Below are 57671 nucleotides of genomic sequence, written 5' to 3'. Positions count from 1 at the left end.
GCTGCGCATGGCCGAAGCCATCAGCCACCGCGATTTTACCCATCGCGCGCAAATCAGCGGTCGCAACGAAATGGCCACCCTTGGCATGTCACTGAATAATATGTCCGCTGAGCTGGCGGAAAGCTACGCCTCGCTGGAGCGTCGCGTGCAGGAGAAAACCGCCGGGCTGGAGCAGAAAAATGCCATTCTCTCCTTCCTGTGGCAGGCTAACCGCCGCCTGCATTCCAACGCGCCGCTGTGCGAACGCATCTCTCCGGTGCTGAACGGCCTTCAGGAACTGACCCCGCTGCGGGAAATTGAAGTCCGGGTTTACGATACCGAAGATGAAGATAACCATCAGGAATTTAGCTGCCACTCCGGCTGGGAGTGCGACGACCGAGGCTGTTACCTCTGCCCACGTGACGTCGATACCGCAGCCCACGACGGCATCACGCTGAAATGGCGGCTGACCGACCCACGCAACCAGTACGGCATCCTGCTGGCAACCCTGCCGCACGGCCGTGAGCTAAGCCACGATCAGCAGCAATTGGTTGATACCCTACTCGAGCAAATCACCTCGACGCTGGCGCTGGACAAACAGCTGGAGCGCCAGCAGCAGCTAATTGTAATGGAAGAACGTTCAACGATTGCCCGCGAGCTTCACGACTCCATCGCCCAGTCGCTCTCCTGTATGAAGATGCAGGTCAGCTGTCTGCAGATGATGCAAAAAGAGCAGTCGTCCCCTGAAAGCCGCGAGCTGTTGAGCCAGGTGCGTAATGAACTCAACACCTCATGGGCGCAGCTGCGCGAACTGCTGACCACCTTCCGCCTGAAGCTGACCGAGTCCGGCCTGCGCCCGGCGCTGGAGGACAGCTGCCAGGAGTACAGCAGCCATTTCGGCTTCCCGGTGCAGCTCGACTACCAACTGCCGCCGCGCTACGTGCCGTCGCATCAAGCGATTCACCTGCTACAGATTGCCCGCGAGGCCTTAAGCAACGCGCTTAAGCACTCGCAGGCGACAGAAGTGAAAGTCAGCGTTACCCAACAAAACAACCAGGTCAAACTGGTGGTGGCTGATAACGGCTGTGGCGTTCCGCTACATGCTGAACGCAGCAACCATTATGGCCTTATTATTATGCGTGACCGCGCACAAAGCCTGCGTGGCGATTGCCAGGTTCGTCGTCGTGAAAGCGGCGGCACCGAAGTCGTGGTTACGTTTGTCCCCGAACAATCGCTTTCTACTCCCCAAGGAGATACCCATGAGTAATCAGGAACGGGCTACTATCCTGTTAATTGACGATCATCCTATGCTGCGTACCGGCGTCAAACAGCTGGTCAGTATGGCATCAGATATTCAGGTCGTAGGCGAGGCCAGCAACGGTGAACAAGGTATTGAACTGGCAGAAACGCTCGATCCCGATCTGATCCTGCTCGATCTCAATATGCCCGGCATGAACGGTCTGGAAACCCTCGACAAGCTGCGTGAGAAATCTCTCTCTGGCCGTGTGGTGGTATTCAGCGTGTCCAACCACGAAGAAGACGTGGTCACCGCACTCAAACGCGGTGCCGACGGCTATCTGCTGAAAGATATGGAGCCGGAAGATCTGCTGAAAGCCCTGCAACAGGCTGCCGCCGGTGAGATGGTGTTAAGTGAAGCGTTAACGCCGGTGCTGGCCGCCAGCCTGCGCGCCAACCGCGCCACCTCTGACCGCGACATCAACCAGTTAACCCCGCGCGAGCGCGATATTCTCAAGCTGATTGCTCAGGGCCTGCCAAACAAGATGATTGCCCGCCGTCTGGATATTACGGAAAGCACCGTGAAGGTTCACGTGAAGCACATGCTGAAGAAAATGAAGCTGAAATCCCGCGTCGAAGCCGCCGTATGGGTGCACCAGGAACGTATTTTCTGAGAATCGCCGTTACGGCGCCATGTCCAACCAGCTATTGCCCTGCGGGGCAAAGCTGACGACAGGCTCGGTCAACGCCAGCGTTATCTCATTCGAGGTGACGCGCTGCCCCTTACCATCTTCCACCACCACCGACAGATGCCAGATATTGCTGGCCCCCTCCGTCGGATCCCAGGCCGGCATGATAATGCTCCAGCCATCGGTGCTATTGCCCGCGGCTGGCGGCGTCAGGCTTAAGGCTTCGGTATCGCCCTGCCAGCTGATGGATTTGATCCCATACTCGTCGTGCACCTGAATTTTCAGCGCCACCGTCTCGTAGCCCGTGAGATCCCACGGCGGGGTGGCGAGATAGACGCTCAGACTTTTGCGCTGACGAAACTCCATCACCGGCTGGTTGTTACGCTCCGGTGCATCGTAGCGGCTGCCGCGTAGCGTTCGGGTCTGCGCCACCTCATCGGCGGCAAGCTGCTTCTTCAGCGGCACGCCAAAGCGGTAGTTGACCTTCATGCCGAGGTTGTTCTGATTCACCCCGCTCTCCCCCTGCTTGTGCTGGGCACTGAAGGTGAATAACGGCACCGGGGTGTAGTTCAGGCCCAGTGAGACCGCGACCGGGTTACGGTAGCCCGTGCCGCTACGAAACAGATCGACGCTGTCGCCGAAATACTGCTCGACGCTGAGGCTGGTATTGATGTGATTGTAGGCCGGGATCCATGCCTGCGCGGTCAGGTCATAACCGCGCGCCATGCGTTGTTGTAGCGTGGTGCCGCTGTTTTGCCAGCCGTGCAGCGGATAGTAGTAGTTCGCCGAAAAACGCAGGTTCTCGCCCCATGCTTCCGCGCCAAGCCCGCCGCGATTGAGATGGGCATCGAGCAGGCTGTCATAAAAAGTGTTGTAGCCAAGCAGCCACTGCCCGGCGACCCAGCGCTGCCCCAGCCCCAGATTACCCACCAGCCCTTCGTCATGCTGCGTCAGGCCAAGCTGGCTCCAGGTGAGATACTGCATGTTGTCCTGTAGTGGAACAAACCAGCTTCCGTGGCTGCCGGTCATTTTGCCTTGTTCATCCACCAGCAGCTGAATATTGGTATTGCCCCAGGGAGATAGCCAGCTTTCGAGCTGCTGGTTCATCTGGCCGTTAACCTTGTCCTGTAGCTGCGTCATGGCAAATAGCCGCGCCTGCTCGCCGGTATCCAACCCGTTGTCAGTCATGCTGGCTTCGCCGAAGGCCTTCACCATCTCGGCAAAGTGTTTCTCCGCATCATGATTTTCCGGGGCGATACTCAGATCCGGCAGGCTATCGGCCTGATTATCGAAGGGATGTTCCGCCTCTTCGACAAACGACGTCAGCGCACGCGCGCTCCCGCCGGTCAACGCCAGCAACACGAAAAATGACGAGTAAAAACGCAAAGACAAAACCGCAACCCCATAGCCAGCTTCAATGCAGGCTGAAAAATTCAGCCCCAAAGTCATTAGTCTAGCGCCTTTGCGGGCAGGGTTCAGCCTTCGTAGCCGCTTATAAGAATTGCCTGAAGGTCATAAAATCGTCACCTTCATTGCCGTGCTGGCGAGCAGTGCCTTTAACTCCGGTATGCAGGATCCGCAGTTGGTGCCGCATTTCAACCGTTCGCCCAACTCGCCCGCCGTGCGGCAGCCCTGTTTTTCAATCGCTTCGAGGATGGTTTTTTCGCCAACGCTGAAACAGCTGCAAACAATTTTCCCCACCGCTGGGCGCGCCAGATCCTGGCCACTCAGCAGCGCATGACGCGCCGCCAGCGTCTGCGGCGCCTCATTAAACGCCCGGCACACTAATGCATCGTCCACTTCCGGTAGCGCATCACCGCTCCAGAAGCCGAGCATCAAACGTCCGTCCAGCCATGCCAGTAGATGCCAGATCTCACCAGCATTGGCGAGTTGCACCTGCCAGCCCTGCTGCTGACACCAAGCCAGCATCTCGTGTTGCACCAGACGATCGCCGCAGAGGGTGACATGGTGCAGTCCCGGTGCGGCTTTACGCCACCAGTGCAGATGCCCCGGCAGCGGCACTTCGCTGCGGGAGTAGAGTTCCCCCTGCCATAACGGCTGCCACGGCGCGATGCGCACGGCGGTCTGCTTACTTTCCGGCTGCCCGGAGTGCGGGTCGACCACCGAGGCCACCAGCCCGTTCACCTTCCCCTGACGGGCAAAGCAGTCATTCCAGTGCATTGGCGTAAACAGCGAGCCACGGCGCTGATTCTCCGTCACCACCACCTTCGCCACCATCACGCCATGCGGCGAACTGATGCGCGCTAAACTGCCGGGCAACAACACAAAGTGCGCGGCATCCTGCGGCGAAACTTCCACTATCGGCTGCGCGATATGCTGCATCAGGCGCGGCACGCTACCGGTGCGAGTCATAGTGTGCCACTGGTCGCGGATCCTCCCGCTGTTGAGGATCAGCGGATAGAGCGGCTGCGTCTGCGCCTGCATACCACGCGGCGTGACCGGCACCATCCGCAGCCGCCCGTCGCTATGCCAGCCACGATGCAGATCCAACGTGACGTTGCGACGGCTGACTGGCCAGCGCACCGGCGCAAGTTCATCCCACGCCTCACGGCTTAATTCGGCAAGCCCGCTGATATCAAACGCCCGCTGGCCGTTATTTTCAAAGCCGGAGAGCGCGGCGTGTTCACTAAAAACCTCATGCGGGTGCTGCCAGGCAAACGCCGCGCCGAAGCCCAGACGCTCGGCGACACGAGCGATGATCCACCAGTCGGCCCGCGCCTCACCGGGGGCGGGCAGAAACGCCCGCTGGCGCGAAATACGCCGCTCAGAGTTGGTCACGGTACCGTTTTTTTCCCCCCAGCCCAGCGCCGGGAAGCGAATATGCGCGTACTGCGAGGTTTCCGTCTGTGCAGCAATTTCAGAGACAATCACCAGCGGGCAGCGCTTCAGCGCCTGGCTTACCGCGTGGCTGTCCGGCAGTGACACCGCCGGATTGGTGCCCATGATCCACACCGCTTTCACCTCACCGCGCCCGATAGCCGCGAAGAGATCCACCGCCATCAGCCCCGGCGTTTGCGCCAGCCGCTCGGTGCCCCAGAAACGCGCCACCCTCGCGACGTCGGCGGGTTCGAAGTTCATATGCGCCGCCAGCATCGTTGCCAGCCCGCCCACTTCACGCCCACCCATCGCATTCGGCTGCCCGGTCAGCGAAAAGGGGCCGCAGCCTTCACGGCCAAATTTGCCGCTGGCAAGGTGAACGTTAATGATGGCGTTGCATTTGTCGCTGCCGCTGGAGGATTGGTTAATGCCCATGGTGTAGAGCGTGATGGCCTTCGGGGCGGCAATAAAGTCCTGATAAAACGCAGCGACCTCCGCGGGCGGCAGCCCGCAAAATGCCGCCACACGTTCGACGCCCCAGGATTGCGCCGCCTCCCGCGCGGCGGGCGCATCGGCAAAATCATCCACGCCTCCGCCGCGTTTGACGATGGCGTTCAGCAGCCCAACAAATAGCCCGGCATCCGTGCCGGGGGCAATCGCCAGATGGCGGTCGGCAATATCGCAGGTGGCAGTACGACGCGGGTCGATGACCACCACCTTCATCTGCGGGTTTTGCTGCTTCGCCTGCACCAGTCGCTGATAGAGCACCGGGTGCGCCCAGGCCGCGTTAGAACCGACCAACACCACCAGGTCGCTGCGCTCTACGTCCTCATAGCTGCACGGCACCACATCGGCGCCCCACGCGCGTTTATAGCCGGTGACCGCTGACGACATACACAGCCGCGAGTTGGTATCAATATTCGCCGCACCGATAAAGCCTTTCATCAGTTTATTGGCAGCGTAATAGTCCTCGGTCAGCAGTTGCCCGGAGGCATAAAACGCCACCGCCTGCGGGCCGTGCTCGGCGATAATCGCCTGTAGACGTTCACCGGCAGCATCCAGCGCCTGCTCCCAACTGACATCATGGCCGTCCACCGACGGTTGCAACAAACGCCCCTCCAGACCGGTGGTTTCGCCGAGCGCAGAGCCCTTCACGCACAGGCGACCAAAGTTTGCCGGGTGGGCGTCATCGCCCCGCACGCTGACCGCGCCGTCAATCACCGTGGCCAGCACCCCACAGCCAACGCCGCAGTAAGGACATGTTGTTCGGGTTTCAGTCATGAAGCCTCCGCGCGCATCACCAGTTCCTGGCTACTGACCCACACTTTGCCGTCTTCAACCTTAACCGGCCAGGCGCGCACCACCGGCTCGCCGCTGTCAGGATGGCGGCCATCGCGCAGACGAATACGCTGTTTGTAAAGCGGCGAAATGACGATAGGTTCGCCGCTGGCGTCACCCAACAAGCCGCGCGACAGGACGTTAGCCTGGCTGCCGGGCTCCTGATTATCCAGCGCATAGACGTGGCCGTTGAGGCGGAATAGTGCAATCTGCATCTCGCCTAACCGCGCGCCAATCCCGGCCTGCGCGGGGATCTCTTCCAGCGTACAGACCGCCTGCCACGGACGACGGCTACCCGCCAGCACCGGCGTCACGGTAACCGGCGCCAACTGCGGCTGCCCACGCACGGTTTCACGCTGCACCGCTTCGTCCGGCATATCGCTGTTAACAAACGAGCGGAACAGCGTCAGCCGCTGCGGATCGTTCAGGGTGGTCTGCCATTCGCACTGGTAGCTGTCGATAACGCGCGCCATCTCCTGCTCCAGCTCCTCGCCAATACCCAGCGAATCGTCGAGGATCACGCTGCGCAGATATTCCAGCCCGCCTTCCAGATTATCCATCCAGGTGCTGGTGCGCTGCAGACGGTCGGCGGTACGGATATAGAACATCAAAAAACGGTCGATGGTGCGCAGCAGCGTCGCGTCGTCGAGGTCGCTGGCGAACAGATCCGCATGACGCGGCTTCATCCCGCCGTTACCGCACAGATAGAGGTTCCAGCCCTTGTCGGTAGCAATCACCCCCACGTCTTTGCCCTGCGCTTCCGCGCACTCGCGGGTACAGCCGGAGACCGCCATTTTAATTTTATGCGGCGCACGCAACCCTTTGTAGCGATGCTCCAGGGTTACCGCCAGCCCGGTGGAATCCTGCACCCCGTAACGGCACCAGGTTGACCCCACGCAGGACTTCACCGTACGCAGTGACTTGCCGTAGGCATGTCCGGTCTCAAAACCGGCCTCCACCAGCGCTTGCCAGATAGCCGGAAGCTGCTCCAGCCGCGCGCCAAACAGGTCAATACGCTGGCCGCCGGTAATCTTGCTGTAAAGTGCATAGCGTTTGGCTATCTGCCCGATGGCAATCAACCCGTCCGGCGTGACTTCACCGGCCGGCATGCGTGGCACCACGGAATAGGTGCCGTCTTTCTGGATGTTGGCAAAGTAGCGGTCGTTGGTGTCCTGCAGGGGCAAATGCGCGGGCTTCAGCAGGTATTCATTCCAGCAAGAGGCCAGCACTGACCCCACCAGCGGCTTGCAGATTTCGCAGCCGTCGCCGTGGCCGTAGCGGGCAATCAGCTGTTCAAAGGTGTGAATGCGGTTCACGCGTACCAGGTGATAGATCTCCTGGCGCGAATACGGGAAGTGTTCGCAGATGTCTTTTTTCACCTCCACGCCCTGCTGCGCCAGCTGATACTCCATCACCTGTTTGACCAGCGCGCTACAACCGCCGCAGCCGGTAGCCGCTTTGGTGCAGCTTTTTATTGCCCCCATCTCGGTAGCGCCGTTGCTCACCGCATGGCAGATATCGCCTTTGCTGACGTTGTGGCAGGAGCAGATTTGCGCGCTGTCCGGCAGCGCCGCCACGCCAAGCGCTTTCGGCGCACTGCCTTCCAGCGCGGGCAGGATCAGCGATTCCGGGTGCGGCGGCAGCGCGATATCGTTGAGCATCATTTGCAGCAGCGTGGCGTAGTCGCTGGCATCCCCCACCAGCACGCCGCCGAGCAGCGTTTTGCCGTCGGCGCTGACCACAATCTTCTTATAGATTTGCTCCGGGCCGTGAACCCATTGATAGCTCTGACTTCCGGCGGTGCGCCCGTGCGCGTCGCCAAATGAAGCCACATCGACGCCGAGCAGCTTGAGCTTGGTGCTCATATCCGCCCCGGTAAACTCGCTCGTTTCACCCGCCAGCGCTCCGGCGGCCACCCGCGCCATCTGATAGCCTGGGGCCACCAGACCATAGATTTTGTTATCCCACAGCGCGCATTCACCAATGGCAAAGATATCGCTATCGGAAGTGCGGCACTGGTTATCAATGGCGATACCGCCGCGCTCACCCAGGCGGATGCCGCTGCTCCGCGCCAGTGCGTCCTGCGGGCGAATACCCGCCGAGAACACCACCATATCCGTAGTCAGACATTCACCGTCGGCAAACTGCAGCGTGAGTCCTTCTTCCGTCTGGCGAATTTCCGTAGTGGCTTTACTGGTGTGTACGCTTACGCCAAGCGCAGTAATTTTCTCCCGCAGCATGGCGGCACCGCCGTTATCCAGCTGCACTGCCATCAGATTCGGCGCGAACTCCACCACGTGGGTTTCCAGCCCCAGCTGACGCAGCGCGTTTGCCGCCTCTAGTCCCAGCAGGCCGCCGCCGATCACCACGCCTCGGCTCGCGGTTTTGGCACAGGCGGCAATCGCATCAAGATCGTCCAGCGTACGGTAGACAAAGCAGCCAGGCAGCGTGTTGCCGGGGATGGGCGGCACGAACGGGTATGAGCCAGTGGCGAGCACCAGCTTATCCCAGTGCAGTTCATGTCCCTCAGCGTCGCGAATAATCCTGGCTTCGCGGTCAATTTCCGCTACCGGCTGCGACAAGCGCAGCTCAATGCCGTTATCAGCAAAGAAATCACCCGCCACCATTGAGAGCGACTGCGCGCTGCGGCCGGCAAAATATTCCGACAGATGCACCCGGTCGTAGGCGGCATAGCGCTCTTCGCCCAGTACCACAATCTGATACTGTTCGTGCAACTGGTGGCTGACACACTGCTCAAGAAAATGGTGGCCGACCATCCCGTGCCCGACGACCGCTAATGTTGGTTTTGTCATGGTTTGCGTTCCTGCAGCCGACGGCTGCGTGGTAAAGGGGTCGAAAATCCAGCTCGCCTGCGCGGGCTGGACGGTATGCAATAAATCGGTAAAGACGGCAGCGCTGGTGCAGTCGCCAAGCAGCAGCACGCCGGCCAACTGGCCGTTAGCCACCAGCAGTCGCCGATAGTGCCCAGTCTGCGGGTCATAGGAGGACCACTGGCTATCCCCGTCGATGGGCTGAACCCGCCCGGCGCTGAACAGGTCGATGCCGGTCACCTTCAGGCGGGTGCCGCGATCCTGCCAGTGGAAATCGGCCCGCGGGTTACCGCAAAGCCTTGCTGCCAGCACGTCCGCCTGTTGCATGCAGGGCGCGACGAGGCCGAAGGTTTGTCCATCAATCTCGCAGCATTCCCCAATAGCGCTGACGCCGGGGATGCCCGTTTCCAGTTGGCGGTTAACCACAATGCCGCGCTGGCAGGGAATACCTGCCCGCTGCGCCAGCGCGATATTGGGACGTACGCCGGTTGCCATCACCACACGGGTTGCCGGAATGGCACGCCCGGTGTTTAACACCACCGCGTTCGGCGTAATCTCCGTGATACCGGCGCTCAGTTCGCAGTCGATGCCACGTTCGGTTAATCGCTGGGTCAATAGCTCGCCCGCCATCTCGTCTAACTGCTGCTCCATCAATCGTCCACTGCGATGAACTAAAGTGACATTGTCACCTCTTAAACGCAGCGCGGCGGCGGCTTCTACCCCCAGCACCCCGCCGCCAATCACCACCGCATCGCCCGGCGTCGCGAGAATGGCTTCCACGTCTGCCAGGGTGCGAAAGGCAAAAACGTGCGGCAGGTCGATGCCCGGCAGCGGCGGCAGGAAGGCCTGTGAACCGCAGGTGAACACTAATTCATCCCACTCCAGTTCACGCTGGGTGGTGGTCGCCCGGCGTGCCTGCACGTCAACTGCCTGCACCGTTTCACCGAGGCACAGCGTGATGTGATGGTCGCGGTACCACTGCGCCGGCTGCAGCAGCGTCTGGCTAAAATCCTTTTCCCCACCCAGCACCGGAGAGAGCTGAATGCGGCTGTAGGCCGGATGCGGCTCGTCGCCAATAAGGGTTATCGCAAACGCTCCCGGCGCGTTCGTCACCAGCATTTCCGCTAGCCGGGTCGCCGCCATCCCGTTGCCGATCATCACCAGTCGCCGCATAGGAGCCCCTTACGCCGCTTTCGGCTGTTTTTCGTAAAGGAAGTGGAGGATCTGCTGACGCAGGTGGTGATAGCGACTGTCATCCGCCAACTGCACACGGTTACGCGGGCGCGGCAGATTCACCTCCAGTACTTCGCCCACCGTGGCCGCGGGGCCGTTGGTCATCATCATCACTCGGTCAGAGAGCAGTACCGCTTCATCAACGTCGTGGGTAATCAGCACGATGGTGGTGTTCAGCGACTGTTGAATTTGCATGACCGAATCCTGCAGATGAGCGCGGGTGAGCGCATCCAGTGCGCCAAACGGTTCGTCCATTAGCAGCACCTTTGGTTTCATTGCCAGCGCTCGCGCGATGCCCACGCGCTGCTTCATACCGCCGGAGATTTCACCCGGACGCTTATGCATGGCGTGGCCCATCTGGACGCGGTCGAGGTTGTGCGCAATCCACTCCCGACGCTCCGCTTTGTTCATGGTCTGGCGAAACACCTGGTCGACCGCCAGCGCCACGTTGTCAAAGCAGGTCAGCCACGGCAACAGCGAGTGGTTCTGGAACACCACCGCCCGTTCCGGCCCCGGACCGGCAATTTCACGGTTATCACACAGCAGCCCGCCTTCGGTCGGCAGCGTAATGCCGGCAATCAGGTTAAGCAGCGTCGATTTGCCGCAGCCCGAGTGCCCAATCAGACTGACGGTCTCCCCTTCGTGAATATCAAAAGAGACGTTCTGCAAGGCCAGAAATTCGCCGCTGGCGGTATGAAAACGCTGGCTCACGGCCTGGACCTGAATTAATGGTTTCATGATGTGCTCCTATTTCTCTTGCCAGCTAAAACGACGCGCAATCAGCATCAGCCCCTGCTCCAGCAGCAGCCCCACCACGCCGATAATGACGATGGCGATAAGGATGTTTTCGACGTTGAGGTTGTTCCACTCGTTCCAGATCCAAAAACCTATGCCCAGCCCGCCGGTCAGCATCTCTGCGGCGACAATCACCAGCCAGGCGATACCAATCGACAACCGCACCCCGGTGAGCACCGACGGCAGCACCGCCGGGAAGAGGATTTTGCGCATCACCGTCCATTCCGAGAGGTTCAGCACCCGCGCCACGTTGAGATAGTCCTGCGGTATGCGGCGCACCCCTTCAGCGGTGTTAATCACCATCGGCCAGATCGAGCAGATGAAAATTGTCCAGCTGGAAGCGGGTTCCGCTTTCTGAAACAACAGCAGACCAATTGGCAGCCAGGCCAGCGGGCTGACCGGACGCAGCAGCGCAATCAGCGGGGTGAACATGCGCGAAGCAAAGGTAAAGCGGCCAATCAGGAATCCGAGCGGAATGCCCACCAGCGCCGCGAGGCCGAAGCCCACCGCCACACGTTGTAAAGAGGCCAGCACGTTCCAGCCCACGCCGACATCGTTAGGGCCGTTGTTGTAGAACGGGTCAGAAAAGAGGGTTATCGCCGAGTCCAGGGTGCTGAGCGGCGTTGGAAAGCCTTTGCTGTTGACGGCGGCCAGCTGCCAGACCAGCACCAGCAGACCCAACCCCAGCACCGCGGGAATCGTGCGCTCTGCGAGTTCACGAAGATGGCGGCGCAGCGCAGGCGGTCTACGGCGAACCTGCACCGGCGGCATAGCGATCACTTCGCCAGCAGGTGCTGGCGCGTCGATAGGTTTGGTTTTGGTATTCATCTCATGCCCCTATACGTTGAATGGCGAAACTGCGGGCGTATCCAGCCGGGTCAGCCCCGGTCCAGACGGAGCCGTCGATTAATTTACTGCTGCGCAGGGTTTGCGTGGGGACGGCAATACCACCAACCGCCTGCGCCGCCTCTTTCCAGACATCAATACGGTTAATGCGCTGGGCGACGGCCAGGTAATCCGGGTCACTTTTCAGCAGGCCCCAGCGGCGGAACTGGGTTAAGAACCACATGCCGTCCGAGAGCCACGGGTAGCTCACCTCGCCCTGTTCGAAGAAGCGCATCGGGTGCGCATCCTGCCAGCGGCGGCCGATACCGTTGTCGTACTCCCCCAGCATTCGCCCGGTGAGGTATTGTTCTTTGGTGTTGAGCCAGCCGCGATGAGAGAGGATTTGCGCGGTTTCGCGTTTGTTATCGTCAGAGGCGTCAATCCAGCGGGCAGCCTCCATCAGTGCGGCCACCAGCGCCCGTGCGGTATTTGGGTGTTGCTCCACCCAGTCACGACGTGCGCCAAGCACTTTTTCCGGATGCTCCGGCCAGATGTCCTGGCTGGTCGCGGCGGTAAAACCGATGCGATCGTTAATGGCGCGGGCGTTCCACGGCTCGCCGACGCAGAAGCCCACCATGTTGCCGATGCGCATGTTCATCACCATCTGCGGTGGCGGCACGACCACCGTGCGCACATCGTCAAATGGGTTGATCCCACCGCTCGCCAGCCAGTAATAGAGCCACATAGCATGGGTGCCGGTCGGGAAGGTGTGGGCGAAGGTATAGGTGCCCGGCGCGCTTTGCCCGACCAGGGTTTTCAGCGTGCTCAGGTTGGTGACGCCCTTTTCCTGCAGATCGCTCGACAGCGTGATCCCCTGACCGTTGCGGTTGAGGGTCATCAGGTTCGCCATCGGCTGCGGTTTCGCCGCCACGCCCAGTTCCAGCCCGTACAACAGGCCGTAAAGCACATGCGCCGCGTCCAGTTCGCCGTTGACCAGCTTATCGCGCACCGCCGCCCAGCTGGCTTCTTTGCTCGGTACCAGCGTAATACCGTACTTTTTGTCGAAGCCTTTCAGTGAGGCAATCGCCAGTGGCGCACAGTCGGTCAGCGGAATAAAGCCCACCTTCACCGTTTGCAGTTCCGGCTTATCGGAACCTGCCGCCCACACCGCCTGACTCATGCCGGGCAGCAGCATTGCGCCGCCCAGTGCTGCGCCCGCCTGCAACAGACGTCGCCGTGATAGTGAAACCGTCTCGCCCATACTCGCTCCCGAATGCAAAAAAAAAGCGCCCGGCAATGCTTACGCATTGCAGGACGCCTTTATCCTCGTGGTGTGCAGGCCGCCATTGGCCCACCACCGACTATTTACTTTCTGACTACTCTAATGCAATTCAGATGCCAGCTTTTACAGCGCGAAACCCGGGGAAAATGTGCGCTCGATCGCTGTTTTTGCACCGGCGAAAGGCATTCATGCCCGTTCATTGTGCAACGGCGATGCCGGTTCGTTCTGCCACAGCGCCTTCACCGCCAGCAGCGCGCGGGCAATTTCCACCATGCGCTGGTTCTTATCCATCGCCATTTTGCGTAGGCAGTGCCAGGCCTGTTCCTCGTTCATCTGTCGATGGGTCATCAGCACGCTTTTGGCTTTATCAATCAACCGACGCTCCTCCAGCGTATCCTTGAGCGAGGCTAACTGGCTGGAGAGCTGCTCCAGCTCCCGCGCCTGCTGGCGCACCAGTGGTAAAAGCTGACGGTCGAGATGCAGCATCAGGTTATCGCTGGCCGGATCGTCACCCGCCGGATCCAGCGCCTGCCGCTCTTCATCATCGAGCAGCAGGTCATCCACCGCCGCCATCAGTTCACCAATCAGCGCCTCTTCCAGACCGCGCATCTGTTCCAGACGCTGGGTTTGCAGCTGGAACCAACGCAGCGCGCTGGCGCCGTCGTCCGCCGGGGGCTGGCGAGTACAGGCAATACGCCGCAATTGTTCAATGGCGATACTCGCCTGACATTCGGTATAAAACAGCATCTTGAGCGGGCTGGTCGCCAGTGATAAAAAGCTGTCAAAACAGGGCTGCTGACCGTCGATACGATCCACCAGGCGTTGGCGCAGTTCGCTGCTAAAGCAGCCCAGGGCAAAACCCTGCGCCCCCAGCGCGCGCTCCTGGCCCACCAGCTCTTTGCCCTGCATAAAGCTGTACAGCGCCACCAGCCGCCCGGCGAGCGTCGGGTCATCAATACTATCGTTGAGTTGCGGGATGATATTCAGCAGATGGCGGATAGTGCGGTTGAACTGGCTGGTTGCCGTCTCCGCCGAGACCTGCAGACCGGCAACGCTTTCTCTCAGCGACGGTAGCTGTTCCAGCGACCAGACGGCGCGGGCAATGCGCTGGCATAACCCGCTGGCAGAAGGTAAGTATTGCGGCTGGAGATGGGCCAGCAGTTGGCGAATCTGTTCATCTACCAGCGCAGCGCTGGCGCGACGTTCGGCGGCGTATAATCGCCCCTGCGAACATAACCAGATGTTGGATGCCCCGCGTTCACACTGTAACATGTGCACCACGTGGCTTAGCTGGCTGACCAGTTGCCCTTGCTGCGCCAGCTGCCGGAGCTGTGCTTTCTGCACCTGACGCGCGTAACGAAACCACTCGATAGCGCCGGGTGTATCATCTTCACGGTTTATCATGCGCTCTCCCGTTAGAGGATTTTCTTACCATCCTAACGTCTAGCAATAACCGTGCCTTAAAGGAGTTCTGATGCAACGTATCGTCATTATCGCCAACGGTGCTGCCTACGGCAGCGAATCCCTGTTCAATAGCCTGCGTTTAGCCATCGCCCTGCGCGAGCAGCAGGACGATCTGCAACTGCAGCTTTTTCTGATGTCTGATGCCGTGACGGCGGGCCTGCGCGGGCAGAAACCGGCCGAGGGCTACAACATTCAGCAGATGCTGGAAATTCTGACCGCGCAGGGCGTGCCGGTGAAACTGTGTAAGACCTGCACCGACGGGCGCGGCATCACTAGCCTGCCGCTGATTGACGGCGTCGAGATTGGCACGCTGGTCGAATTGGCCCAGTGGACGCTGGCGGCCGACAAAGTGCTGACCTTCTGATTGGGCATCGCCAACGCCCCCATCAGCGTAGCCCGCTAAAACCATGACCATTTAAAGGATATTATTTCACCTCTGCGACATTCCTCACCTCTTTGTCACGATAGCTGAATGGATTCAGGGATATTGTCATTTTTGTTGAAGTGTTACGGCATTTTTTGATCAAAATCAGCATCGGTGAGGTCAGGGTTTGGTGTTATGCGATGAGTGATTTGTGAACAACATCACAGGCAGGATTAACGCGTAGGGAGTGCGTAGACTCATTTGCAGCGGGGTATTTTGGCGATGGTAAAAGCAAGTTTGACGTTATTTGGCGGGGATACGGTGGTGGTGCGTTGTTCAGAACGTTGCCATATTCATTTAATGAGCACGCAGAAAAGCACCAGCAGCAGCGGTTCCGATATTTTAAGCGTGCAGAACGAAGAGAAAGCGTATCTGACCGTGCCTTACAGTGGGACCTGGAACGTGCTGATCGACAGCCACAGCCAGTCTCTTGAACACTCCATCAGCTACGTTGCCGCCTGATGATTCACCCCGGAAGCACGCACTTCCGGGGTTTTTATTGACTTACTTCCCGCCCACCAGATGCCGCACGTTGCTAATCAGCTCGTTCAGGCCATCGTCCGGCATTCCCAGCTTCTGTAACTCCTGCTCCAGTGAGAAGAGATACTGCGCATTGGTTCCCAATGGCCCACTGGCACGGGCAATCAGCGGTGCAATCAACTGCACGCTGGTATCAGACTCATACAGCGGATGGCGCGGGTCCATAATAAACACCAGTGCGTTGACCGTCCGACCATCATCGAGCGCCAGCTTGCACCAGGTTGGCAGGTAGCAGCCGGTGATCATCTCGCGCTTCCACAGCAGCGACAGCTCGTTTTCAATTTCATCATCCGGCAGACGGTATGCCACACCCGTGGTGCGCCCGCCCTCTTTCAGCGCCAGCATACGCCCTGGCTGACAGGCGCTGCCGCGTCCCGCCGTCAGGCGCAAACAGAAAGCACGATGCCAGCCCACCAGCGTACCGGTTACCGACTCGCTAAAATTGAGCGCCGGGTTCCACATCAGGGAGCCGTAGCCGAAAATCCATACCGGCCCATTATCTGGCCGACAGGCCAGCGTCGCCGCCAGCGACGCTGCACGCTGTTCAGCAGACCAAAGCAGAGATTCCTCAATGGCGCCAAACGCCGTTGTACAATCCGCCTTCATTAAGAAATCACGCGTTAACACTTTAAACCTCCACCGCCACTTCTCTTCCCTGCTTCACATGCGTTCTTACGGGAACGGATGGCGACCTCCGGAGCTGTCTTTGATGAAATATTATCCAGCTTTATGGTTCAGGATGCAATTTGTCTCCCATTGCGCTCCGCTGTTCAAGCCGGTTTTACCGATAAGTAAAATAGGAAAACCAGCGCATTAATACGCTGTTATTTAAAAAATATTTAGTCAGTATTTTATATTATAGCCATCTATTAGAAAAAATGGCGTTATGGGTAAACTTTAGTAAAAGATCGCAATCCAGGTGGAAAAATTTGTTAATTTACGCAGCTGATTTTTTCTATAATTATAAATACCTGCAGATATGGAGACAAACATGACCCACGTACAAGAGGCGGTGAAAACTCGCCATAAGGAGACGTCGCTCATTTTCCCGCTGGTGGCGCTGGCAATTCTGGCCTTCTGGGGAAGCAGCCAGTCATTGCCAGTGGTTATCGCTATCAACGCCCTGGCGCTGGTAGGTATTCTGAGCAGCGCCTTTAGCGTTGTTCGCCACGCGGACGTTCTCGCACACCGTTTAGGCGAGCCCTACGGCTCGCTGATTTTAAGCCTTTCGGTGGTTATTCTTGAGGTGAGCTTAATCTCAGCGCTGATGGCAACGGGCGATGCCGCGCCGACGCTGATGCGCGATACGCTCTACTCCATCATTATGATTGTGACCGGCGGTTTAGTCGGCTTCTCGTTATTGCTCGGCGGGCGCAAGTTTGCCACGCAATATATGAACCTGTTCGGTATTAAGCAGTATTTAATTGCTCTGTTCCCACTGGCTATTATTGTGCTGGTATTCCCGACCTCGCTGCCGGGCGCCAACTTTACTATTGGCCAGTCGCTGCTGGTGGCCCTCATTTCTGCCGCCATGTACGGCGTATTTTTGCTTATTCAAACCAAAACGCACCAGAGTCTGTTTGTCTACGAGCATGAAGATGACAGCGACGACGACGACCCGCACCACGGTAAACCGTCGGCGCACAGCAGCCTGTGGCATGCGGTATGGCTGATTGTGCACCTGGTGGCGGTTATCGCTGTCACCAAAATGAACGCCAACCCGCTGGAGACGCTGCTGACCAGCATGAATGCACCGGTTGCCTTTACCGGCTTCCTGGTGGCGCTGCTGATTCTCTCTCCTGAAGGACTGGGGGCATTGAAGGCGGTGCTGAACAATCAGGTACAGCGTGCGATGAACCTGTTCTTTGGCTCGGTGCTGGCAACTATCTCACTGACCGTGCCGGTGGTGACGCTGATTGCCTATATGACCGGAAATGAGCTGATGTTTGGTCTTGGCGTGCCGGAGATGATTGTGATGGTCGCCTCGCTGGTGCTGTGCCACATTTCGTTCTCAACCGGGCGTACCAACGTGCTGAACGGCGCGGCGCATCTGGCGCTGTTTGCGGCGTATCTGATGACGATTTTTGTCTGAGTGCAGTTCCCGGCGGCGCTTCGCTTGGCCGGGCTACAGGCCATTTACCATCAGGCAACCGTAACAAAAAAGCCGACCCTGAGGTCGGCTTTTTTATTCATCAGCAAAACTTATTTGCTGGTATCCAGCTCGTCGAAGCCTTTCACCAGGTCATCGATAGCTTTCATTTGCTTCAGGAATGGTTCCAGCTTGTCCAGCGGCAGCGCGGACGGGCCGTCGCAGCGTGCGTTTTCCGGATCCGGATGCGCTTCAATGAACAGGCCAGCGATACCCACCGCCATACCCGCACGCGCCAGCTCGGTAACCTGAGCACGACGACCGCCGCTTGCTGCGCCAAACGGGTCACGGCACTGCAGGGAGTGAGTCACGTCGAAGATAACCGGGGAGTTGTTGGACGCTTTTTTCATCACGCCAAAGCCCAGCATATCGACAACCAGGTTGTCGTAACCGAAGTTAGAGCCACGGTCACACAGGATAACCTTGTCGTTACCGCCTTCGATAAACTTGTCGACGATGTTACCCATCTGGCCAGGGCTCACGAACTGTGGTTTCTTGACGTTGATGACCGCGCCAGTTTTCGCCATCGCTTCCACCAGATCGGTCTGGCGAGCGAGGAACGCTGGCAGCTGGATCACGTCAACCACGTCAGCAACCGGCTGCGCCTGGCTTGCTTCGTGAACGTCAGTGATGATTTTCACGCCGAAGGTCTGCTTCAGCTCCTGGAAAATCTTCATCCCCTCTTCCAGGCCTGGACCACGGTAAGAGTGAATGGATGAACGGTTGGCTTTATCAAATGAAGCTTTAAATACGTAAGGGATGCCCAGCTTCTGAGTCACGGTCACGTAGTGTTCGCAGATACGCATCGCCAGATCGCGAGACTCCAGCACGTTCATGCCGCCGAAGAGAACAAACGGCAGGTCGTTTGCTACCTTGATATCACCAATGCTAACCACTTTTTCTTTCATAAGATCGCCTTGTTAGGGAATTTTTCGCGATTATAACCGCGTTTGTCGCTAATTAGTGAAGCGTAATTTGTTTATGCGAAATAGTATTAATCTGCGCGCGGATCATTTCGCTAATCGGGTCTTCCGGACATTGCTCAACGAAATAATTCAAATCATTCAGCGCGATATGCTCACATTCAAGCTGCGCATAGATGAGCCCGCGATCGCGAATTTCGTACGGGTCTTCCGGATTAAACTGCAGCAGCGTCTGGCTGGCGCCCAGCGCCAGTTCCATCTGCCGCTCTTCCATCAGCGCCGACTTCAGCGTATCGAGCAGTTTGCGGATCACTTCCGCGTTATCCGCTTCATCGAGGTCTTCATTGAACAGCTCAGCCATCGGGCCGATGTTGCCTTTCAGCCACACTTCCAGCGTGTGCTCATCCAGCGTGTCGCCGTTAAACGGGTTAATCAGCCACATCTCAGCATCGTCAACGTCGGCACGCAGCAACAGCTGAGTTGGGAAAATGACGGGCACGACAGGAATCTCGAGGCTATCGGCTATCCACAGCATAATTGCGCCCAGCGCCACCGCGCTGCCGCGACGGTTTTTTAGCACCTGATCCAGCCACAGCGCGTCGGACAGACGGTATTTGCCGGAGGAATCGCTGAAATTCCACTCATGATAGAAAAGCTCGATCAGGCGCTCCATCTGGCGCGTCAGCGTCCAGGATGGGCTAATCTCTTCGCGCGCCAGCGCCACCAGGCACTCGAGCTGTTCACGCACCACCTGCGACGGGAAATCATCACGAATGAATTCGGAAATCAGGATCATACCGTCGCAGAGCGGCGCTTTATTAAATTCAAAATCAGCCAGTGACTTCATACCCTACCCTAGCAGCGGAACTTTAGTGATGGCGAGTTTAACGATGATGCACAACACCACCAGCGCCAGCAGAAAGGCGACAAAACCGCTCTGCTGACTGCGCGGGCGACGACGGCCCAGCGCGACAAACCCTAAAACAATGTAAATGATAACGCCAAACAGCTTCTCAGTCAGCCATGTCCCTTCTTCGGTAAACGGGAAATAGCGCGTCATCACCATCAGCGCAACACCGCTAAGCAGCAGAACGCTGTCAACGGTATGCGGCAGTATGCGCACCCAGCGCGCATCGAACAGCGCACTTTTGTGGTGTTTCCACCAGAAACGCAGGGAGAAAAAGCTCACCGAGACGATAGCCGAGGCGATGTGTAAATAGAGTACCCATAAAAACAGGCTCATGCATGTGCCTCCATGTTTCCGGGCCATTGCGCCAGCGTCAGACGGTCATTATCACCGTAATCGCGGCAGGTTTGCGCCTGACGGTATCCGGCGTTGTCGAACAGTGCGCGCACGGCGGCACCCTGTTTCCAGCCGTGCTCCAGCAGCATGAAGCCACCGGGTTCCAGCCACTCGCGACCCTGGGTGATGATATGCGCCAGGTCAGCCAGACCATGGTCACCGGCCACCAGCGCGGTTTTCGGCTCAAAGCGCACGTCGCCCTGCGCGAGATGCTCATCCTGCTCGTCAATATACGGTGGATTGCTGACTATCATCGCAAAACGCTGCGCGTCCAGCGCGCTGAACCAGTCGCTTTGCATAATGGAGATATTGGTGATACCCAGGTGCTCGGCGTTACGTTGGGCAAGTGCGACAGCGTCGGCGATATAATCCACGGCGGTGAGCTGGCAGTCCGGGCGTTCGCTCGCCAGCGCCAGCGCTACCGCGCCGGTACCGGTGCCGAGATCCAGAATATGACAAGGCGTGGACGGCAGACGTGCCAGCGCCTGCTCGACCAGACACTCAGTGTCCGGGCGCGGAATAAGCGTAGCGGGAGAGACAAACAGCGGCAACGACCAGAATTCGCGCGTTCCCACCAGATGGGCCACCGGCTCGCCGTTCACGCGGCGCACCAGCAGCAGCGCCAACGTCTCAGTCTGCGCCGCGTCCAGTTCGGTTTCATCAAACGCGAGGATATAGGTACGCGCTTTTCCGGTCACATGCCCCAGCAGGATTTCCGCATCACGGCGAGGGCTTTCACCACCCTGTAGCGCCATCACGGCCTGCTGCAGCCATTGTCGATAGGTCATCATTCCTGCTCAGAGAGCGCCGCCAGCTGGTCGGCCTGGTATTCCTGAACGATAGGTTCGATCAGCATATCCAGTTTGCCTTCCATGGTTTCATCCAGACGGTAGAGCGTCAGGTTGATACGGTGGTCGGTCACGCGGCCCTGCGGGAAGTTATAGGTACGGTTACGGTCGCTGCGGTCGCCGCTGCCCAGCAGGTTACGACGTTCAGAGGCTTCCGCCTGCTGACGACGGGCAATTTCCGCCGCGCGGATACGCGAACCCAGCACCGACATCGCTTTGGCTTTGTTTTTATGCTGAGAACGTTCGTCCTGACACTCCACCACGATACCGGTTGGCAAGTGGGTAATACGAATAGCGGAATCGGTGGTGTTAACGTGCTGACCGCCCGCGCCCGAGGAGCGGAAGGTATCGATACGCAGGTCCGCCGGGTTGATATCCGGTAATTCGGCTTCCGGTACCTCTGGCAGCACGGCCACGGTACAGGCGGAGGTGTGGATACGCCCCTGAGATTCGGTGGCCGGCACGCGCTGCACGCGGTGACCGCCGGACTCAAACTTCAGACGGCCGTAAACGCCTTCACCGCTGATTTTGGCAATCACTTCTTTAAAGCCACCATGCTCGCCTTCGTTGGCGCTCATGATCTCCACGCGCCAGCGGCGTGATTCGGCGTAGCGGCTGTACATGCGGAACAGATCGCCGGCAAACAGCGCGGCTTCGTCACCGCCGGTACCGGCGCGCACTTCGAGGAAGGCATTGCGTTCGTCATCCGGGTCGCGAGGCAGCAGAAGCACCTGCAGTTGTTGCTCCAGTTCTTCTTCTTTGGCTTTGGCTTCCTGCAGCTCTTCCTGCGCCATTTCGCGCATTTCCGGGTCGTCGAGCATCATCTGGGCGGTTTCAATATCGTCCTGAACCTGACGCCAGTCGGTATAGCAGCGGGCTACGTCGCCCAGCTGTGCGTATTCGCGAGACAGCGCGCGGAAACGGTCCTGATCGGCAATAGTTGCTGCGTCTCCGAGCAGCGCCTGAACTTCTTCATGGCGCTCGTAGAGAGCTTCCAGTTTAGCAACAATAGAAGGCTTCATTGGCGTAAATGCACCTTGTTATAAATAGAGTTGTGCTACTCCAGCCCGAGGCTGTTGCGCAGAATATGCAGGCGTTCATCATCCCCGTCACGGGCGGCCTGCTGAAGAGATTTTGTTGGCGCGTGGATCAGGCGGTTGGTTAATTTCCGCGCCAGATCCTGCATGATGACCTGCGGGTCGCCGCCCTGTTCAAGAGCCGCGATCGCTTTAGCGGTGAGCTCTTCACGCGCCGTTTCAGCCTGGGAACGATAATCACGGATGATTTCGCTGGCGCTTTGCGCGCGGAGCCAGGCCATAAATTCACTGGTTTCCTGCTCAACAATGGTTTCAGCCTGAACCGCGGCGGCTTTGCGCTGCGCGAGGTTATTCTGAATGATGTTTTGCAGGTCATCGACGCTGTAGAGATAGGCGTTGGCGAGTTTCCCCACCTCCGGCTCAACGTCGCGCGGTACGGCGATATCCACCAGCAGCATCGGCTGGTTACGACGCGCCTTCAGCGCGCGCTCCACCATTCCTTTACCGATAATCGGCAGCGGGCTGGCGGTAGAACTGATAATGATATCGGCCTCTTTCAGCCGCTCATCCACGTCGCTCAACGCGATCACTTCAGCCCCGACCTCATCGGCCAGCACCTGTGCGCGTTCGCGGGTACGGTTGGCAATCACCATTTTTTTCACATGATGCTCGCGCAGATGGCGCGCCACCAGTTCGATGGTTTCACCGGCGCCGACCAGCAGCACCGTCACCGAAGAGAGTGATTCGAAGATCTGTCGCGCCAGGGTACAGGCCGCAAACGCCACCGACACCGCGCTGGCGCCGATATCCGTTTCCGTGCGCACGCGTTTGGCAACAGAGAAGGATTTCTGGAACATGCGTTCCAGCTCGCTGACATGCAGATGCCCGCGGCTGGAGTCGGCAAACGCTTTTTTAACCTGCCCTAAGATTTGAGGTTCGCCCAGCACCAGCGAGTCCAGCCCGCTGGCAACGCGCATCAGATGGCTGACGGCATCGTTATCCTGGTGCCAATAAAGGCTCTGGCGCAGTTCTTCTTCATTCAGGCCGTGGTAATCGCACAGCCAGCGGATAATCGCTTCATGCTGATTTTCCTGCTCCTCTACGCTGAGGTAGAGCTCGGTGCGGTTACAGGTCGACAGTACCACGCCTCCTTGCACCATTGGCTGAGCCAGCAGGCTCTCCAGCGCCTGGTCGAGCGTATCTGGCGAAAACGTTACACGTTCTCGCAGCGCTACCGGGGCTGTTTTGTGATTAATGCCAAGAGCTAAAAGGGTCATTGTGCGGGAGTAGTACCAGCGTTGATAAGGTTAGTCTGAGCGCATCATACAGGATGCGCGAGATCAATAAAAGGGACGCCCCCCTTTTGGAGTAATAGGCAGGCTGGGTTAATTTTATGATTTAAGACAACTTGAGCGTAGACGCTGCCCGCAGGCGACGCTAGCATTAAGCGTTATCACTGCAACGCACTTCAAGGATTGTCATGTCTGATTTCCGCCTGATTCGCCTGCTGCCGCTGGCAGCCCTGGTCCTTACCGCTTGTACCACCACTGCGCCAACCGGTCCGGGTAAAAGCCCTACCGCCCCACAGTGGAAGCAGCACCAGCAGGACGTTCTTCACTTAAGCCAGTATCAGACCCGCGGTGCGTTTGCGTATCTGTCTGACCAACAAAAGGTTTACGCCCGCTTCTTCTGGCAGCAAACCGGCCAGGACAACTATCGTCTGTTGTTAACCAACCCGCTTGGCAGCACCGAGCTTGAGCTGATTGGCAAACCGGGTTCTGCCCAACTGACCGATAACAAAGGCCAGCACTATACCGCCGCCGACGGCGAAGAGATGATTGGCAAGCTGACCGGGATGCCGATTCCGCTCAACAGCCTGCGTCAGTGGATCCTCGGCCTGCCGGGCGACGCCACCGACTATAAACTTGACGACCAGTATCGTCTGAGTGAACTCAACTACACCCAGAACGGCAAAACCTGGAAAGTGGTGTACGGCGGTTACGACAACAAAACCCAGCCAGCGCTGCCGTCCAACATGGAGCTGACCGAAGGCTCCCAGCGCATCAAGCTGAAGATGGATAACTGGATCGCTAAATGATGACCCGTTGGCCCTCTCCGGCAAAGCTGAACCTGTTTTTATACATCACCGGGCAGCGCGCTGACGGCTATCACACGCTGCAGACGCTGTTTCAGTTTCTCGACTACGGTGACACACTGACCATTGTGCCGCGCCAGGATGGGCAAATGCGACTGCTCACCCCCGTGGACGGCGTGCCAAACGAAGAGAACCTGATTATTCGCGCCGCGCGCCTGCTGATGAAAACCGCCGCCGACAGCCAGCGTCTGGCGGACGGCTGCGGCGCGGACATCAGCATTGAGAAACGCCTGCCGATGGGCGGTGGGCTGGGCGGCGGCTCCTCAAACGCCGCTACCGTTCTGGTTGCGCTAAACCATTTGTGGCAATGCGGGCTCTCGGAAGATGAGCTGGCGGCTATTGGCCTGACGCTGGGTGCCGATGTGCCGGTGTTCGTTCGTGGCCATGCAGCGTTTGCTGAAGGGGTTGGCGAGGTGCTAACGCCGGTTGAGGTTGCGGAAAAATGGTATCTGGTGGCCCACCCGGGCGTCAGCATTCCAACCCCGGTTATCTTCCGCGATCCGGAGCTGCCACGAAACACCCCTGTCAGGTCAATAGAAACGTTATTAAATTGTGAATTCGGCAATGATTGCGAGGTTATCGCAAGAAAACGTTTTCGCGAGGTTGATGATGTGCTTTCCTGGCTGTTAGAATACGCGCCGTCGCGCCTGACTGGAACAGGAGCCTGTGTCTTTGCTGAATTCGACACAGAACTCGCTGCCCGCCAGGTGCTTGAGCAAGCCCCGGAATGGTTGCAAGGCTTTGTGGCGAAAGGTGTAAACCTCTCTCCATTGAAGCAAGCCCTGCTCTGAATCATTCGGTTTCCGTCAGTCATGCTGACGAAAGAAGAATGGTGATGAGTGACCCTGCCGGGCAAACTGAGCTCTGGTGACAACGTCACCCTGTTCCAGACGTTGCATCGCGCTCTTTAATACACCGCCTGGATGAAATCGCGCCTGGCCCGCACAGTTTTTGGCCCGTTTCATCCACCACTGGACGCATGCCTGAGGTTCTTCTCGTGCCTGATATGAAGCTTTTTGCTGGTAACGCCACCCCGGAACTAGCACAACGTATTGCCAACCGCCTGTACACTTCTCTCGGCGACGCCGCTGTAGGTCGCTTTAGCGACGGCGAAGTCAGCGTACAAATTAACGAAAACGTACGCGGTGGTGATATTTTCATCATCCAGTCCACTTGTGCCCCAACTAACGACAACCTGATGGAATTAGTCGTTATGGTAGATGCCCTGCGCCGTGCTTCCGCAGGCCGTATCACCGCCGTTATCCCTTACTTCGGTTATGCTCGCCAGGACCGTCGCGTTCGTTCTGCTCGTGTACCTATCACCGCTAAAGTTGTCGCTGACTTCCTGTCAAGCGTTGGCGTTGACCGCGTACTGACCGTAGACCTGCACGCTGAACAGATCCAGGGCTTCTTCGATGTTCCGGTTGATAACGTATTTGGTAGCCCAATCCTGCTCGAAGATATGCTGCAGCTGAACCTGGATAACCCAATTGTGGTTTCTCCAGACATCGGTGGCGTAGTCCGTGCTCGTGCTATTGCTAAACTGCTGAACGATACCGACATGGCTATCATCGACAAACGTCGCCCGCGTGCGAACGTTTCCCAGGTTATGCACATCATCGGTGACGTTGCCGGTCGTGACTGCGTACTGGTTGATGACATGATCGATACCGGTGGCACGCTGTGCAAAGCAGCTGAAGCGCTGAAAGAACGTGGTGCGAAACGCGTATTTGCTTACGCAACTCACCCGATCTTCTCCGGCAATGCGGTGAACAATCTGCGTAACTCCGTCATCGACGAAGTGGTTGTCTGCGATACCATCCCATTAAGTGATGAGATCAAAGCGCTGCCAAACGTTCGTACCCTGACCCTGTCCGGGATGCTGGCCGAAGCGATTCGTCGTATCAGCAACGAAGAATCCATCTCCGCCATGTTCGAACACTAATCGGATTTGGTTAAAAAACCCGCTGCGGCGGGTTTTTTTGTCTGTGTAGTTAATTTGTATGATTTATGCCAACTTCAACTATCATTCATATGGTAGATGATGCGCTCATGGATGAAACACAACTGTGAATAAATTACTCTCCCCTCACGTTATGCCTTTCCGCGCGCTGATTGATGCCTGCTGGAAAGAGAAATACACCTCCGCGCGGTTTATGCGCGATCTGATTGCCGGTATCACGGTTGGGATCATCGCGATTCCGCTGGCGATGGCGCTGGCGATCGGCAGCGGCGTGGCACCGCAATACGGCCTTTACACCTCCGCCGTCGCGGGGATTGTTATCGCCCTGACCGGCGGCTCTCGCTTTAGCGTCTCCGGGCCGACGGCTGCCTTCGTCGTTATTCTCTACCCTGTCTCTCAACAGTTCGGCCTTGCGGGCCTGCTGGTTGCGACCCTGATGTCCGGGATATTCCTGATCCTCTTTGGCCTGGCCCGCTTTGGCCGCCTGATCGAATATATTCCGCTGTCGGTAACGCTCGGCTTCACCTCAGGGATTGGTATTACCATCGGGACCATGCAGATTAAAGATTTCCTCGGTCTGCAGATGACGCACGTTCCGGAACACTATTTACAGAAGGTGGGCGCGCTGGTGATGGCGCTGCCGACCATTAACGTTGGCGATGCGGCCATTGGCATCGTCACCCTCGGTACGTTGATCCTCTGGCCTCGCCTCGGCCTGCGCCTGCCAGGTCATCTGCCCGCGCTGATTGCTGGCTGCGTGGTTATGCTGATTGTGAACCTGCTCGGTGGCCACGTCGCCACCATCGGCTCTCAGTTCCACTACATCCTTGCTGACGGCTCTCAGGGTAACGGTATCCCGCAGCTGCTGCCGCAGTTTGTGCTGCCGTGGGATATGCCGGGCTCAACCTTTACCTTAAGCTGGGCCTCCATTCACGCTCTGCTGCCAGCGGCGTTTTCTATGGCGATGCTGGGGGCGATTGAATCCCTGCTGTGTGCAGTCGTGCTCGACGGTATGACCGGCACCAAGCATAAAGCAAACAGCGAACTGGTCGGTCAGGGCCTCGGCAATATCATCGCGCCATTCTTTGGCGGCATTACTGCCACCGCTGCCATTGCGCGTTCGGCGGCGAACGTTCGCGCTGGCGCCACCTCACCGGTTTCTGCGGTGATCCACGCGGTTCTGGTAATTCTGGCGCTGCTGATTCTGGCCCCGGTGCTCTCGTGGCTGCCGCTTTCTGCCATGGCCGCCCTGCTGCTGATGGTGGCATGGAACATGAGCGAGGCGCACAAGGTGGTGTACCTGCTGCGCAAAGCGCCGAAAGACGACATCATCGTGATGCTTATCTGTATGTCGCTGACCGTGCTGTTTGATATGGTTATCGCCATCAGCGTTGGGATCGTGCTGGCATCGCTGCTGTTTATGCGCCGTATTGCGCGTATGACGCGTCTTTCCGCCGTGAACGTGACTGTGCCGGATGATGTGCTGGTGCTGCGCGTAATTGGCCCGCTGTTCTTTGCCGCCGCCGAAGGGTTGTTTAGCGATCTTGAGACGCGGATTGAAGGCAAACGTATCGTGGTGCTGAAGTGGGATGCCGTACCGGTGCTGGACGCCGGTGGCCTGGATGCCTTCCAGCGCTTCGTGAAAAAGCTGCCTGAAGGCTGCGAGCTGCGCGTCTCCAATCTGGAATTCCAGCCGCTGCGCACCATGGCACGCGCTGGCATTCAGCCGATTCCTGGCCGCCTTACCTTCTTCCCAAACAAGGATGCTGCACTAGCAGACATCATCTAACCGTCTCCCGGCGGCGCTTCGCTTGGCCGGGCTACAAATGACAGGCAAAAAAATGGCTCCCGAGGGAGCCATTTTTATCGCAACGTGATTGCTTACGCTTTCAGCAGTTGCTCAGCGGTGTCTTTCACGCTTGCCAGCAGAACTTTAACATCCTCCAGGCATACCGTAGGGTTCAACAGCGTCAGCTTCAGGCAGGTTACGCCATCAGCTTCGGTCACACCCACGTTAGCGCTGCCGGAAGCCAGCAGAACGTCACCAATACGTTGGTTCAGCAGGGCCACAAACGCGCTGTCGTTATTTTCCGGACGGAAACGGAACAGCACGCTTGCCAGTTGCGGCTCCATGACCAGCTCCAGATGCGGCTGGGTTTTCACAAACTCAGCAACATCGCGCGCCAGCGTAACGCCGTTATCAATGATTTCGGCATACTGCTTTTTGCCCAGCGCTTCAAGGCCCATCCACAGCTTCAGCGCATCGAAACGACGCGTGGTCTGCAGAGACTTGGACACCAGGTTTGGCACGCCATGCTCTTCGTCGAAATCAGAGTTCAGGTACGCCGCCTGATAACGCATCAGTTCATAATGACGCGCATCTTTCAGCAGGAACGCCCCGCAGCTGATGGTCTGGAAGAACTGCTTGTGGAAGTCCAGAGTGACGGAGTCAGCCTGCTCAAGTCCATTGAGGAAATGACGATACTTCTCAGACAGCAGTAACGCCCCGCCCCATGCTGCATCCACATGAACCCAGATCTGCTCTGCGGCGGCCAGCGCGGTAATTTCCGTTAACGGGTCAATCGCGCCCGCATCGGTGGTACCTGCCGTCGCAACAATCGCCATCACCTGTTCGCCGTTGGCTTTCGCCTGCGCCAGCTTCTCTTTCAGGTCACTGATGTCCATACGAGAGAAAGCATCGGTTTTCACCAGCGTGACGGACTGATAGCCATGGCCCATCAGTGCCATGTTTTTCTGCACGGAGAAGTGCGCGTTCTCAGAACAGAACACTTTCATCTTGCGCAGATCGCCGGTAATACCGTCTTGCTGTACAGAGTGCCCCTGACGCGCATAGAACGCGTCACGTGCCAGCATCAGGCCCATCAGATTGCTCTGGGTACCGCCGCTGGTGAACACGCCGGCATCGCCTGCCGGGAAACCAACCTGCTCACGCAGCCATTCGATCAGTTTGATCTCAATAATGGTCGCGGACGGGCTCTGATCCCAGGAGTCCATGCTCTGGTTGGTGGCGTTAATCAGCACTTCCGCCGCCTGGCTAATGACCAGACTTGGGCAGTGCAGGTGCGCCACGCACTGTGCATGGTGAACGGACAGACTGTCTTTCAGAAAGTATTCAACCGCACGCTCAATGGCGGCCTGGTTGCCCAGGCCTTGAGACGTAAAGTTCAGGTTGATACGTTCACGCAGCTGTTCAACGGTTTTGCCCTGATACATCTCAGGCTGTTTTAACCATTCAACGACCGCTTTAGTACTCTGCTCGATAGCGTCCTGATAGGCAGCAATACTCTGCGCCGAGCCGGACAGAATCGGGTTTACGTCAGACATTCGATCCTACTCCGTTTAAACCGGCTTCACGCCAGCGGCATTCAGGGCGTTTTCAAATTTATCGAGGAAGATTTCCAGCTCATCGTTGGTGATCAGCAGGGATGGCAGCAGGCGCAGTACGCAACCGTTACGACCACCGCGCTCCAGGATCAGACCCGCCTGGAAGCATTTCTTCTGCAGCAGCGCAGACAGCTCGCCGTCAGCCGGGAAGCAACCCATATGGTCAGGCGCTTCGTTAGGCTTAACGATTTCCAGACCGATCATCAGACCCAGACCACGAACGTGACCGATAACCGGGTAACGTTTCTGCAGTTCAGCCAGTTTGCCTTTCAGCCACTCGCCCTGGGCGGCAACTTTATCGGCAATTTTGTCGTCTTTGAGGATCTTCAGCGTGGTCAGGCCGGTCGCCATCGCCAGCTGGTTGCCGCGGAAGGTACCGGTGTGATGGCCTGGTGCCCATGCGTCAAACTGCTTTTTAATACCCAGAACCGCCAGTGGCAGACCACCGCCAACCGCTTTGGACATGACGATGATGTCTGGCTCAATACCAGCGTGTTCGAAGGCGAACAGTTTACCGGTACGCGCGAAACCAGCCTGAACCTCATCGAGGATCAGCATGATGCCGTGTTCCTGAGTCACTTTACGGATACGTTGCAGCCACTCGACCGGAGCCGGGTTCACGCCGCCTTCACCCTGAACGGCTTCAAGAATCACCGCCGCAGGTTTACGCACGCCGCTTTCAACGTCGTTGATCAGGTTTTCGAAGTAGTAGGTCAGCGCTTTCACGCCCGCTTCGCCACCGATACCCAGCGGGCAGCGGTACTCGTGCGGATATGGCATGAACTGCACTTCCGGCATCATGTTGCTGACGGCTTCTTTCGGTGACAGGTTACCGGTCACGGACAGCGCACCGTGAGTCATACCGTGGTAACCGCCGGAGAAGCTGATTACGCCAGAACGACCGGTCGCTTTTTTCGCCAGTTTGATAGCCGCTTCTACAGCATCCGCGCCGGATGGGCCGGTGAACTGCAGGCAATATTCTTTACCCTCGCCCGGTAAAAGGGAGAGTAAATAAGATGAAAATTCATCTTTTAATGGGGTCGTGAGATCAAGCGTATGTAACGGTAAGCCACTCGTGATGACACTTTGAATGCTTTGAAGTACATCAGGATGATTATGACCAAGTGCCAGGGTGCCGGCACCCGCCAGACAGTCAAGGTATTGATTATTTTCAACGTCAGTGATCCAAACGCCCTGTGCCTTGGCGATAGCCAGCGGCAGCTTACGTGGATAACTTCTGACGTTAGATTCAAACTCAGCTTGTCTTGCTAAAAAGGTATCATTGCTCTGTGGTAATGAATTAGCACGTAAAGTATCAATACGGACTTTATCCGTCATCATATCACTCCTACAACCAGGTGTAGATTAACGCCTGATTGAATAAATGGTTATAAGGATTACCTGTAAAAAATCGCGGCTAATATATGTTGTTTTAGCTAAGGACTCAATCATTTATTTTACGCGCTTTTCAGGTGTCATTTTTCACTTTAAAATCAAAAGGTAACAACACAAAACCAACAACCCGTCGATGCCAAATTGTTACCATTTATTTTTAAAAGCTTCAGATAAATACAAAGATGACGATGTAATGATAGCCACCCAATTGTTAAGGTTTTATTATTTTTTTACGTGTCTTTACCATAAATAAGGTTGAGGATTTCGAATAAAACGGGATTTTTCATTTATTTACTGAGAGATAAATAAAAAAGTCGATCCCTTGTGATAAATCACTTACTATGGCGCGCTTATTTACCCCCCAGTAAATATAGACTAATGCGCAGCACCCGGTAGCGTGTGACGGGCAGAACACGTTATCGACAACAGGATTACTCCTGGGTTGTCATCCAGAAATGTTCGCGGGCGGACATTTCGTAAGGAGAAGGAACCTTCCCTTATGCCGAGAATGAAAATTTTCTAGCCATATATTATGGCGCCCTGATATGAGAGTGTTATGACCCGCATTTACCCACAATTCATCGTTGCCAAGTTTGGCGGCACCAGCGTTGCTGACTTTGATGCGATGAACCGCAGCGCCAGCATTGTGCTTGCCGATCAAAATGTTCGTTTAGTTGTCCTGTCTGCTTCCGCAGGTGTCACCAACTTACTGGTTGAGCTTTCTGAAGGTCTGGAAAGTCATCAGCAGTTAGACAAGCTTGAGACCCTCCGGACCATTCAATACAACATTATTTCCCGTCTGAAGCAGCCTTCTGTCATCAGCAAGGAAATCGATAATCTCCTCGATAATATTAGCCGTCTGGCGCAAACGGCGATGGTTTCACCGTCTGACGCTCTAAGCGATGAGCTGGTGAGTCACGGGGAATTGATGTCCAGCCTGCTGTTTACGGAAGTGATGCGTGAACGCGGCGTTGAAACCAGCTGGTTTGACGCCCGCAGCGTAATTCGCACCGACTCCACCCACGGCTGCGCAGAACCTCAGGTTAGCGCCGTGGCTGAGCTGGCGGAAACGCATCTGCGCCCGCGTATCGAACAAGAAATAATGATTACCCAGGGTTTTATCGGCCGTGACGCTAACGGTCGCACCACCACGCTTGGCCGTGGCGGCAGCGACTACACGGCTTCCCTGCTGGGTGAAGCGCTGCACGCAGGCCGCGTTGATATCTGGACCGATGTCGCCGGAATCTACACCACCGATCCTCGTATCGCGCCAAACGCGAAACGCATCGACAGCATCTCGTTCTCTGAAGCGAGCGACATGGCAGGTTACGGCGCGAAAGTGCTGCACCCGGCGACGCTGCTGCCAGCGATGCGTAAGAACATTCCGGTGTTTGTTGGGTCCAGTAAAGACACAGCCGCTGGCGGTACGCTGGTATGCTGCACAACGGAGAACCCGCCGCGCTATCGTGCGGTTGCGGTACGCCGCAAGCAGACGCTGCTGCGCCTGCACCGTCTCGACGATCAGCCATCTAACCGTTTCTTAGCGCAGATCTTCACGCTACTGGCCCAGCACAACGTGGCAACGGATCTGGTGACGACATCAGAATCAACCATCGCACTGGCGCTGGACTCGTCAAACGCGACCTCCGGTGAAGATCACACGCTGACTACCGCACTGTTTACGGCCCTCTCCTCCCACTGCCGTGTGGAAGTAGAAACCGGGCTGGCGCTGGTAACGTTAGTGGGTAATCAACTGACCAAAGAGCTGGGCGTGTGTAACGATGTCTTCTCTCGCCTGGAAGAGCATGCGGTGCGGATGATTTGCCACGGCGCATCTCATAACAACCTTTGCTTCCTGCTGCCAGGCGATGCGGCCGACAGCGCGGTCAAAGCGTTGCACCATCGGCTGTTCGAATAAGTTAGACCACCCTGAAAGCACAAAGTCCCGGCTTTCGGCCAGGACTTTGGAAGTTGTCTGTATGGCTCCCACGGGAGCCATTGTCATATTTAGCTGTGCCGGTGAGAGGTATTATCGTTGCGGCGACAGCGTTTGTCATAGTGACGTACCCACCAATATCTATCGCTCACCTGCTCGTGCCCACCGACACGCGCGCCAACCAGCCAGAGAAGTGCGCCTACAAAGATGCTTAACACCGCACCATGCGCAAAAAACTGAGGTAGGTTAAGCTGCGGCATCTGGTTTAAAATAGAATAACCGACACCGCCGATCATGACGACCAGACCTAACCCCATGAGCACATTACCGAGTAACGAAGCGTTTTTGCGTTTCATAGTGTCACCTCCGTAGATTGGCTTTGGGTTTAGGGATATATCCCTATTCCTAGTGTGTAAAGTATAGACAACACCGCCAGGGATAAGTGCGCTGGTGATCACAAATAAGAACATCTCATCAACAAATCTTTACATTTAAGTGACTGAAATACTTTTCAATCAGCATTATTCCGGTTGTGAACTATTCAAGTTTTGCCACTCAGGGCGCTTATTTTTGTCAAGCGCGCCCTCTCGACGTAAACTAGCCGCCGGAAAGATTGCCCACTCAGGAATAACAACGTGACGATTAAACTGATTGTCGGCCTGGCTAACCCCGGCGCAGAGTACGCGGGAACGCGTCATAACGCGGGTGCCTGGTACGTCGATTTGCTGGCAGAGCGTTTTCGCGCACCGCTGCGTGAAGAGAGTAAGTTTTTTGGCTACACCTCCCGCATTAATCTGGCCGGAGAAGATGTTCGTCTGCTGGTGCCAACCACCTTTATGAACCTCAGCGGCAAAGCCGTTGCGGCACTGGCGACCTTCTATCGCATTAATCCAGATGAAATTCTGGTGGCCCATGATGAGCTGGATCTCCCGCCTGGCGTGGCAAAGTTCAAGCTTGGCGGCGGGCACGGCGGCCATAATGGCCTGAAGGACATCATCAGCAAATTGGGTAATAACCCTAATTTTCACCGCTTACGCATCGGAATTGGTCATCCGGGCGATAAAAGCAAAGTTGTTGGCTTTGTATTAGGTAAGCCGCAGGCGGCCGAACAGAAGCTGATTGACGATGCCGTAGACGAAGCGGCGCGCTGTACCGAGATCTGGCTGAAAGACGGGCTGACTAAAGCGACTAACCGTCTGCACGCCTTTAAAGCGCAATAAGTATTCACCGGTACGCTAAAGTATTCAGGTTGCCGCCATCGTAGCAGGATGAAGTACGGTTTTTTTCCTGTATGACGTGTATAATAGGCGGAGTTATTAACTTTTCTACAATCTGTTTTCTATAACAGGTTGAATATCAAAAGATTAAGGTGATTTAAACATGGGATTCAAATGCGGTATCGTTGGTTTGCCAAACGTAGGCAAATCCACCCTGTTCAACGCGCTCACCAAAGCGGGTATTGAAGCGGCGAACTTCCCGTTCTGTACTATCGAGCCGAACACAGGCGTTGTTCCGATGCCCGATCCGCGTCTGGACCAGCTGGCGGAAATCGTTAAACCTCAGCGCATCCTGCCAACCACCATGGAATTCGTTGATATCGCGGGCCTGGTAAAAGGCGCTTCCAAAGGTGAAGGCCTGGGTAACCAGTTCCTGACCAACATCCGTGAAACCGAAGCTATCGGTCACGTTGTGCGTTGCTTCGAGAACGACAACATCATCCACGTGAACAACAAAGTCGACCCGGCTGACGATATCGACGTTATCAACACCGAACTGGCGCTGTCTGACCTCGACACCTGTGAACGTGCCCTGCACCGCGTGCAGAAAAAAGCTAAAGGCGGCGATAAAGACGCCAAAGCTGAACAGGCTGCGCTGGAAAAATGTCTGCCACAGCTGGAAAACGCGGGCATGCTGCGCGCGCTGAAAACGCTGACCGAAGAAGACAAAGCAGCCATCAAATATCTGAGCTTCCTGACCCTGAAGCCAACCATGTATATCGCCAACGTTAACGAAGACGGTTTTGAGAACAACCCGTACCTCGATAAAGTGCGCGAAATTGCAGCGGCTGAAGGTTCCGTCGTGGTTGCCGTATGTGCCGCCGTTGAAGCCGACATCGCTGAACTCGACGATGCCGACCGTGAAGAATTCATGGCTGAAATGGGTCTGGAAGAGCCTGGTCTGAACCGCGTTATCCGCGCCGGTTACGAACTGCTGAACCTGCAGACCTACTTCACCGCTGGCGTGAAAGAAGTCCGTGCATGGACCATCCCTGTTGGCGCAACAGCACCGCAGGCTGCGGGTAAAATCCACACCGACTTCGAAAAAGGCTTTATCCGCGCACAGACCATCGCGTTTGAAGACTTCATCACCTACAAAGGTGAACAAGGCGCGAAAGAAGCCGGCAAGATGCGTGCAGAAGGGAAAGATTACATCGTTAAAGATGGCGATGTGATGAACTTCCTGTTCAACGTCTAAATAAGCTTTATCGCCTCATGAGGTTTCGTTAAATCTCATACCGATGATAAGAACCGATAAAATCCACGCCATGGCGTGGATTTTTTTCATTACGCGTCATCGATTATCACCTCTGCTCCCCGCCGCCATTCCCAACAGATAACATTTCCCGCCTCAAGACAATGTCATTATCTCTGAACCAGGAATTCTGAAAGCAAAAACTATCCATATACCTGAGATAATGATGGCTGGATAATGCTTTCAATGTCGTTGTCGGCGGTAATCCGGCACGAGTTTTAAAACAATTAAACTAACCGTAGTTAAACACAACGCTGATTAAGGTATACGCAATGACGAACAATGAAATCGCCCAACGTCTGGCACTTCGTGAACTGGTTGATACTTTTTCTAACCTCGCGGATGAGAAAGATGTGGCGGCACAAATGCCTCTGTTTACCGCCGATGCGCACATTAACGTGGTGATGGATGGTAAGGAAGTGTTTGATTTAAATGGGCAGCAGCAGATTCTTGAGGCATTCAGCGGTTATCTGTCTCAATTCTCGGTGGTTTACCATATCAACGGCCAGCAAACCGTCACCATTACTGAAAATACAGCCAGCGGCATTGCCTATTGCCAGGTGACGTTAATCAAAGAAGAGAATGGGCAACGCATCAAACAAACCAGCGGAGTGCGCTATCACGACCGTTACGTTTTTCAGAATGAAAAATGGCTGGTTGCTGAACGCCTCTCAAACTTTATGTGGACCGATATACACCCTATGTAACAAAACCGCCATTATTCAGTATCTATCATCAGCGTAAAGCTGGATGGATGCCACTTACGACTGGTCAGGGGGAGCGCCACCGTAGTGGAACACCAGAAGATGGAGCGATCACCCGGGCGCAAATCACACAGGTTCAGGTCAGTGTGCTGAGTCTGGATAAGGCTTTAGACATAGACAATATGCCCCGCAGTAGGAAGCCTGAGTGCAGTACCAGCGAACTCACCGGCGTTCAAGAATCTTACCCAATCTGAAATCCTGACAAATTTGTCATATAGCAGTCAGCCTTATGACAGCTTGGATCTGTATATTTAACTACACCGACAAGGGAAGTTCCCCCAATACTCATCCAGCTTCAAATATAGAACTTAAAGAGGTATCAGATATGAAAGCACTACTTATTGCTACATTATTTATGGGATTCATTTCAGTGAATGTCGCTTCTGCTGCTCAGGAAATTAATCATACCGATGGAAAAGAAAAGATAGGTGTAGTCTCAGCCAGCAATGCCTATACGCTTGATGAGTTATCGAATGCGCTTTCGCGTAAGGCAGACGAGCAAGGCGCAACATCATTCAAAATCCTCTCGACCACCGGGAAGAACAAACTTCATGGGGATTCTGAAATATATAAATAACTGATTATTAATAAGTTATTTAATTAATCTCGCAATAATCAAAATTAAATAAAAGTCATAGCCCAACGTTAAACCTGCATTTTTCGCAGAATTTTACGCCTGCGAAATACACCAGTAAGTTAAAATCCGCAATGATGCGTGGATTATTAATTCACGCAATCACTCATCCCGCAACCGTTGTCTGAAAGTAAGGCCGGACATGCGAGATGTTATCTGGCGTATGCCACCACCAGCCTATTGTGATTACCTGCTAACACAATAAATGTAGGCTGGCGGTTGGCATTCTACGTGACCTCAGTGAAGTCGCTGTCGTTAATGCGTAACAAAACCCACCTTTCAGACAGGTTCTGATAACAACACCTTTTCTTTAAGCAGCAAATTCGTTGATAAACCGCTGCAACTCATCGCCAGTAATAGGCTCTGATATATAGTTACCCTGGTAGTACGAGATACCAGACTCTTGCAAAAGAGCCATTTTCTCCTGCCTGTCTACGCCTTCGGCAATGCAATAGCGATTCGTCAGCTTGCAGTAATAAGAGAGGCTTTTGACCAGCGCTAGCGCCTCACCATCTCGACTGAGGGCATCCACTACATTCATATCCAGCTTGTAGCCATCGAACTGAAACTTTCGTACTGGGAAATTCACGCTATTTCGTGAAAAACAATCATCCAGGACGATGCTAAAACCCAACTTTTGCAGATAAGCGAGATTGTCTAGTGATTGTTCATTCTGGCTGAGATCGTTACGTTCATTAATCTCCAGGGTGATGCTGCCAACTTACTGATTTAGTGTATGATGGTGTTTTTGAGGTGCTCCAGTGGCTTCTGTTTCTATCAGCTGTCCCTCCTGTTCAGCTACTGACGGGGTGGTGCGTAATGGCACGGCTGGGACGGAAGTCGCTGTCGTTCTCAAAATCGGTGGAGCTGCATGACAAAGTCATCGGGCATTATCTGAACATAAAACACTATCAATAAGTTGGAGTCATTACCACCACACACAATGATTCATCATCAAAACAAGGATGCTTAATGAAAGCGCAACTCTTTTTTATCTCTCTTGCCATGATGTCGTCCTCCGCAATTGCGGCATCGGCAAATACCGTTCAATTTAAAGGTGAAGTGAACGCGCAAACCTGTACCGTCAATATTAATGGCAACTCAACGGCACCGATTGTATTGCTGCCAACGGTATCGACTGGTTCTCTTAGTACCGCAAAAGCCACGGCGGGCGATACGAAATTTACCGTGAACGTTACCGGCTGCAACACCACCGATGCGGCAACAATTTCTACCGTATTGGCAGGGAATAACATCACCACGAACAGCAACCTTGGTAACGTGGGTGGTACCGCAACCAATGTTTCTATTCAGATTCTGGATAGCGACGGCTCTACAGCATTAGCTTTTGTAAATGGTTCAACGGTAAAAACCACGTCGTTTAGTAAAACGGCTAACTCAGCAACCGCATCACAGGATCTAACTGCACGTTACTACGCAGAAACGGCTGGCGTGACGCCTGGGACAGTAACTGCCTCTGCACAGTATTCCATTTCCTATAATTAAACCGTCAGGCGCATAGCAATATGTGCCTGCCAGGATTTCCCATGTTTAAGAAAACAGTCTGCATTCTGCCATTGCTGTATCTCACCGGCTTACCGGCCAGCGCTAGCGTCGTGATGGAAGGTAATCGAGTCATTCTGGATGCCAGCCAGGCGCAGAAGACCGTCAAATTTACCAACAACGATAATTTTCCCTATATCGTTCAGGTCTGGCTATCCGTAACACCTGAGGGCAAAGTGGCTGACAGCCAGCAAAATAAGCTCGCGGTATCGCCTGCTATTTTCAAAATTCAGCCGAAGCAAGATCAGGTGATCAGCCTGCTCAATCCGGAGGCGGGACAAAAAATAACTAAAGAGCAGGTATCCTACCTGCACTTCACTCAAGTCCCTTCAATGCCCGCAGACCAACACGATAAAAATAAGCTGGTTCTCATCGTTAATAGTACGGTGAAGGTATTCTTACGCCCGTCTGATTTACCTATTGCCTACGAGCAGATGCTCGATTTCATTCATTATAAAATTGAGAAAAATACCCGCGGTTGCCACCTCGAGGTCAGCAATCAGTCACCCTATTATCTCAATAGCATTCGTGTCTCTCTGCAGGCAGGCGCGACAAAAAGCACGATCCCGATGACCATGCTTGCACCTGAGTCAGCGGTCCAACTAAAGGCCAACTGCGATGCCGTGCAGAACGCAAAAGAGATTCGCGTTGGTTTCCTCAATGACTACGGCGTATTGCAAGAAAAAACGCTGAAAGCACGATAACCGGGAAATGTGGGAATGATGTTAAGGATAATAGTGTTAACACTGTTCGTGACCCCGTTATCATTATCCGTATATGCCAGTTCAGGCAGCACGGATATACATAATAGCGATAGCGACTATGTGTTTGACACAACACTATTAAAAGGGAGTGGTTTACCGGTTGATGATATCATCAACTATATCTCGAATGATAAAATAAAGCCCGGCGTCTATTCGGTTGATATACAGCTTAATGGCGTATTTTTATCCCATAAGAACATCAATTTCCGCGTCACTAAAGATAGTACACTGCCATGCTTCTCGCCTGCACTTATCACGCAGCTACCGCTAAAAGATAAAGCTATTTTAAAATCAGATGGTTGCTATTTTTTATCCGAGGTAGTGGCACAGTCATCCGTCGATACCGATATGACCAAAATGATGGTCAATATTATCATTCCTGAAACTGAGCTTATCAAAACACCACGCGGATATGTTCCACCGGACGATCTCAATGCCGGGGAAACCATGTTCCTGTCTAATTACAGCCTGAACCAGTACTACTCGCGATTTAACGGCGGCGCTAACGGTGATTATCAATCGACCTGGGTTGGCTTGAATAACGCGATGAACTTTGGGCAATGGCAGTTGCGTCAACAGGGTTCATGGTCACATAGCGTGCCGGGAAAGACCTTATGGTCAAGCAACCGCGCCTACCTGCAGCGCCCTATTTTGCCCATCAGAAGTAGTCTGATGATTGGCGATAGCTATACCGCTGGTAATTTCTTCTCCGGGATGGCCTTTCGCGGCGTTTCACTCGCTTCTGACGACCGGATGCTGCCTCAGTCCCAGCAGGGTTATGCCCCCGTCGTACGGGGCGTTGCCAGAAGCAATGCCCGCGTCACCGTGAGCCAGGGCAAGGCCGTTATCTACGAAACCACCGTGCCTCCCGGCAGTTTTGAGATTAGCGACCTGTACCCGGTCTCCTATTCCGGGGATCTCGCCGTTACGGTCACCGAAGCCGATGGCAGCGTCAGTACTTTTACCGTGCCCTACGCAGCGGGTCCCGAATCCGTCAGACAGGGAATGTTCAAATACGCTGCCATCGCGGGTCGTTCCCGCTATGTGGGCGACGATGACCCCTTCACCGAGTTCACGCTGCAATACGGTGTGAGTAACAACGTCACCACCAACCTTGGCAGCCGCCTGGCTCAGGGTTACTTCTCCGCCGTCATGGGGGCAGTACACTCCTCCGAGCTAGGCGCCTTCGGCCTGGACTCAACGTTCTCCCAGGCAAATTTACCCAGCGGTTCGCAAACCGGCTGGATGTTTCATGCCAGCTATAGCAAACGTATTGAACCCACCAATACCACCATCGCCATCGCCGGGTACCGCTACTCAACGGCTGGCTACCGCGATCTTTCAGACGTTTTTGGCTTACGTCAGGCATGGGAAGAGAATAAGCAAGACTGGACTTCGACAACCTTAAACCAGTCTTCCCGCTTTGAAGTGTCCGTTACCCAGGATATGGATACCCTGGGCAGCATCTGGCTCTCAGGCTCAACGCAGGCCTACCGTGACGGCCGAAGCACGGACAAGCAATACCAGTTTGGCTACAGCAAACAGTTTGCCAACGGCATGGCGATTAATGCGTCGATTGCGCGAACGCGCTACAGCGAGGTATATCGCTCAACCATTGATGGGGGAATTGGCTATGACAACTATATCAATAACTATTATTCCGCCAATCAGCAGACCCTAAGCTCGGTCTCAGTTTCCATTCCCTTTGGCCAGAACCGGCAGACGACGCTCAGCTCAACCTATACGCAGCAGAACGGTATCGGCTCAACCTTACAATCCACGCTATCCGGCGTTACGGACAGCGAACGCCCGTTAAACTATGGCATCACCTACGCGCGCGACTACGACAACATGCATTCCGTCGGCGGTACCCTGCAAACCTCTACTGCAGTGGGATCCCTACAAGGCACCCTCTCACATGGCAAAAACTACTCTCAAGGTTCAGCAGGCCTTCAGGGCGCGGTGGTAATTCATAAAGATGGCGTAACCGCAGGCCCTTATCTGGGTGAAACCTTCGCGTTAGTGGAGGCCAAAGGCGCCCAGGGCGCGACGATTGCCGGAAGTCAGAACGTGAACTATTGACCGATTCGGCTTTGCCCTGAGTCCTTCCGTCGCGCCATATCAATACAACAATGTCGTTCTCGACTCGTCCGGGATCAACAAAAATGCCGAACTGGCGTCGAGCAGTCAGCGCATCGCCCCCCTGGCGGGCGCTATGGTTCGGGTCAAATTTAGCGTCATCCACGGCTACCCCATGCTCATTGATATTCGCTATCGCGCAAGCCTGCCGATTGGCGCCAGCATTTACGACAACGACGGTCGCCCTGTTGGCACGGTTGGGCAGAACAATCAGGCCTGGGTTCGCAATGACAAACTGGAAGACACCCTGACCGTTCAGTGGGGGAATCGGCAATCCTGCCGCTTGCATTATCACATTGCTGATGAGCAGAGCCACGACACCATTATTAAAACGCCTGGAGAATGCCGGTGATCAACCATTCCATGTTTCGCACATTATTCTGGGGCTTAGCCCTCCTGCTGTTATCTGCCGCCACCGCACAGGCAACCTGTACCCGAAAATCATCGATCGATGCCGGCTGCGATAGCTGTGGTGTGGGGATTGGGCTTGGTAACGTCAATATCACCAGCGACTATCTCCAGCCAACGGGAACGCCGCTGGGCAGTACCGTATTCAGCATCACCACCGCGTCACGCTACAGCAGCAGCGGCGCAGGCGATCTGGTGTTATACGAATGCGATGCCAGTGATGTGGGAAGCATCTATGAGGTGTTTGCCACCAATGGTGACGACCGCGTAGGCGGTTTTTACGACCTGGGTGCCAATGATGGGAATCCGGACTATTACGCGACCTATTTCCCCTATGTCGGCATTAAGCTCACGCACCTCAATTCGGGTATGCCCTTCACGCGCTACTGGCAGCAATACCCGATCACCAGCTACGCCACTGTCGGCAATAAAATACAGATCCGGGTGAAGGATTTCAGCGCCATTCGCGCCGACCTGATGCGTATCAGCGGGCTTCCTGGCAACGGAGCAAGCCGTTATTGTGGCGCGACCAGTTCCAGCAACCCCTACGCGGGGATGGCCTCAGCCACGGGAACCTCAAGTTATTCCTGTAATCAGCCAAATGGTTACGTCACCTTCAAAGGGCCAGGCATCGCCACCGATACCATCGGTTCGGATTCGGCCTATAACTTTTCAACCTGGGGCACCGGACGCTGGATAGCGATGGGCATGGGCACCGCCCCCATCTCGACCTTAACCCATACGGCTACCTGCGTGGCGCGCAACGTCACGCCATTAGTTCTATTGCCCACGATTAGCATCCAATCTCTGGAGGGGGGCGGAACGTCGCAGTCCAACTTTACCGTCTCCATTGAGTGCGATAACACCGCCGTGTCCGGTGTCTCATCAGGAGGCACGGCGTTAGGGCTACAGGTGCCGTATGAAAGTTATTTGGCGGCGCAAAAGCTTGGGCTGGTGAATGGCTCCGGCGGCGTCAGCTATCTCTTATCCGATGGCTACGGCACAGATGCCACTATCGCCACCGGTGTCGGCATCGCCTTAAGCAACACCGCGACCGGTACAGCGATGAATTTCCTTGGTTGGGGGGCCTGTACTTCTACCGGCTGCCCAAGCGGTAACGACGTCGGGTGGTATTCCGTGCTCAACGGTGCATCCGCCAGCGGCAGTTCGGCCTCCGGATATACCAACTACCAGTCAGTGCTGACCGCCACATTGAAAAAAATACCGGGACAGACGGTCACCGCAGGCAAAGTCAGCGCTAAAGCGTACGTCTGGGTGAGAGTACAGTGATGCGTAAACTCGCTACGCTTTTTTTCACGCTACTGGCGTTAAACGCACACGCGGGGATGTTGGTCGACAAAACGCGCGTCATTTTTCATGAAGGTGAAAACACGCAGGGCATCAACATCATGAACATTAATGCCTACCCTGCGTTTGTGCAGGTGTGGGTTGATAGCGGCGACATTAACAATTTTGCCCAAAGTCCCGACGCACCGTTTGTCCTTATTCCCCCGATATTTAATCTCCGGGCGGACGAAGTAAAATCAGTGAAAATCATCTACGACGGTAAAAAGTTAGCGGCCGACAGGGAAAGTTTGTACTGGATTAACCTTTATGAGGTGCCGGCGGTAAAAGCGGGGCTTACCCAGCAACAGTATCTGTTGATGTCTATGAAGACGCAGCTAAAGCTCATTTACCGCCCCAAAAACCTGAACGGTAACATCGCTGCTGCGGGGAAATCCGTCTCGTGTACGGTAGAAGATAACGCGCCGCTCACCCTGGTCTGCCGTAATCCGAGCGGCTATTTTCTCTCCTATAACGACATTAGCGTGAGCTTACGCGGCCACCGCTACCAGGCCACCGCCGAGCTTGACCTGATGCTACCCCCCTTCTCTACTCAGCGCTTTGGGTTAAAAATGCTGCCTCAGGCGTCACTCGAGACGGGAAATACCATCACCTTTCGGCTGATTAACGATGCCGGAGAGCGAGAAGAAATAAGCCAAGCGCTCAACCGCTAATCCGCGCTTTTTTCATCGCGGCGCGGATTAGCGGTTAATTATATCGATTCACGGGAAAGCCAGGGGCTGTCCACCCGCACAGTATCGCGGTGATCGAGCCCCTGAATAAGATGCAGTGCGCTGAGACGGCCAATTTCATAGTGCGGCAGTTGAACCGTCGATAGCGGTGGCAAAAACAGCTCGCCAGTGCCCACCATATTGTCATAGCCCAGCACAGCGACGTCCTGAGGAATGCGCAGCCCTCGCCCCAGTAAGACCTGATAGATAACAAACGCCACGCGGTCGTTACCGCACACCACCGCATCAAACATCGGGCGTGCGCCACTCAGGTAATGCCCGGCAATTTCCGCCGCATCAATATGGTGGCGCTCGCCCGGTGGAAGATAGTGGTGGAACATGGTATCCGGGTCGACACCCGCTTCACGGCAGGCTCTCTCCATTCCCGCCCGTCGGCGTTCGGTCGCCACAATCCCTTTTGGCAGGTGGATGCACAGCAGCCGACGATAGCCTGCGGCCAGCAACGCTTTCACACCAAGGTATTGCCCCTGTTCATCATCGGGAATGTAGGTAGGAAAAGGGCCGCTGATGCTCTCGCAGTTCGCCAGCACGCAGCGATACTTATGCAGCTTTTCCGGCACAGGAACCTGACGCAGCCCCATCGCGGTGTAGATAATACCGTCCGGGCGATGCGCCAGCAGCAGATCCACCATTTTCTCTGGCTGGTCATTGCTGAACATATTCACCACAAAGCTATTCCAGCCATGCGCCCGGGCAGTCTCTTCGATAGAGAGCGTGATCTCCACGGAAAATGGCGTGGTCATGGTATCCAGCGCCAACACCCCAATGGTGTTAGCCGTGGTTTTCGCGCCACGAATTTTTTTAGCGGAGAGATCGGAGACATACCCCAGCGCATCCACCGCTTCCATCACCTTTTTATAGGTTTCTGGCCGCAGTCGTTCTGGCTCGTTAATCGCTCGCGATACGGTCATTAACGAGACGTTAGCCCGCTGCGCCACATCCTTTAAAGATGCCATACCCTCTCCTTTGACGGCGTGTACTTTGCCGGGATCTGAAAATGCGATCTCGATAACACCCGCAAAATGTTAACGTTAACTTTTGTGATTAACATCGATATTACCATCAAATCTGCGAGAAAACCGAGAATGTTAACGTTATCTTTTGCTCAACTTACTTACAGGGACAAGCAAATGACGTCACTACTTTTCAAAGCCAACGAGGCCTTAAGCCAGCAGAAAGACCGTGTAAACCCGCGCTGGTATCCGCGCTATCACCTTGCCCCTCCAGCAGGCTGGATGAACGATCCCAACGGCCTGTCCTGGTTCGATGGTTACTACCATGTGTTCTATCAGCACTATCCGTGGCAACCGGTCTGGGGACCAATGCACTGGGGCCATGCACGCAGCCGCGATATGGTGAACTGGGAGCACTTACCGATAGCACTCGCACCAGAAGGTCCAGAAGATAAAGACGGCTGTTTTTCCGGTTCCGCGGTGGTTGACGACAATAAACTGGCTTTAATCTACACCGGGCACAAATTCGATGGCGAGGCGAAAGATGAAAACCTCTATCAGGTGCAGTGTCTGGCCACCAGCACCGACGGGGTTCACTTCGAACGTCAGGGCATGATTCTGGATACCCCGCAGGGCGTTCACCATTTTCGCGATCCGAAAGTCTGGCAAGAGGGAGAGAGCTGGTACATGGTGGTAGGTGCTCGGGTCGATGATGTGGGCGAAGTACAACTCTATCGTTCTCAGGATCTGCGGCACTGGCAGTTTGCCAGCACCCTCGGTCGGGCCGATGACAGCATGGGCTATATGTGGGAATGCCCGGACCTCTTCCCGCTGAACGATAAGCTCGTCTTCATGTTCTCACCACAGGGTATCGCCGCTAATGGATACGATTACCGTAACCTGTTCCAGAGCGGCTATATGGTCGGCGAATGGCAGGACAACCACCAGTTCCACGTGACCCAGCCCTTCCAGGAGATGGATCACGGGCACGACTTTTATGCCCCCCAATCATTTACCACCCCGGATGGCCGACGCGTGGTGATCGGCTGGCTGTCGATGTGGGAGTCGCCGATGCCAGAACAGGCCGACGGCTGGGCGGGGATGCTTACCCTCCCCCGGGAAGTGACGCTTGATGCCAACCAGCGGCTACGCATGAACCCGGTCAAAGAGCTGGAATCACTACGCGGCGAGCTTCATGTCTGGCCGGTCAGCGAGCTGCGCAATCGCACTCTGATGGTCGAAGAGCAAGCGCTCGCAATCGAAGTCGAACTGAGCCTCGATATCGCCCGCAGCCAGGCTGAACAATATGGCATCGCGCTGGGCGACGGGCTGCGCGTCTACGTCGATGCCCAGTCACAGCGTCTGGTGCTGGAACGCCGCTACCCACAGCATGGCCTCTCTGGCTGTCGCAGTATCCCACTGCCCGCCAATGATGTGCTGGATCTGCGCTTGTTTATCGATAGCTCTTCGGTAGAAGTCTTCGTCAATCACGGCGAATACACCCTCAGCAGCCGCATTTATCCAGAGCCGAACGATCGCCAGCTGAGCTTATTCAGCCACAACGGACACGCCATTTTTAATAACGGGCATGCCTGGCCGCTTGCCGCCCAATAACCACCCGTCTCACTGCTTTGGGGATAAATAATGACAATCTGGACGCTTGGAGATGCCGTGGTGGATTTACTGCCGCGCGACAATATGCAGTTTGAAGCTTGCGCGGGAGGCGCCCCCTTCAATGTGGCGATCGGCGTCGCTCGCCTCGGTCACGCCAGCGGCTTTATCGGCCGCGTAGGCAATGACGCCTTCGGCCGCTTCCTGCACCAAACGCTGGTAACGGCACAGGTGGATACAGGAAGCCTGGAGTTTGATACACAGCGGCACACCAGTACCGTACTGGTGTCGCTGGACGCTGACGGTGAGCGACAGTTTGCGTTTCTGGTCAATCCGTCTGCCGATCAGTTCCTCAGCCCGGCGAGCCTGCCCAACTTTGGCACCGATATTTTGCACTTCTGCTCGCTGGCGCTGGTCGCCCCTGACTGCCGCGCTACTCTCACCCAGGCGATGGCGGCCACGCGCCAGGCCGGCGGCACGCTGAGCTTCGACATCAACCTGCGTCCGCAGATGTGGAGCAATGAGACGCAGATGTTTGACCTCGTTAACGAGTTCGCCCGACAGAGTGACATTTTGAAGATGTCCGAAGAAGAACTGCTTTGGTTAACACAGGCCGACAATTTAAGCATCGCCTGCGAACGGCTGGCTGATTTTCCCGCACGCTTGAAAATCATTACCCGTGGTGCCAATGGCGCTATCGCTTTCTGGCAGAACAGCAAGCTGACGTTAAGCGGCTACCGCGTCGACAGCATCGATACCACCGGAGCCGGTGACGCCTTTATGGCCGGGCTGCTGGCGGCGATCGCCGGAGAAGGCTGGCCTACATCAACGGCGGCGTTGTTCTCCCTTCTCGAACAGGCCAGCGCCTGCGGTGCACTCGCGACCACCCAGCGTGGAGCGCTAAGCGCGTTCCCCGACGGCCAACAGCTGAGCTGTTTTATTCAGTCACAACCTTCGCTACGGAGAACGATGACCCCGTAATACCGCGCATGCGTCACGTTACAGCAGCAACACCTTACAATGACCTAATCTGGATTGGAAAAAACATGAAAATAACGATGCCGTTCAGTAATGATAAATACCGGTATTCCTCCGGGTATCTGCTCTTTTTCTTTGCCGCCTGGTCGCTGTGGTGGTCTTTTTACGCCATATGGCTAAAAAGCAAATTAGGCCTCTCCGGTACGGAGCTGGGAATGCTGTATGCCGTAAACCAGTTTTTCAGCATGCTGTTTATGCTGGGCTACGGTTTTCTGCAGGATAAGCTCGGTACCCGCAAACCCCTTATCTGGATGATGGGGATAGTCATCACCCTCAGCGGCCCGTTCCTGATTTATGTTTATGAACCGCTGCTGGTCTCCAACTTCAAACTTGGCATGGTATTGGGCGCCATTTTCTTTGGCCTTGGCTATCTCGCTGGTTGCGGTCTGGTGGAAAGCTTTGTCGAAAAAGTGAGCCGTAAATTCAACTTTGAATTCGGCACCGCCCGCTTCTGGGGGTCGCTTGGCTACGCCGCAGGGACGTTTGTGGGTGGTATCTTCTTTAGCATCAACCCGCATATAAACTTCTGGTGCGTGTCGGTAATGGGGGTGATATTCCTGGTAATTAACGTACTGTTCAAAACCGACTCACCGGCCCCCACGTCCGTGGCAGAACGTTCACCCGAGCCAGACGCGCTGACCCGAAAGGACTTTCTCACCATCTTTAAAGATTCGCAGTTCTGGTTCTTCGTTATCTTTGTCGTCGGTACCTGGTCGTTCTATAGCATTTACGACCAGCAGATGTTCCCGGTGTTTTATGCCAGCTTATTTGACGATCCTGAACTGGCTCCGCGCGTATACGGCTACCTCAACTCGGTACAGGTGTTTATGGAGGCCGTCGGCATGGCGCTGATTCCGTTCCTGATTAACCGCATCGGGCCTAAATCCGCATTGCTGCTGGGTGGCACCATCATGACCTGCCGAATTCTGGGCTCAGCGTTGTTCACCGATATCTATATTATTTCCCTGATCAAAATGCTGCATGCGCTGGAAGTGCCGCTGTTCGTCATCTCGGTGTTTAAATTCAGCGTCGCAAACTTTGATAAGCGCCTCTCATCAACGATGTACCTGATTGGCTTTAATATCGCCAGCTCCATCGGCATCATCGTGCTGTCGCTGCCTATCGGTAAGCTGTTTGATAAGGTGGGTTATCAGGAGATCTTCCTGATTATGGCGAGCATTGTGGTCATCACGCTGATATTTGGTTACTTCACGCTCAGTAAAAAACATCACCCGCAGAGCGAACTGCCGGAGCTGGCGGCGGAGCAGTAACGTTGGCTTAACCGTGCCACGGGGCCGGAAAGGCCCCGTTGTACCTCAACCGCACTTACCCAGCCGCCAGATACCCTTTAACCGCATCAAGAAACAGCCCCAGCGCCGCATGCTGATGGTCCCGGGACTGGTAAAGCCCGTATATTCCGAGCGGCTGCGGCTCCAGCTCTGGCAACACCCGCACTAACCGCCCGCTTTCCAGCCCGGCTCTCGCCTCGATGTCGGGCACCATCGCCAGGCCAACGTCCGCCGCCGCCATCTCGCACAGCAGCGATGATATTCCCGCGCTGAAGTTACCGTTGACCGCCACCGAGACCTCGCCTTTCACGCCATCGCGGAAGGTCCAGGACTGGCCGGAAAAGCGGCTGTAGTGCAGGCAGTTATGCTGGGCGAGTTCATCAAGGGTGGTCGGCACGCCTGCGCGCGCAAGATAGCCTGGCGACGCGCACAGCACGGAACGACAGGTTCCCAGATGGCGGGCAATCGCGCCGGGTTCCGGAAGATTGGTAATGCGTATAGCCAGATCGATACGCTCCCCCACCAGACTCACCGGATGGTTGTTGATATCAACCTCAATGCGAAGCGCCGGGTAGCGGTTCAGGAATGCCGGGATAATCGGGTTCAACAAATGCGTCGCCGTAAAATGGGCGCAGGCGATACGTAGCGTCCCGGATGGCGTAACGCCGGTCGCCTCCCCTTCAATTCCCTGCGATAACAGCGCCAACTGCCGCGTCTTCTCCAGCGTTTTTTCTCCCGCTGGCGTGATGGTTAACCGCCGGGTGGAACGGTGGATCAGCCGGGAACCGGCCCACTTCTCCATCTCATCAAGATAGCGGCTGACCATCGGGCGAGAGATGCCCAGCGAGCGGGCCGCGGCGCTCAGGCTGCCGAGTTCGCAGATGCGGTTGTAGGTGATGGCCGCCATAATCCGGTCCATTGCGTCTCCATTTGATCGTTTTACGAAACTCAGTATGTATTGTTTCAGGAATTCTAGCAGAAGCAGAAATCCGTAGAATGCGCTTTACACCCTTTACGGAGTTCATCGCCATGAAATTAACATCCCTCACGCTGGTTCTGTCGCTGGCAGCCACCTCCGCGTTTGCCGCCCCGCTGCACCTTGAAGTCTACAACCCACAGGAAAAAGGCATTTTCCCGGTCTCGTCCACGCTGGTTTCAGGCCCGAAAGAGGCGGTGCTGTTTGACGCGCAGTTCAGCGTTAAAGATGGCGAGAAGCTGGTGCAGATGATCCGCGACAGCGGCAAAACGCTGAAAACCATCGTCATCACCTCCGGCGACCCGGATTTCTATTTTGGGCTGGAGCCGCTGGTGAAGGCGTTCCCGCAGGCTAAGGTTGTAGCTTCACCTTCCGTGGTTGAGCACATCAAGGCTACCAAAGATGCCAAGCTGGCCTTCTGGGGGCCGCAGATGAAAGACGGCACGCCAACCGAAATCATCGTGCCGCAGGCCACCAGCGCGACGCGTTTTACCGTTGACGGCGAACCTCTGGAGCTGAAGCACGCGGGCGATTATGCCGCCTATGTCTGGATCCCGGCGAACAAGGCGATTCTGGGCGGTACCGGTATTGCCTCCGGCATCCACGTCTGGACCGCCGATACACAGACCCCAGCGATTCGTCAGGGCTGGATGAAGGTGCTGAGCGAAATGCAGGCGCTGAAACCGCAGCAGGTCATTCCCGGCCACTACCTGGGAGAGCGCCCGGCAAATGATGCAGCCATCGCCTTTACTAACCGCTATCTGCATACCTTTGAGCAGGCACTCAGTAGCCAGAAGAACTCAGCAGGCGTGATTACCGCGATGAAAGCGGCGTACCCAGGCCTTGCCGATGAAAGTTCACTTGAGCTTAGCGCCAAAGTGAACACCGGCGAAATGAAGTGGTAGCCTGCCGCTGTAGGGTTTTGCAAAAAAGCTCGCCTTTAGAATGAGATCCCGATAGTCCCCCCGCTATCGCGCCAAAAACGATGGAGTTGGCGATAGCGGGTAGGTATAATTAGCGACACATATATTTGTCGTACAATTCAACTCAATGAAACTTAACACGTTACTGGTATCGCTCGCCGTTGTTTTCTCCGTTCACCCCGCCTTTGCGCTGACCTATACCTTACCGAAAGCCGGTGGAAACCTGGTGGGCAGCAACGAATATGAGCAGGTTCCCCAAGGACAAAAAGCCCCGCTGGAAACCTACGCTGCCCGACATCATATCGGCATGAGCAATCTCCTCGACGCCAACCCCGGCGTGGACGTTTATCTCCCGGCGCCCGGTACCGTTCTCACCTTCCCGTCGCAGACCATTTTGCCCGCTACGGTGCATCAAGGGATTATCATTAATACGGCGGAAATGCGCCTCTATTACTACCCGGTGGGCAGCAACACCGTCGAAATCTATCCGGTGGGCATCGGTCAGATTGGGCACGATACGCCAGAGCACTGGGTGACCTCCGTGAAACAGAAAAAAGTCGGGCCAACCTGGACGCCAACGCCCAACGAACGCGCCGAATTTGCCGCAGCCGGTGATATTCTTCCCGCCGTCGTTCCCGCGGGCGTAGATAACCCAATGGGGCTGTACGCCATGTATATTGGCAACGAGTTTGCGATTCACGGCACCAACGCCAACTTCGGCATCGGGCTGCGAGTCAGCCACGGCTGCGTGCGTTTACGCGCCGACGACCTTAAAACGCTGTTTAGCGAGGTCCCGGTGGGTACCCGGGTTGAGTTTGTGAATCAGCCGATAAAAGCTGACATTGAACCGAACGGCGAACGCTATATCGAAGTGCACAGCCCGCTGTCCGAGTCCGGAGCCAGCACGGCTTCAGCAAGTGCGATCCCGGCGGCGCTGAAATCCACCCTGGCGGCCGCGGATATTCAGCAGACGGTGTTAAGCCAGGCACTGGCGCTGCGCTCCGGGATGCCGGTCAGGCTGAATTAACCCCGAATGCTGCTAAATCCACGCCCCGGCGTGGATTTTTTTATCGGCACGACTTTACCCCTACCAAACCTACCGATACTCTGTTGCGACCTCGCCTCTTATTCTCGAACCGCTGACCAGAAATCATTGTCGCAATGAATACGCATAATAAAAAAGTTCGTGCTTACCACTTCCCCGTATTTCGCCATCTTTTCACCGCGCGACTGCTGACCGTACTCGGCAACGGTATCGCCCCGATAGCGCTGGCGTTTGCCGTGCTGGATATCGGCGGCACCGTCTCCGATTTAGGCATTGTCGTCGCTTCGCGTTCCATCTTTAACGTGGCGTTTTTACTGCTTGGCGGCGTGTTAGCCGACCGTTACTCCCGCAGCCGGGTGCTGGTCTACTCCTCCGCCGTTGCCGCCCTTTCGCAAGCGATTGTCGCCTGGTCGGTGCTCGACGGTTCGGCTTCGGTACTCAGCCTGGCACTGCTCGGTGCGCTGAACGGCGCGGCGGCGGGTATCGCCCTACCGGCGTCCTCCGCACTGGTGCCGCAGACGGTGCCGCCACAAAATCTGCGTGAAGCCAACGCCTTAATCCAGTTGGGCATCTACAGCGGGACGGTAATTGGTGCGTCGCTGGGCGGGATCCTTGCCAGCTCTGTCGGGCCGGGCTGGGGGCTGGCGATTGATGCGCTTGGCTTTGCCGCCTCGGCACCGCTATACGCGATGATCCGGGTTACCGCTATCAGCGGCGGCGAATCACAAAGCAATATCCTGCAGGACTTAAAAGCGGGATGGAAAGAGTTTGCCAGCCGCGCGTGGGTGTGGTCTATCGTGGTGCAGTTTACGATAGTCAACGCAGCGTTTAGCGGCGTGGTGATGGTGCTCGGCCCGGCGATTGCCGACGCCTCCTTCGGACGAGCGCACTGGGGAATGATTGTCGCGGCCCAGAGCGTGGGGCTGATTACCGGTACCTTCCTTGCTCTGCGCTGGCGTCCGCGTCGGGATCTCTTTATTGGCGTGATGTTAGTTATCTTCTGCGCGGTACCTATTTTTATGCTGAGCCAACTCGCCTCAGCGCCGTATCTGACCGCCGCCTTTTTTGTCACCGGCGTTGCCTTTGGCCTGTTTGGCGTCTCCTGGGCGCATTCATTACAAACGCATATTCCCCCGGACAAGCTGGCGCGGGTTTATGCCTATGACGCCGTGGGCTCCTTCGTGGCAATCCCGTTTGGCGAACTGGTCGCAGGGCCGCTGGCGATGCGCTACGGTAGCAGCAACGTCCTGATGGTGTCGGCGGTGGCGGTAGTGATTGCCACCGTCTGCGCCAGCCTGGTGCCCGCCATCCGGCGGCTCGACAATAGCGCGCAGGCCAAGCCCCATCAGGGGCTCACAGAAAACCCATAATCATTCCCCCGCTATTTCAGGCAGGAGACATACTTATCCCCCGAGCGGCGCACGATTTCATCGGCATTTTGCGTAATATCTTTGCCGGCAAACGCGCCGTAGAGTTTCTTAAATTTTACCGTCGCCAGACGTTGGGTGATATCGCTGACCGTGGCGGCAGGCAGCGGCAGTAAATTGGGGTAGCTCCACATAAAGGAGACGGCCCGCGCCCCGGCGGTAACCTGAACGATATCGCCGGAAAGCACGATGCCCTCATCCCGCGCCCAGTGCAGCACGCAACCGCCGGCAAAGTGCCCGCCGAGACGGATAACCGTGACGTCCTGCGTCAGTTCCAGCGTGTCGCCCTCCCAGAAGTGAATCCAGGGGCTGTCGCGCATCACCCATTGACGATCGTTGGCATGAAGGTATATCGGCGCGTCAAACTCGGCAGCCCAATCCTGCATGGCGGTATAGTAATGGGGATGTGATATGGCAATAGCCTTAAGCCCGCCGAGCGATGCAATAAGCGTTTTCGTGGCATCGTCCAGGGTGGCAATACAGTCCCACAGAATATTGCCTTGCGGGGTGCGCAGCAGAAACGCGCGTTGTTCAATCGCAAAATCAGGAACGGTGCGAATACTAAAGAGTTCACTATCATGCTGTTTCCACGTGGTGGTGTGCGAAGCGCAATGGGCGTCGAAAGCGACCCATTGCTGCCCACCTGCAGGTACGTACTGGCGTTCATCTTCACAAATAGAACAGTGTGCAGGGTGGGAACCGCTCGTTTTATAGGATGTGCCGCAGGTTTTACATAATGTGATCATTGAGTTCTCCCCATTTTTGCGCAGCGCTTATGTGACGTCGTGTCAGATAATCAACATTGTCAGCCTGGCACACCGCGAGTCAGGGATGTTCCCGTTAGTGCTTCGAATAATTTAAATACCGCATCTTACGATTTACCTGATAGCTGTTTATCTCTAAGGTAACTAGCCGATTGAACTAATCATTTTTCCTTTGATGCCGATATCTTTATCTCTTAATCAATATATGAAGGAACATGTATGAACCGCGTACGCCCCTTTATTCGCCCTCTTGTTTTGCTGACGCTTGCCCCCTTCTCTTACGTTCAGGCCGCTGATAATCCCGCATTGGTCAACAGCAACATGAATCCCATGTCCATCACCAGAATTAACGATCGGGTGAATTTTATGGTGTCGTTAACCTTTGATAACGGCAACACCGCTCAGCAATGGAGCTCCGTTGACTGCAAACAGGGTAAGTCGCAGCTTCTGTATAAGGATCTGCTTAATAGCGAAGGTTTAACGAAGGCGCGCTTCTACGGCAATAGCTATCTTCATTATGCACCGGCGCAGGACGCCCCGCAGATGACGGCCGAGAGTATCCGTACGGTTTGCCAGCTACCGATAAAAGCCGCTCGCTGGGAAAAATTATCCGCAACGTCAGAGAGCGGTATGACCGCACTTGTTGATGTAAATAGCATTAAGCGCACCGACGACATTTTATCGGTAAACATGGGCTATGACTTCGCCGATATTACCTGGGAGCCGCCTTATGATGCGCCGCTGGTATTAAAAGTTGAGCGCTACCTCTATAACTGCGAAACGCATCAGGGCGCTGCCGCGGCGGCCATGAATTTCGACAGCGAAGGTCGCGTGACTGACTCGCTTATTACTGCGGATATCGTTCGCCGTAAGAGCAGCTTCCCCATTGATGCCAAAATGACGCAACGCTTCGAGCAGCTCTGCAAGTTACCTGCAGGCAAAACGTTTACCGCCGAAGGGCTCTTTATTCCCGCCGCAAACAAAAAGCCTTCCACGTTGATGGGGCCGACCATGCCGGATCTGACCAATAATAATCCGCAGTGGCTGAACAAATATCCCCTTTCGGCAAATATCGAGCGCCAGGTACAATCATTGATCAAGCCATGGGCGCTTCCGCGCTTTAAACAGATTCGCTATACCCAAAGCAGCGACCTCGGAAAGATTAAGGTCCAGTTGGATGCACAGCCGGATGGATATATCCGCAAGCTTGAGGATTATGGAATCTGGACGGTGCAACGCTTAACGCTGGCAAATCAGCTGCAGCTAAAATTCACCATGTCTATTAGCACCGGCGCCTCAGTACTAAACTCGCTGCAAACGGATCTGCACTTCCCGTTAGCAGCGGGTCAACATTACCAGGCGCAATGGGATGATATTGATGCCGATAAGAAAGTTACTGCCTCAACATTGCGCTGTGACGTCACGGCAGGGGGAGACGCGAGCAGCATTGCCCCTGAATTTAGCGGTAAATATCTGATCGCCGAGTGTCATTTCACCAGGGACAATCAAAAGAGCAGCGCGGAAAAGCTCGCCTGGCTGCAGGATCTCAACCTGTTCGTTCCCTTGACTCAACAAGTAGGCGACCAGCCGGAAAGCTCGGTAAAACTGGAAAATGTCAGTGTGGTACGTTAAATAATCATCAAGGCTCAACGATTTATGCGTTGGGCCTTTGACGACCCGCCCCCCACTCGCTCAGCGCTAAGGATCCCGTCATGACGTCCTTTTATCAACTCTCCGCCACCAGCCTGCAAGGGCAACCTATCGCCATGGACGACTACGCAGGCAAAGTGGTTGTGATAGTCAACACCGCCAGCCATTGTGGCTTCACACCACAGTACACGGGCCTTGAAGCACTCTACAAAAAGTATGCAGCTCAAGGCCTGGTCGTGCTGGGCTTCCCCTGCAACCAGTTTGGCAAGCAGGAACCCGGCAGCGCCGACGACATCGCCCAGACCTGCCACATCAACTACGGCGTGAGCTTCCCGATGTTCGAGAAAATCGACGTCAACGGCGGCGCGGCACACCCGGTGTTTCGTTATCTGAAAGACGAACTTCCAGGCATGTTCGGCGGACGAATCAAGTGGAACTTTACCAAGTTTCTGATCGGGCGCGATGGCAAAACGTTGAAGCGTTTTGCACCGTTTACTAAGCCTGAGAAAATGGAGGCGGCGATTGTTGCGGCACTGGGGGAAGATGAGGCAAAGGGATAGGAGGCAATGGCTGGCGGTATTCAGGTATGGGGAGTGTCCGCATCCGAAAAGGATGCAGACAACATTCCAACATAATAATGGCCGTCTGGAGACATTACCTAAGGTGGTACTCTTTTATGTTATTCCCCTTAATGCTGTATATACCCGCTCGCTTAATTCGCCTGCCATTTTTATCCGTCATGGTGGCGGTCAGCGTGCTGCAGCGAATAGAATGATTTTTATCCATCACCAGGCGAATGGCTTCGGCGGGGTCTTCCACCTCAACAAGGGCCTCCGTTTTATCCTGGCCGAACGGCACAAGGTGGAAGGCGGTTTTTCCTGATGCTTTTCTGGTTATCTTTACGGGATACAGCACGTCACCACTTTTATGAATTAATTCAAGACGCTCAATGTAAATCATGGCAATTCTCCTTAGTTTGTGTGCATGAATGTACAAACCGAAGATAGGAGATACAACAAAAAAGACAGAGATTAATAAAATAGCCTAAAATGCATTATAACCAACTGAATTTAATTAATATTTTCAACCCCATATAAAAAACTGGATTATAGACTCGACTCCCTCCCGCTTAACAGAGCCTCATCGTGCTTAAGATTGGTCATGTCTGGGATAACTCACGACATCCCGGATAGTCACCGCTACCCTGTACGAGCGCATTTTTTAGAGTCTGGCCGCACGAGAAAATAACCCATTGAAACAGTATGTGTTTATTATACCTGACTCAGCAGCAGCCCTTGTTTTTGCCCTGCCATCATAAGATTTTTCTTACTTCAAATAGCGACATCAACATTATTCGTTCAATCCTAAAAAACAAAAACAATGTAACTCATTGATATTCAACATATAAATAACAAATAGGATTATTACTTTAATAATTAAGCAACATATATAAATGACAGGATAACTAAATTATACTTCTGCAACATCCGGCAGAGAGGTGAGAGTAAAATGCGGTTAATTGTCATGTTGTTAAGCTTTGTAGTCGCCACACAGGCATGGGCGGGTGAACTCGCCAAACCCGCTGGTAAGGTGCTTTTAACCCTGTCCGGGAATATCGAAAATAAAAATGCAGACGGGAAAGCCGTTTTTGATCTCGCTAGCCTCGAGAAACTGGGCACCGTCACCTTCCAGACCACCACCCCCTGGTATAATGGCCGCACGACTTTTACGGGTATACCACTGCAAAAGCTGATGGATTATGTAGGCGCAAAAGGGTCTGTCGTTAAGGTCACCGCGCTCAACGACTACACGACCATTATCCCGCTCAGTGATTTCAAAAAATACAATGTTATCCTTGCGGTTAAAGTCAACGGAGAATATATGCGTATCCGTGACAAAGGCCCATTATTCATTGTGTATCCTTATGACAGCATCCCGGAACTGAATAATCAGGTTTATTATTCGAGGTCAGCATGGCAGGTCAGCAGAATGCGTATTGAGTAAGGGTTCAGAAAAGCATTATGAACAGAATACTGGCTGGCATTATATTTTCTCTTTTTATCGCAACCGGGTATGTCTCATACCTGGTGCATGAAAAACAGCAAGAGCTGCAGAGTCTGACGCACTACGCCAACTCATGGTCTGCCGCACAGGTGGTGTCAGAGTACTATCGATTTGAATCATCAGTCGGTCTTTACGCTATCGACGAATCGATGACGCTTGATGAAGTGCGCCTGCGTCTCGATATCATGCTCAGCCAGAGCGACTTACTCAAAGAAGGTGATTTAGCGCATTACATTGAAAGCAATAAAACGCATCGTGACCTGGCTCTGAAGCTTGAAAACACTCTTAAATATCTGGACGTTAATCTTGAGAAAATGGATCGTCCTGCTGACCTGCTCCCCGTTGATTAGTACACCCCGATGTTAGTAATGTCTTCATAAGCCACATGAGGACATCCCCATGAAGAAGCGTTTTTCCGACGAACAGATCATCAGTATTCTCCG

The 57671-nt window shown here is 55.3% G+C and carries 51 protein-coding genes and 3 pseudogenes (1 of these 54 running past the window's edge); 32 read left to right on the top strand and 22 right to left on the bottom strand.

All coding sequences use genetic code 11. The features are described from left to right. Both narX and narL read left to right on the top strand, forming a co-directional pair. Positions 1-1246 carry the 3' portion of a nitrate/nitrite two-component system sensor histidine kinase NarX gene (gene narX, locus FHC49_RS04500; RefSeq protein ID WP_220438920.1) on the top strand. Its footprint begins 554 nt before the window's first position, so the window shows 1246 of its 1800 coding nt (coding positions 555-1800); its start codon lies beyond the left edge, outside the window; the stop codon is at positions 1244-1246. Beyond that, a complete protein-coding gene (narL, locus tag FHC49_RS04495; RefSeq protein ID WP_035895589.1) occupies positions 1239-1889 on the top strand; it encodes a two-component system response regulator NarL in 651 nt (216 codons plus the stop codon). The genes narX and narL overlap by 8 nt, the downstream gene beginning before the upstream one ends. Before the next feature lie 9 nt (positions 1890-1898). On the opposite strand, the gene FHC49_RS04490 is transcribed toward narL, so the two are convergent. The 7 genes from FHC49_RS04490 to nasR form a co-directional block, all read right to left on the bottom strand. Continuing rightward, positions 1899-3353: a YchO/YchP family invasin gene (locus FHC49_RS04490; protein WP_220438918.1), complete on the bottom strand. Its 1455-nt coding sequence runs from the start codon at positions 3351-3353 to the stop codon at positions 1899-1901. A gap of 63 nt (positions 3354-3416) precedes the next feature. Continuing rightward, positions 3417-6023 carry a nitrate reductase gene (locus tag FHC49_RS04485; RefSeq protein ID WP_220438917.1) on the bottom strand — a complete coding sequence of 869 codons (2607 nt, stop codon included), beginning with the start codon at positions 6021-6023 and terminating at the stop codon, positions 3417-3419. Then, positions 6020-10084, bottom strand: coding sequence for a nitrite reductase large subunit NirB (gene nirB, locus FHC49_RS04480; protein WP_220438916.1), 4065 nt, complete (start codon positions 10082-10084; stop codon positions 6020-6022). Before nirB ends, FHC49_RS04485 begins: the two co-directional genes overlap by 4 nt. Positions 10085-10093: 9 nt before the next feature. After that, positions 10094-10882 (bottom strand): ABC transporter ATP-binding protein, encoded by a 789-nt coding sequence (locus FHC49_RS04475; RefSeq protein ID WP_185669716.1) that lies wholly within the window; start codon positions 10880-10882, stop codon positions 10094-10096. Between the two features lie 9 nt (positions 10883-10891). Beyond that, positions 10892-11767, bottom strand: a complete 876-nt coding sequence (gene ntrB, locus FHC49_RS04470; RefSeq protein WP_185669715.1) for a nitrate ABC transporter permease — start codon at positions 11765-11767, stop codon at positions 10892-10894. A 1-nt stretch (position 11768) separates the two neighbouring features. Then, positions 11769-13025 (bottom strand): CmpA/NrtA family ABC transporter substrate-binding protein, encoded by a 1257-nt coding sequence (locus FHC49_RS04465; RefSeq protein ID WP_220438915.1) that lies wholly within the window; start codon positions 13023-13025, stop codon positions 11769-11771. 207 nt (positions 13026-13232) lie between these two features. Further along, the gene (nasR, locus tag FHC49_RS04460) at positions 13233-14450 is read right to left on the bottom strand and encodes a nitrate regulatory protein NasR (protein WP_185669713.1); all 1218 of its coding nucleotides are present in this window, start codon (positions 14448-14450) and stop codon (positions 13233-13235) included. Between the two features lie 70 nt (positions 14451-14520). Between nasR and FHC49_RS04455 the strand changes: the two genes are divergently transcribed. Together FHC49_RS04455 and FHC49_RS04450 are read left to right on the top strand one after the other, a co-directional pair. Continuing rightward, positions 14521-14874 (top strand): DsrE/DsrF/TusD sulfur relay family protein, encoded by a 354-nt coding sequence (locus FHC49_RS04455; protein ID WP_185669712.1) that lies wholly within the window; start codon positions 14521-14523, stop codon positions 14872-14874. 276 nt (positions 14875-15150) lie between these two features. Beyond that, on the top strand, positions 15151-15396 hold the full coding sequence (locus FHC49_RS04450) for a DUF1883 domain-containing protein (RefSeq protein ID WP_185669711.1): 246 nt from the start codon (positions 15151-15153) through the stop codon (positions 15394-15396). Between the two features lie 42 nt (positions 15397-15438). On the opposite strand, the gene FHC49_RS04445 is transcribed toward FHC49_RS04450, so the two are convergent. Continuing rightward, the gene (locus tag FHC49_RS04445) at positions 15439-16101 is read right to left on the bottom strand and encodes a gamma-glutamylcyclotransferase (protein ID WP_185669710.1); all 663 of its coding nucleotides are present in this window, start codon (positions 16099-16101) and stop codon (positions 15439-15441) included. 364 nt (positions 16102-16465) lie between these two features. Here FHC49_RS04445 and chaA point away from each other — a divergent pair, with 364 nt between their 5' ends. Beyond that, complete coding sequence (gene chaA / locus FHC49_RS04440; protein ID WP_185669709.1) at positions 16466-17566, top strand: sodium-potassium/proton antiporter ChaA; 1101 nt, start codon at positions 16466-16468, stop codon at positions 17564-17566. A 110-nt stretch (positions 17567-17676) separates the two neighbouring features. Here the strand turns inward: chaA and kdsA are convergent, their stop codons facing one another. Genes kdsA through hemA form a run of 6 tightly spaced genes read right to left on the bottom strand, consistent with a single transcriptional unit; the run spans position 17677 to position 23011 of the window. Next, on the bottom strand, positions 17677-18531 hold the full coding sequence (kdsA, locus tag FHC49_RS04435) for a 3-deoxy-8-phosphooctulonate synthase (protein WP_035891549.1): 855 nt from the start codon (positions 18529-18531) through the stop codon (positions 17677-17679). Between the two features lie 52 nt (positions 18532-18583). Next, positions 18584-19393 carry an invasion regulator SirB1 gene (gene sirB1 / locus FHC49_RS04430; RefSeq protein ID WP_185669708.1) on the bottom strand — a complete coding sequence of 270 codons (810 nt, stop codon included), beginning with the start codon at positions 19391-19393 and terminating at the stop codon, positions 18584-18586. A 3-nt stretch (positions 19394-19396) separates the two neighbouring features. Continuing rightward, positions 19397-19789, bottom strand: coding sequence for an invasion regulator SirB2 (gene sirB2, locus FHC49_RS04425; protein ID WP_220438914.1), 393 nt, complete (start codon positions 19787-19789; stop codon positions 19397-19399). After that, the gene (prmC, locus tag FHC49_RS04420) at positions 19786-20637 is read right to left on the bottom strand and encodes a peptide chain release factor N(5)-glutamine methyltransferase (protein ID WP_220438932.1); all 852 of its coding nucleotides are present in this window, start codon (positions 20635-20637) and stop codon (positions 19786-19788) included. The genes sirB2 and prmC overlap by 4 nt, the downstream gene beginning before the upstream one ends. After that, the gene (gene prfA / locus FHC49_RS04415) at positions 20637-21719 is read right to left on the bottom strand and encodes a peptide chain release factor 1 (protein WP_185669706.1); all 1083 of its coding nucleotides are present in this window, start codon (positions 21717-21719) and stop codon (positions 20637-20639) included. The genes prmC and prfA overlap by 1 nt, the downstream gene beginning before the upstream one ends. Before the next feature lie 35 nt (positions 21720-21754). Further along, positions 21755-23011, bottom strand: a complete 1257-nt coding sequence (gene hemA / locus FHC49_RS04410; RefSeq protein ID WP_185669705.1) for a glutamyl-tRNA reductase — start codon at positions 23009-23011, stop codon at positions 21755-21757. A 197-nt stretch (positions 23012-23208) separates the two neighbouring features. Between hemA and lolB the strand changes: the two genes are divergently transcribed. The 4 genes from lolB to dauA all read left to right on the top strand — a co-directional run bounded on the left by lolB (position 23209) and on the right by dauA (position 27641). Next, positions 23209-23832, top strand: coding sequence for a lipoprotein insertase outer membrane protein LolB (gene lolB, locus FHC49_RS04405; RefSeq protein ID WP_185669733.1), 624 nt, complete (start codon positions 23209-23211; stop codon positions 23830-23832). Beyond that, positions 23832-24680 carry a 4-(cytidine 5'-diphospho)-2-C-methyl-D-erythritol kinase gene (gene ispE / locus FHC49_RS04400; protein ID WP_220438931.1) on the top strand — a complete coding sequence of 283 codons (849 nt, stop codon included), beginning with the start codon at positions 23832-23834 and terminating at the stop codon, positions 24678-24680. The genes lolB and ispE overlap by 1 nt, the downstream gene beginning before the upstream one ends. A 206-nt stretch (positions 24681-24886) precedes the next feature. Then, positions 24887-25834 (top strand): ribose-phosphate diphosphokinase, encoded by a 948-nt coding sequence (gene prs, locus FHC49_RS04395; RefSeq protein WP_003856663.1) that lies wholly within the window; start codon positions 24887-24889, stop codon positions 25832-25834. A gap of 124 nt (positions 25835-25958) precedes the next feature. Then, on the top strand, positions 25959-27641 hold the full coding sequence (gene dauA / locus FHC49_RS04390) for a C4-dicarboxylic acid transporter DauA (protein ID WP_333010440.1): 1683 nt from the start codon (positions 25959-25961) through the stop codon (positions 27639-27641). A 92-nt stretch (positions 27642-27733) separates the two neighbouring features. Here dauA and FHC49_RS04385 read toward each other — a convergent pair whose 3' ends face one another. Further along, positions 27734-29197 (bottom strand): aspartate aminotransferase family protein, encoded by a 1464-nt coding sequence (locus FHC49_RS04385; RefSeq protein WP_220438913.1) that lies wholly within the window; start codon positions 29195-29197, stop codon positions 27734-27736. A 15-nt stretch (positions 29198-29212) separates the two neighbouring features. Then, positions 29213-30598 carry a diaminobutyrate--2-oxoglutarate transaminase gene (locus FHC49_RS04380; protein WP_072011324.1) on the bottom strand — a complete coding sequence of 462 codons (1386 nt, stop codon included), beginning with the start codon at positions 30596-30598 and terminating at the stop codon, positions 29213-29215. A 610-nt stretch (positions 30599-31208) separates the two neighbouring features. Between FHC49_RS04380 and lysC the strand changes: the two genes are divergently transcribed. Continuing rightward, the gene (gene lysC / locus FHC49_RS04375) at positions 31209-32570 is read left to right on the top strand and encodes a lysine-sensitive aspartokinase 3 (protein ID WP_185669703.1); all 1362 of its coding nucleotides are present in this window, start codon (positions 31209-31211) and stop codon (positions 32568-32570) included. 89 nt (positions 32571-32659) lie between these two features. Here lysC and ychH read toward each other — a convergent pair whose 3' ends face one another. Then, a complete protein-coding gene (gene ychH, locus FHC49_RS04370) occupies positions 32660-32944 on the bottom strand; it encodes a stress-induced protein YchH (RefSeq protein ID WP_185669702.1) in 285 nt (94 codons plus the stop codon). 279 nt (positions 32945-33223) lie between these two features. Between ychH and pth the strand changes: the two genes are divergently transcribed. From pth to FHC49_RS04350, 4 genes are all read left to right on the top strand, one after another. Further along, positions 33224-33808 carry an aminoacyl-tRNA hydrolase gene (gene pth, locus FHC49_RS04365; RefSeq protein WP_106926653.1) on the top strand — a complete coding sequence of 195 codons (585 nt, stop codon included), beginning with the start codon at positions 33224-33226 and terminating at the stop codon, positions 33806-33808. A 160-nt stretch (positions 33809-33968) separates the two neighbouring features. Continuing rightward, positions 33969-35063, top strand: a complete 1095-nt coding sequence (gene ychF, locus FHC49_RS04360) for a redox-regulated ATPase YchF (RefSeq protein WP_035891582.1) — start codon at positions 33969-33971, stop codon at positions 35061-35063. A gap of 329 nt (positions 35064-35392) precedes the next feature. Beyond that, a complete protein-coding gene (locus FHC49_RS04355; protein ID WP_220438912.1) occupies positions 35393-35827 on the top strand; it encodes a nuclear transport factor 2 family protein in 435 nt (144 codons plus the stop codon). A 382-nt stretch (positions 35828-36209) separates the two neighbouring features. Further along, positions 36210-36461, top strand: coding sequence for a DUF1471 domain-containing protein (locus FHC49_RS04350; protein WP_220438911.1), 252 nt, complete (start codon positions 36210-36212; stop codon positions 36459-36461). 367 nt (positions 36462-36828) lie between these two features. Here the strand turns inward: FHC49_RS04350 and FHC49_RS04345 are convergent, their stop codons facing one another. Then, complete coding sequence (locus FHC49_RS04345; RefSeq protein ID WP_255581117.1) at positions 36829-37224, bottom strand: EAL domain-containing protein; 396 nt, start codon at positions 37222-37224, stop codon at positions 36829-36831. A 113-nt stretch (positions 37225-37337) separates the two neighbouring features. Between FHC49_RS04345 and FHC49_RS04340 the strand changes: the two are divergent. The 8 genes and pseudogenes from FHC49_RS04340 to FHC49_RS04305 form a co-directional block, all read left to right on the top strand. Next, positions 37338-37436, top strand: a pseudogene (locus FHC49_RS04340) (IS1 family transposase); the annotation flags it as partial. 54 nt (positions 37437-37490) lie between these two features. After that, positions 37491-38024 carry a fimbrial protein gene (locus FHC49_RS04335; protein WP_220438910.1) on the top strand — a complete coding sequence of 178 codons (534 nt, stop codon included), beginning with the start codon at positions 37491-37493 and terminating at the stop codon, positions 38022-38024. Positions 38025-38065: 41 nt separating this feature from the next. Further along, entirely contained in the window at positions 38066-38785 is a 720-nt protein-coding gene (locus tag FHC49_RS04330) for a molecular chaperone (RefSeq protein WP_220438909.1), read from the top strand. Between the two features lie 15 nt (positions 38786-38800). Next, positions 38801-40927 (top strand): fimbria/pilus outer membrane usher protein, encoded by a 2127-nt coding sequence (locus tag FHC49_RS04325; protein ID WP_370631749.1) that lies wholly within the window; start codon positions 38801-38803, stop codon positions 40925-40927. After that, a pseudogene (locus FHC49_RS24585) lies at positions 40923-41018 on the top strand (hypothetical protein); the annotation flags it as partial. The gene FHC49_RS04325 and the pseudogene FHC49_RS24585, both read left to right, overlap by 5 nt. A gap of 42 nt (positions 41019-41060) precedes the next feature. Next, positions 41061-41336 (top strand): FimD/PapC C-terminal domain-containing protein, encoded by a 276-nt coding sequence (locus FHC49_RS04315; RefSeq protein ID WP_220438907.1) that lies wholly within the window; start codon positions 41061-41063, stop codon positions 41334-41336. 11 nt (positions 41337-41347) lie between these two features. Next, entirely contained in the window at positions 41348-42682 is a 1335-nt protein-coding gene (locus FHC49_RS04310; protein WP_220438905.1) for a fimbrial protein, read from the top strand. Beyond that, positions 42682-43410 carry a molecular chaperone gene (locus tag FHC49_RS04305; protein ID WP_220438903.1) on the top strand — a complete coding sequence of 243 codons (729 nt, stop codon included), beginning with the start codon at positions 42682-42684 and terminating at the stop codon, positions 43408-43410. Before FHC49_RS04310 ends, FHC49_RS04305 begins: the two co-directional genes overlap by 1 nt. A 38-nt stretch (positions 43411-43448) precedes the next feature. Here the strand turns inward: FHC49_RS04305 and FHC49_RS04300 are convergent, their stop codons facing one another. Further along, positions 43449-44444 (bottom strand): LacI family DNA-binding transcriptional regulator, encoded by a 996-nt coding sequence (locus tag FHC49_RS04300; RefSeq protein ID WP_220438901.1) that lies wholly within the window; start codon positions 44442-44444, stop codon positions 43449-43451. Between the two features lie 174 nt (positions 44445-44618). On the opposite strand from FHC49_RS04300, the gene FHC49_RS04295 reads away from it, so the two are divergent. From FHC49_RS04295 to FHC49_RS04285, 3 genes are all read left to right on the top strand, one after another. Beyond that, a complete protein-coding gene (locus tag FHC49_RS04295; RefSeq protein WP_220438899.1) occupies positions 44619-46055 on the top strand; it encodes a glycoside hydrolase family 32 protein in 1437 nt (478 codons plus the stop codon). Positions 46056-46085: 30 nt separating this feature from the next. After that, positions 46086-47033, top strand: coding sequence for an aminoimidazole riboside kinase (locus FHC49_RS04290; protein ID WP_220438897.1), 948 nt, complete (start codon positions 46086-46088; stop codon positions 47031-47033). 65 nt (positions 47034-47098) lie between these two features. Then, positions 47099-48361, top strand: a complete 1263-nt coding sequence (locus FHC49_RS04285) for an MFS transporter (RefSeq protein ID WP_220438895.1) — start codon at positions 47099-47101, stop codon at positions 48359-48361. A gap of 55 nt (positions 48362-48416) precedes the next feature. On the opposite strand, the gene FHC49_RS04280 is transcribed toward FHC49_RS04285, so the two are convergent. Next, the gene (locus FHC49_RS04280; protein WP_220438893.1) at positions 48417-49298 is read right to left on the bottom strand and encodes a LysR family transcriptional regulator; all 882 of its coding nucleotides are present in this window, start codon (positions 49296-49298) and stop codon (positions 48417-48419) included. Between the two features lie 110 nt (positions 49299-49408). Here FHC49_RS04280 and FHC49_RS04275 point away from each other — a divergent pair, with 110 nt between their 5' ends. The 3 genes from FHC49_RS04275 to FHC49_RS04265 all read left to right on the top strand — a co-directional run bounded on the left by FHC49_RS04275 (position 49409) and on the right by FHC49_RS04265 (position 52693). Further along, positions 49409-50260 carry a Vmh family MBL fold metallo-hydrolase gene (locus FHC49_RS04275; RefSeq protein ID WP_220438891.1) on the top strand — a complete coding sequence of 284 codons (852 nt, stop codon included), beginning with the start codon at positions 49409-49411 and terminating at the stop codon, positions 50258-50260. A 145-nt stretch (positions 50261-50405) separates the two neighbouring features. Then, complete coding sequence (locus tag FHC49_RS04270; protein ID WP_220438890.1) at positions 50406-51305, top strand: L,D-transpeptidase family protein; 900 nt, start codon at positions 50406-50408, stop codon at positions 51303-51305. 134 nt (positions 51306-51439) lie between these two features. Continuing rightward, positions 51440-52693 carry an MFS transporter gene (locus FHC49_RS04265; protein WP_220438888.1) on the top strand — a complete coding sequence of 418 codons (1254 nt, stop codon included), beginning with the start codon at positions 51440-51442 and terminating at the stop codon, positions 52691-52693. A gap of 11 nt (positions 52694-52704) precedes the next feature. Here the strand turns inward: FHC49_RS04265 and FHC49_RS04260 are convergent, their stop codons facing one another. Further along, positions 52705-53496, bottom strand: a complete 792-nt coding sequence (locus tag FHC49_RS04260; protein WP_220438887.1) for an MBL fold metallo-hydrolase — start codon at positions 53494-53496, stop codon at positions 52705-52707. 237 nt (positions 53497-53733) lie between these two features. On the opposite strand from FHC49_RS04260, the gene FHC49_RS04255 reads away from it, so the two are divergent. Both FHC49_RS04255 and FHC49_RS04250 read left to right on the top strand, forming a co-directional pair. After that, a complete protein-coding gene (locus tag FHC49_RS04255; RefSeq protein WP_220438885.1) occupies positions 53734-55146 on the top strand; it encodes a hypothetical protein in 1413 nt (470 codons plus the stop codon). A gap of 80 nt (positions 55147-55226) precedes the next feature. Then, the gene (locus tag FHC49_RS04250; RefSeq protein ID WP_220438883.1) at positions 55227-55724 is read left to right on the top strand and encodes a glutathione peroxidase; all 498 of its coding nucleotides are present in this window, start codon (positions 55227-55229) and stop codon (positions 55722-55724) included. 94 nt (positions 55725-55818) lie between these two features. Here the strand turns inward: FHC49_RS04250 and FHC49_RS04245 are convergent, their stop codons facing one another. Further along, positions 55819-56124, bottom strand: a complete 306-nt coding sequence (locus tag FHC49_RS04245) for a transposase (protein WP_255581094.1) — start codon at positions 56122-56124, stop codon at positions 55819-55821. 549 nt (positions 56125-56673) lie between these two features. Here FHC49_RS04245 and FHC49_RS04240 point away from each other — a divergent pair. Further along, positions 56674-57168, top strand: a complete 495-nt coding sequence (locus tag FHC49_RS04240; protein ID WP_220438880.1) for a molybdopterin-dependent oxidoreductase — start codon at positions 56674-56676, stop codon at positions 57166-57168. Positions 57169-57185: 17 nt separating this feature from the next. Next, positions 57186-57557, top strand: a pseudogene (locus FHC49_RS04235) (GGDEF-domain containing protein); the annotation flags it as partial. Positions 57558-57671: the final 114 nt, after the last annotated feature.

It is taken from the genome of Kluyvera sp. EC_51 (assembly GCF_019584505.1).
In the GTDB taxonomy this organism is placed as follows: domain Bacteria; phylum Pseudomonadota; class Gammaproteobacteria; order Enterobacterales; family Enterobacteriaceae; genus Kluyvera; species Kluyvera sichuanensis.
Note: the sequence above shows the minus strand (reverse complement) of the source record. Positions and strands in the feature narration are given on the sequence as shown.

Coding starts and splice junctions, on each gene's coding strand:
- FHC49_RS04385 (WP_220438913.1), bottom strand. CDS start 29,197: ATGTCTGACGTAAACCCGATTCTGTCCGGCTCGGCGCAGAGTATTGCT.
- FHC49_RS04275 (WP_220438891.1), top strand. CDS start 49,409: ATGAAATTAACATCCCTCACGCTGGTTCTGTCGCTGGCAGCCACCTCC.
- nirB (WP_220438916.1), bottom strand. CDS start 10,084: ATGCGGCGACTGGTGATGATCGGCAACGGGATGGCGGCGACCCGGCTA.
- narL (WP_035895589.1), top strand. CDS start 1,239: ATGAGTAATCAGGAACGGGCTACTATCCTGTTAATTGACGATCATCCT.
- FHC49_RS04295 (WP_220438899.1), top strand. CDS start 44,619: ATGACGTCACTACTTTTCAAAGCCAACGAGGCCTTAAGCCAGCAGAAA.
- prmC (WP_220438932.1), bottom strand. CDS start 20,637: ATGACCTATCGACAATGGCTGCAGCAGGCCGTGATGGCGCTACAGGGT.
- FHC49_RS04290 (WP_220438897.1), top strand. CDS start 46,086: ATGACAATCTGGACGCTTGGAGATGCCGTGGTGGATTTACTGCCGCGC.
- FHC49_RS04310 (WP_220438905.1), top strand. CDS start 41,348: ATGTTTCGCACATTATTCTGGGGCTTAGCCCTCCTGCTGTTATCTGCC.
- ntrB (WP_185669715.1), bottom strand. CDS start 11,767: ATGAATACCAAAACCAAACCTATCGACGCGCCAGCACCTGCTGGCGAA.
- FHC49_RS04255 (WP_220438885.1), top strand. CDS start 53,734: ATGAACCGCGTACGCCCCTTTATTCGCCCTCTTGTTTTGCTGACGCTT.
- ychH (WP_185669702.1), bottom strand. CDS start 32,944: ATGAAACGCAAAAACGCTTCGTTACTCGGTAATGTGCTCATGGGGTTA.
- FHC49_RS04305 (WP_220438903.1), top strand. CDS start 42,682: ATGCGTAAACTCGCTACGCTTTTTTTCACGCTACTGGCGTTAAACGCA.
- FHC49_RS04490 (WP_220438918.1), bottom strand. CDS start 3,353: ATGACTTTGGGGCTGAATTTTTCAGCCTGCATTGAAGCTGGCTATGGG.
- FHC49_RS04280 (WP_220438893.1), bottom strand. CDS start 49,298: ATGGACCGGATTATGGCGGCCATCACCTACAACCGCATCTGCGAACTC.
- FHC49_RS04380 (WP_072011324.1), bottom strand. CDS start 30,598: ATGATGACGGATAAAGTCCGTATTGATACTTTACGTGCTAATTCATTA.
- FHC49_RS04250 (WP_220438883.1), top strand. CDS start 55,227: ATGACGTCCTTTTATCAACTCTCCGCCACCAGCCTGCAAGGGCAACCT.
- FHC49_RS04325 (WP_370631749.1), top strand. CDS start 38,801: ATGATGTTAAGGATAATAGTGTTAACACTGTTCGTGACCCCGTTATCA.
- FHC49_RS04350 (WP_220438911.1), top strand. CDS start 36,210: ATGAAAGCACTACTTATTGCTACATTATTTATGGGATTCATTTCAGTG.
- ispE (WP_220438931.1), top strand. CDS start 23,832: ATGACCCGTTGGCCCTCTCCGGCAAAGCTGAACCTGTTTTTATACATC.
- FHC49_RS04300 (WP_220438901.1), bottom strand. CDS start 44,444: ATGGCATCTTTAAAGGATGTGGCGCAGCGGGCTAACGTCTCGTTAATG.
- FHC49_RS04315 (WP_220438907.1), top strand. CDS start 41,061: ATGGTTCGGGTCAAATTTAGCGTCATCCACGGCTACCCCATGCTCATT.
- FHC49_RS04455 (WP_185669712.1), top strand. CDS start 14,521: ATGCAACGTATCGTCATTATCGCCAACGGTGCTGCCTACGGCAGCGAA.
- FHC49_RS04330 (WP_220438909.1), top strand. CDS start 38,066: ATGTTTAAGAAAACAGTCTGCATTCTGCCATTGCTGTATCTCACCGGC.
- sirB2 (WP_220438914.1), bottom strand. CDS start 19,789: ATGAGCCTGTTTTTATGGGTACTCTATTTACACATCGCCTCGGCTATC.
- FHC49_RS04260 (WP_220438887.1), bottom strand. CDS start 53,496: ATGATCACATTATGTAAAACCTGCGGCACATCCTATAAAACGAGCGGT.
- FHC49_RS04475 (WP_185669716.1), bottom strand. CDS start 10,882: ATGAAACCATTAATTCAGGTCCAGGCCGTGAGCCAGCGTTTTCATACC.
- chaA (WP_185669709.1), top strand. CDS start 16,466: ATGACCCACGTACAAGAGGCGGTGAAAACTCGCCATAAGGAGACGTCG.
- FHC49_RS04245 (WP_255581094.1), bottom strand. CDS start 56,124: ATGATTTACATTGAGCGTCTTGAATTAATTCATAAAAGTGGTGACGTG.
- ychF (WP_035891582.1), top strand. CDS start 33,969: ATGGGATTCAAATGCGGTATCGTTGGTTTGCCAAACGTAGGCAAATCC.
- FHC49_RS04265 (WP_220438888.1), top strand. CDS start 51,440: ATGAATACGCATAATAAAAAAGTTCGTGCTTACCACTTCCCCGTATTT.
- FHC49_RS04355 (WP_220438912.1), top strand. CDS start 35,393: ATGACGAACAATGAAATCGCCCAACGTCTGGCACTTCGTGAACTGGTT.
- FHC49_RS04240 (WP_220438880.1), top strand. CDS start 56,674: ATGCGGTTAATTGTCATGTTGTTAAGCTTTGTAGTCGCCACACAGGCA.
- FHC49_RS04485 (WP_220438917.1), bottom strand. CDS start 6,023: ATGACTGAAACCCGAACAACATGTCCTTACTGCGGCGTTGGCTGTGGG.
- FHC49_RS04270 (WP_220438890.1), top strand. CDS start 50,406: ATGAAACTTAACACGTTACTGGTATCGCTCGCCGTTGTTTTCTCCGTT.
- nasR (WP_185669713.1), bottom strand. CDS start 14,450: ATGATAAACCGTGAAGATGATACACCCGGCGCTATCGAGTGGTTTCGT.
- lysC (WP_185669703.1), top strand. CDS start 31,209: ATGACCCGCATTTACCCACAATTCATCGTTGCCAAGTTTGGCGGCACC.
- FHC49_RS04285 (WP_220438895.1), top strand. CDS start 47,099: ATGAAAATAACGATGCCGTTCAGTAATGATAAATACCGGTATTCCTCC.
- FHC49_RS04335 (WP_220438910.1), top strand. CDS start 37,491: ATGAAAGCGCAACTCTTTTTTATCTCTCTTGCCATGATGTCGTCCTCC.
- hemA (WP_185669705.1), bottom strand. CDS start 23,011: ATGACCCTTTTAGCTCTTGGCATTAATCACAAAACAGCCCCGGTAGCG.
- FHC49_RS04465 (WP_220438915.1), bottom strand. CDS start 13,025: ATGGGCGAGACGGTTTCACTATCACGGCGACGTCTGTTGCAGGCGGGC.
- kdsA (WP_035891549.1), bottom strand. CDS start 18,531: ATGAAAGAAAAAGTGGTTAGCATTGGTGATATCAAGGTAGCAAACGAC.
- prfA (WP_185669706.1), bottom strand. CDS start 21,719: ATGAAGCCTTCTATTGTTGCTAAACTGGAAGCTCTCTACGAGCGCCAT.
- sirB1 (WP_185669708.1), bottom strand. CDS start 19,393: ATGAAGTCACTGGCTGATTTTGAATTTAATAAAGCGCCGCTCTGCGAC.